The 56,795-nt window shown below is 72.3% G+C and carries 56 protein-coding genes (2 of these 56 cut by a window edge); 16 read left to right on the top strand and 40 right to left on the bottom strand.

Translation table 11 applies throughout. From position 1 onward, the window contains the following. Positions 1-365: the 3' portion of an ADP-ribosylglycohydrolase family protein gene (locus PV796_RS28205; protein ID WP_274916201.1), read on the top strand. Its footprint begins 895 nt before the window's first position; the window shows 365 of its 1,260 coding nt (coding positions 896-1,260); its start codon lies off the left edge, out of view; it ends in the stop codon at positions 363-365. A gap of 91 nt (positions 366-456) precedes the next feature. On the opposite strand, the gene lgt is transcribed toward PV796_RS28205, so the two are convergent. The 11 genes from lgt to hisI form a co-directional block, all read right to left on the bottom strand. Beyond that, positions 457-1,422 carry a prolipoprotein diacylglyceryl transferase gene (gene lgt, locus PV796_RS28200; RefSeq protein WP_274916200.1) on the bottom strand — a complete coding sequence of 322 codons (966 nt, stop codon included), beginning with the start codon at positions 1,420-1,422 and terminating at the stop codon, positions 457-459. 103 nt (positions 1,423-1,525) lie between these two features. Next, a complete protein-coding gene (locus PV796_RS28195) occupies positions 1,526-2,338 on the bottom strand; it encodes a DsbA family protein (protein ID WP_274916199.1) in 813 nt (270 codons plus the stop codon). A 78-nt stretch (positions 2,339-2,416) separates the two neighbouring features. Then, positions 2,417-3,247 (bottom strand): tryptophan synthase subunit alpha, encoded by an 831-nt coding sequence (gene trpA / locus PV796_RS28190; protein WP_274916198.1) that lies wholly within the window; start codon positions 3,245-3,247, stop codon positions 2,417-2,419. Further along, complete coding sequence (trpB, locus tag PV796_RS28185; RefSeq protein ID WP_274916197.1) at positions 3,247-4,506, bottom strand: tryptophan synthase subunit beta; 1,260 nt, start codon at positions 4,504-4,506, stop codon at positions 3,247-3,249. The genes trpA and trpB overlap by 1 nt, the downstream gene beginning before the upstream one ends. Positions 4,507-4,614: 108 nt before the next feature. Then, complete coding sequence (trpM, locus tag PV796_RS28180) at positions 4,615-4,791, bottom strand: tryptophan biosynthesis modulator TrpM (protein ID WP_274916196.1); 177 nt, start codon at positions 4,789-4,791, stop codon at positions 4,615-4,617. Between the two features lie 28 nt (positions 4,792-4,819). Next, entirely contained in the window at positions 4,820-5,629 is an 810-nt protein-coding gene (trpC, locus tag PV796_RS28175; RefSeq protein WP_274916195.1) for an indole-3-glycerol phosphate synthase TrpC, read from the bottom strand. A gap of 167 nt (positions 5,630-5,796) precedes the next feature. Then, on the bottom strand, positions 5,797-6,228 hold the full coding sequence (locus PV796_RS28170; RefSeq protein WP_274916194.1) for a DUF2752 domain-containing protein: 432 nt from the start codon (positions 6,226-6,228) through the stop codon (positions 5,797-5,799). Between the two features lie 113 nt (positions 6,229-6,341). After that, a complete protein-coding gene (locus PV796_RS28165) occupies positions 6,342-6,587 on the bottom strand; it encodes an HGxxPAAW family protein (RefSeq protein WP_274919280.1) in 246 nt (81 codons plus the stop codon). An 86-nt stretch (positions 6,588-6,673) separates the two neighbouring features. Next, positions 6,674-7,327, bottom strand: coding sequence for a TIGR02234 family membrane protein (locus PV796_RS28160; RefSeq protein WP_274916193.1), 654 nt, complete (start codon positions 7,325-7,327; stop codon positions 6,674-6,676). A gap of 55 nt (positions 7,328-7,382) precedes the next feature. Next, positions 7,383-8,918 carry an anthranilate synthase component I gene (locus tag PV796_RS28155; protein WP_274916192.1) on the bottom strand — a complete coding sequence of 512 codons (1,536 nt, stop codon included), beginning with the start codon at positions 8,916-8,918 and terminating at the stop codon, positions 7,383-7,385. Positions 8,919-8,929: 11 nt separating this feature from the next. Then, complete coding sequence (gene hisI / locus PV796_RS28150; protein ID WP_274916191.1) at positions 8,930-9,310, bottom strand: phosphoribosyl-AMP cyclohydrolase; 381 nt, start codon at positions 9,308-9,310, stop codon at positions 8,930-8,932. Between the two features lie 215 nt (positions 9,311-9,525). Here hisI and PV796_RS28145 point away from each other — a divergent pair, with 215 nt between their 5' ends. Then, positions 9,526-10,158: a TIGR03085 family metal-binding protein gene (locus tag PV796_RS28145; RefSeq protein ID WP_274916190.1), complete on the top strand. Its 633-nt coding sequence runs from the start codon at positions 9,526-9,528 to the stop codon at positions 10,156-10,158. A gap of 33 nt (positions 10,159-10,191) precedes the next feature. Here PV796_RS28145 and PV796_RS28140 read toward each other — a convergent pair whose 3' ends face one another. Beyond that, positions 10,192-11,091, bottom strand: a complete 900-nt coding sequence (locus PV796_RS28140) for a LysR family transcriptional regulator (RefSeq protein ID WP_274916189.1) — start codon at positions 11,089-11,091, stop codon at positions 10,192-10,194. A gap of 94 nt (positions 11,092-11,185) precedes the next feature. Between PV796_RS28140 and PV796_RS28135 the strand changes: the two genes are divergently transcribed. The 3 genes from PV796_RS28135 to PV796_RS28125 are packed head-to-tail and all read left to right on the top strand — an operon-like array spanning position 11,186 to position 14,586. Further along, the gene (locus tag PV796_RS28135; RefSeq protein WP_274916188.1) at positions 11,186-11,887 is read left to right on the top strand and encodes a succinate dehydrogenase; all 702 of its coding nucleotides are present in this window, start codon (positions 11,186-11,188) and stop codon (positions 11,885-11,887) included. Between the two features lie 3 nt (positions 11,888-11,890). Next, positions 11,891-13,846: a fumarate reductase/succinate dehydrogenase flavoprotein subunit gene (locus PV796_RS28130; protein WP_274916187.1), complete on the top strand. Its 1,956-nt coding sequence runs from the start codon at positions 11,891-11,893 to the stop codon at positions 13,844-13,846. Further along, entirely contained in the window at positions 13,843-14,586 is a 744-nt protein-coding gene (locus tag PV796_RS28125; protein WP_274916186.1) for a succinate dehydrogenase/fumarate reductase iron-sulfur subunit, read from the top strand. The genes PV796_RS28130 and PV796_RS28125 overlap by 4 nt, the downstream gene beginning before the upstream one ends. A 72-nt stretch (positions 14,587-14,658) precedes the next feature. On the opposite strand, the gene hisF is transcribed toward PV796_RS28125, so the two are convergent. From hisF to hisD, 8 genes are all read right to left on the bottom strand, one after another. Then, complete coding sequence (gene hisF / locus PV796_RS28120; RefSeq protein WP_274916185.1) at positions 14,659-15,414, bottom strand: imidazole glycerol phosphate synthase subunit HisF; 756 nt, start codon at positions 15,412-15,414, stop codon at positions 14,659-14,661. Between the two features lie 7 nt (positions 15,415-15,421). Then, the gene (locus PV796_RS28115) at positions 15,422-15,832 is read right to left on the bottom strand and encodes a Rid family hydrolase (RefSeq protein WP_274916184.1); all 411 of its coding nucleotides are present in this window, start codon (positions 15,830-15,832) and stop codon (positions 15,422-15,424) included. A 42-nt stretch (positions 15,833-15,874) separates the two neighbouring features. Beyond that, the gene (gene priA, locus PV796_RS28110) at positions 15,875-16,597 is read right to left on the bottom strand and encodes a bifunctional 1-(5-phosphoribosyl)-5-((5-phosphoribosylamino)methylideneamino)imidazole-4-carboxamide isomerase/phosphoribosylanthranilate isomerase PriA (protein WP_274919279.1); all 723 of its coding nucleotides are present in this window, start codon (positions 16,595-16,597) and stop codon (positions 15,875-15,877) included. 5 nt (positions 16,598-16,602) lie between these two features. Further along, entirely contained in the window at positions 16,603-17,268 is a 666-nt protein-coding gene (gene hisH, locus PV796_RS28105) for an imidazole glycerol phosphate synthase subunit HisH (RefSeq protein ID WP_274916183.1), read from the bottom strand. Then, the gene (locus PV796_RS28100) at positions 17,265-17,429 is read right to left on the bottom strand and encodes a hypothetical protein (RefSeq protein WP_018536734.1); all 165 of its coding nucleotides are present in this window, start codon (positions 17,427-17,429) and stop codon (positions 17,265-17,267) included. Before PV796_RS28100 ends, hisH begins: the two co-directional genes overlap by 4 nt. Before the next feature lie 91 nt (positions 17,430-17,520). After that, positions 17,521-18,126: an imidazoleglycerol-phosphate dehydratase HisB gene (gene hisB, locus PV796_RS28095; protein ID WP_018536733.1), complete on the bottom strand. Its 606-nt coding sequence runs from the start codon at positions 18,124-18,126 to the stop codon at positions 17,521-17,523. After that, entirely contained in the window at positions 18,123-19,256 is a 1,134-nt protein-coding gene (locus tag PV796_RS28090; protein WP_274916182.1) for a histidinol-phosphate transaminase, read from the bottom strand. Before PV796_RS28090 ends, hisB begins: the two co-directional genes overlap by 4 nt. Positions 19,257-19,264: 8 nt before the next feature. Next, positions 19,265-20,617, bottom strand: coding sequence for a histidinol dehydrogenase (gene hisD, locus PV796_RS28085; RefSeq protein ID WP_274916181.1), 1,353 nt, complete (start codon positions 20,615-20,617; stop codon positions 19,265-19,267). Positions 20,618-21,014: 397 nt separating this feature from the next. On the opposite strand from hisD, the gene PV796_RS28080 reads away from it, so the two are divergent. The 3 genes from PV796_RS28080 to ybaK all read left to right on the top strand — a co-directional run bounded on the left by PV796_RS28080 (position 21,015) and on the right by ybaK (position 24,015). Further along, a complete protein-coding gene (locus PV796_RS28080; RefSeq protein WP_274916180.1) occupies positions 21,015-22,616 on the top strand; it encodes an oxidoreductase in 1,602 nt (533 codons plus the stop codon). Positions 22,617-22,676: 60 nt separating this feature from the next. Next, positions 22,677-23,417 (top strand): LON peptidase substrate-binding domain-containing protein, encoded by a 741-nt coding sequence (locus PV796_RS28075; RefSeq protein WP_274916179.1) that lies wholly within the window; start codon positions 22,677-22,679, stop codon positions 23,415-23,417. 82 nt (positions 23,418-23,499) lie between these two features. Further along, positions 23,500-24,015 carry a Cys-tRNA(Pro) deacylase gene (ybaK, locus tag PV796_RS28070; protein ID WP_274916178.1) on the top strand — a complete coding sequence of 172 codons (516 nt, stop codon included), beginning with the start codon at positions 23,500-23,502 and terminating at the stop codon, positions 24,013-24,015. A 201-nt stretch (positions 24,016-24,216) separates the two neighbouring features. Here the strand turns inward: ybaK and PV796_RS28065 are convergent, their stop codons facing one another. The 4 genes from PV796_RS28065 to PV796_RS28050 all read right to left on the bottom strand — a co-directional run bounded on the left by PV796_RS28065 (position 24,217) and on the right by PV796_RS28050 (position 28,329). Further along, positions 24,217-24,843, bottom strand: coding sequence for an ABC transporter permease (locus PV796_RS28065; protein WP_274916177.1), 627 nt, complete (start codon positions 24,841-24,843; stop codon positions 24,217-24,219). A 76-nt stretch (positions 24,844-24,919) separates the two neighbouring features. Next, complete coding sequence (locus PV796_RS28060; RefSeq protein WP_376564289.1) at positions 24,920-25,729, bottom strand: ABC transporter permease; 810 nt, start codon at positions 25,727-25,729, stop codon at positions 24,920-24,922. Between the two features lie 127 nt (positions 25,730-25,856). Next, positions 25,857-26,867, bottom strand: coding sequence for an ABC transporter ATP-binding protein (locus PV796_RS28055; RefSeq protein WP_376564287.1), 1,011 nt, complete (start codon positions 26,865-26,867; stop codon positions 25,857-25,859). A gap of 175 nt (positions 26,868-27,042) precedes the next feature. Beyond that, a complete protein-coding gene (locus PV796_RS28050) occupies positions 27,043-28,329 on the bottom strand; it encodes an NYN domain-containing protein (RefSeq protein WP_274916176.1) in 1,287 nt (428 codons plus the stop codon). A 268-nt stretch (positions 28,330-28,597) separates the two neighbouring features. Between PV796_RS28050 and PV796_RS28045 the strand changes: the two genes are divergently transcribed. Further along, positions 28,598-28,762, top strand: coding sequence for a hypothetical protein (locus PV796_RS28045; RefSeq protein ID WP_274916175.1), 165 nt, complete (start codon positions 28,598-28,600; stop codon positions 28,760-28,762). Positions 28,763-28,896: 134 nt separating this feature from the next. Here the strand turns inward: PV796_RS28045 and dnaE are convergent, their stop codons facing one another. After that, complete coding sequence (gene dnaE / locus PV796_RS28040) at positions 28,897-32,448, bottom strand: DNA polymerase III subunit alpha (protein ID WP_274916174.1); 3,552 nt, start codon at positions 32,446-32,448, stop codon at positions 28,897-28,899. Positions 32,449-32,698: 250 nt separating this feature from the next. Here dnaE and PV796_RS28035 point away from each other — a divergent pair, with 250 nt between their 5' ends. The 5 genes from PV796_RS28035 to PV796_RS28015 all read left to right on the top strand — a co-directional run bounded on the left by PV796_RS28035 (position 32,699) and on the right by PV796_RS28015 (position 37,426). Then, entirely contained in the window at positions 32,699-34,024 is a 1,326-nt protein-coding gene (locus tag PV796_RS28035) for a DUF2252 family protein (protein ID WP_274919276.1), read from the top strand. Between the two features lie 60 nt (positions 34,025-34,084). After that, entirely contained in the window at positions 34,085-34,741 is a 657-nt protein-coding gene (locus tag PV796_RS28030; RefSeq protein WP_274919275.1) for a hypothetical protein, read from the top strand. A gap of 102 nt (positions 34,742-34,843) precedes the next feature. After that, a complete protein-coding gene (locus PV796_RS28025; protein WP_274916173.1) occupies positions 34,844-35,689 on the top strand; it encodes a thioredoxin domain-containing protein in 846 nt (281 codons plus the stop codon). 121 nt (positions 35,690-35,810) lie between these two features. Then, complete coding sequence (locus tag PV796_RS28020) at positions 35,811-36,446, top strand: hypothetical protein (RefSeq protein WP_274916172.1); 636 nt, start codon at positions 35,811-35,813, stop codon at positions 36,444-36,446. A 59-nt stretch (positions 36,447-36,505) separates the two neighbouring features. Beyond that, the gene (locus PV796_RS28015; RefSeq protein WP_274916171.1) at positions 36,506-37,426 is read left to right on the top strand and encodes a thioredoxin domain-containing protein; all 921 of its coding nucleotides are present in this window, start codon (positions 36,506-36,508) and stop codon (positions 37,424-37,426) included. A 64-nt stretch (positions 37,427-37,490) separates the two neighbouring features. On the opposite strand, the gene PV796_RS28010 is transcribed toward PV796_RS28015, so the two are convergent. Then, on the bottom strand, positions 37,491-38,114 hold the full coding sequence (locus PV796_RS28010; protein ID WP_274916170.1) for a dienelactone hydrolase family protein: 624 nt from the start codon (positions 38,112-38,114) through the stop codon (positions 37,491-37,493). A 95-nt stretch (positions 38,115-38,209) separates the two neighbouring features. Here PV796_RS28010 and PV796_RS28005 point away from each other — a divergent pair, with 95 nt between their 5' ends. Then, the gene (locus PV796_RS28005; protein ID WP_274919274.1) at positions 38,210-39,313 is read left to right on the top strand and encodes a mechanosensitive ion channel family protein; all 1,104 of its coding nucleotides are present in this window, start codon (positions 38,210-38,212) and stop codon (positions 39,311-39,313) included. A 47-nt stretch (positions 39,314-39,360) separates the two neighbouring features. Here PV796_RS28005 and PV796_RS28000 read toward each other — a convergent pair whose 3' ends face one another. The 4 genes from PV796_RS28000 to PV796_RS27985 form a co-directional block, all read right to left on the bottom strand. Next, a complete protein-coding gene (locus PV796_RS28000) occupies positions 39,361-40,956 on the bottom strand; it encodes a Na+/H+ antiporter (protein WP_274916169.1) in 1,596 nt (531 codons plus the stop codon). 126 nt (positions 40,957-41,082) lie between these two features. After that, complete coding sequence (locus PV796_RS27995) at positions 41,083-42,024, bottom strand: RluA family pseudouridine synthase (protein ID WP_274916168.1); 942 nt, start codon at positions 42,022-42,024, stop codon at positions 41,083-41,085. Positions 42,025-42,109: 85 nt separating this feature from the next. Further along, complete coding sequence (lspA, locus tag PV796_RS27990) at positions 42,110-42,712, bottom strand: signal peptidase II (protein WP_274916167.1); 603 nt, start codon at positions 42,710-42,712, stop codon at positions 42,110-42,112. Positions 42,713-42,839: 127 nt separating this feature from the next. After that, positions 42,840-43,562: a TraR/DksA family transcriptional regulator gene (locus tag PV796_RS27985; RefSeq protein WP_274916166.1), complete on the bottom strand. Its 723-nt coding sequence runs from the start codon at positions 43,560-43,562 to the stop codon at positions 42,840-42,842. A gap of 571 nt (positions 43,563-44,133) precedes the next feature. On the opposite strand from PV796_RS27985, the gene ileS reads away from it, so the two are divergent. Next, positions 44,134-47,277, top strand: coding sequence for an isoleucine--tRNA ligase (gene ileS, locus PV796_RS27980; RefSeq protein ID WP_274916165.1), 3,144 nt, complete (start codon positions 44,134-44,136; stop codon positions 47,275-47,277). 237 nt (positions 47,278-47,514) lie between these two features. Here the strand turns inward: ileS and PV796_RS27975 are convergent, their stop codons facing one another. The 10 genes from PV796_RS27975 to murD form a co-directional block, all read right to left on the bottom strand. Next, a complete protein-coding gene (locus PV796_RS27975) occupies positions 47,515-48,627 on the bottom strand; it encodes a DivIVA domain-containing protein (RefSeq protein ID WP_274916164.1) in 1,113 nt (370 codons plus the stop codon). A gap of 49 nt (positions 48,628-48,676) precedes the next feature. Next, positions 48,677-48,970 (bottom strand): YggT family protein, encoded by a 294-nt coding sequence (locus tag PV796_RS27970; RefSeq protein ID WP_039637383.1) that lies wholly within the window; start codon positions 48,968-48,970, stop codon positions 48,677-48,679. 68 nt (positions 48,971-49,038) lie between these two features. Next, positions 49,039-49,659, bottom strand: coding sequence for a cell division protein SepF (locus PV796_RS27965; RefSeq protein ID WP_274916163.1), 621 nt, complete (start codon positions 49,657-49,659; stop codon positions 49,039-49,041). Between the two features lie 123 nt (positions 49,660-49,782). Then, positions 49,783-50,550: a YggS family pyridoxal phosphate-dependent enzyme gene (locus tag PV796_RS27960; protein WP_274916162.1), complete on the bottom strand. Its 768-nt coding sequence runs from the start codon at positions 50,548-50,550 to the stop codon at positions 49,783-49,785. Next, entirely contained in the window at positions 50,514-51,266 is a 753-nt protein-coding gene (gene pgeF, locus PV796_RS27955) for a peptidoglycan editing factor PgeF (protein ID WP_274916161.1), read from the bottom strand. The genes PV796_RS27960 and pgeF overlap by 37 nt, the downstream gene beginning before the upstream one ends. Positions 51,267-51,280: 14 nt before the next feature. After that, positions 51,281-52,522, bottom strand: a complete 1,242-nt coding sequence (gene ftsZ / locus PV796_RS27950) for a cell division protein FtsZ (RefSeq protein WP_274916160.1) — start codon at positions 52,520-52,522, stop codon at positions 51,281-51,283. 288 nt (positions 52,523-52,810) lie between these two features. Beyond that, positions 52,811-53,626, bottom strand: coding sequence for a cell division protein FtsQ/DivIB (locus tag PV796_RS27945; RefSeq protein WP_274916159.1), 816 nt, complete (start codon positions 53,624-53,626; stop codon positions 52,811-52,813). 22 nt (positions 53,627-53,648) lie between these two features. Further along, on the bottom strand, positions 53,649-54,740 hold the full coding sequence (murG, locus tag PV796_RS27940; RefSeq protein ID WP_274916158.1) for an undecaprenyldiphospho-muramoylpentapeptide beta-N-acetylglucosaminyltransferase: 1,092 nt from the start codon (positions 54,738-54,740) through the stop codon (positions 53,649-53,651). Between the two features lie 6 nt (positions 54,741-54,746). Then, positions 54,747-56,099 carry a putative lipid II flippase FtsW gene (gene ftsW / locus PV796_RS27935; protein ID WP_274916157.1) on the bottom strand — a complete coding sequence of 451 codons (1,353 nt, stop codon included), beginning with the start codon at positions 56,097-56,099 and terminating at the stop codon, positions 54,747-54,749. Between the two features lie 58 nt (positions 56,100-56,157). Beyond that, a protein-coding gene (gene murD / locus PV796_RS27930) for a UDP-N-acetylmuramoyl-L-alanine--D-glutamate ligase (RefSeq protein WP_274916156.1) crosses the window boundary here: on the bottom strand, positions 56,158-56,795 show its end. Its footprint extends 814 nt past the window's final position; only the last 638 of its 1,452 coding nucleotides appear in the window; the start codon falls outside the window, past its right edge; it ends in the stop codon at positions 56,158-56,160.

Genomic DNA, 56,795 nt, shown 5'->3' with positions numbered 1-56,795 from the left:
CCCGCCGGCCCTCCCGGCTGCACGCCGTCGAGGAACTCCCCGTCGCGCTGGGCCTGTTGCTGGCCGCCGGCGGCGACTACCGGGCCACCGTGCTGGGCGCGGTCAACTACGGGCGGGGCTGCGCCGCCATCGCCACCATGGCCGGCGCGCTCGCCGGCGCCCTCGGTGGCGCGGCGGCGGTACCCGCCGAGTGGAGCGCCGAGGTCGCCCGGGCCAACCGGCTCGACCTGCACGCGCCGGCCGCCGCGCTGGCCGCCGTCGCCCGCGAGGTCTTCGCCCGCGACCAGGGCCGCCGGCTCCGCCACGAGCAGGCGTTCACCACCCTCGCGGCGCGGGTGGCGGTGACCGAGGCCAGCGGGCGCTGAGGGGTCGCCCGCGCAGACGGCGGAGCGCCGGGCGGTCCCGGTGTGAGCGGGTCCGCCCGGCGCTCCGGTCGGAGGGTGGCCGGCGTCGGCGTCAGGGCTTCGCACCGCCCGAACTCCCGGCGGCCTTCGGTGCGTCGGACGCGGCGCCCGGCTCGGCGTCCGCCTCCTTGCCACCGTCCTTACGGTCCTTGGTGCCCCCGGTCTCCTTGACGCCGTCCTGCGCGCCCTCGCCGAGCTGCCACTCCGGCTCGACGATCTCCTCCCGACCCGGGGCCTTCTTCGCGGAGACGACCATGTAGACGACGGCCAGGATGAAGACGATCAGCGACGTCCAGTCGTTGAGCCGCAGGCCGAGGATGTGGTGCGCCTCGTCGACGCGCATGTACTCGATCCAGGCGCGGCCCGCGCAGTACGCGGCGACATAGAGTGCGAAGACCCGGCCGTGGCCGAGGCGGAAGCGCTTGTCCGCCCAGATCACCAGGGCCGCGACGCCCAGGCACCACAGGGACTCGTAGAGGAACGTCGGGTGGTAGGTGCCGCCGATCCGGCCGATCGCCGGGTCCGGGTTGATCTTCAGCGCCCACGGGAGGTCGGTGGGCCTGCCGTACAGCTCCTGGTTGAACCAGTTGCCCCAGCGGCCGATCGCCTGGCCGATCGCCAGGCCCGGCGCCAGCGCGTCGGCGTAGGCGGGCATCGGGATGCCCCGGCGGCGGCAGCCGATCCAGGCGCCGAGCGCGCCCAGCGCCACCGCGCCCCAGATGCCGAGGCCGCCCTGCCAGACCTTGAAGGCGTCGAGCGGGTGGCCGTTCTTGCCGAAGTACGGCTCGTACGTCGTGATGACGTGGTACAGGCGGCCGCCGACGAGGCCGAAGGGCACCGCCCACACGGCGATGTCGGCGACCGTGCCGGAGCGGCCGCCGCGCTGCACCCAGCGCCGGTTGCCGAGCCAGACGCCGACGAACACGCCGATGATGATGCAGAACGCGTAGCCGCGTAGCGGGATCGGGCCGAGGTGGACGACACCGGTCGACGGGCTGGGAATGAATGCGAGGTCCATGGCAGGACCGACGCTACCGCGCCGGGCCGGGTTGACGACAACCCGGCCCGGCTACGGCTGCGTAACGACCCCCGAAGCCGGCCGGCGGTGCCCGCCGGCCGGGTCAGCCCTCGCCGTGCGACTTCCCCTGGTCGGCCTCCTCGACCCTCTTCTTCAGGTCGGCGGGGGTGAGCCGGCCGCCCTTGACCTGGGCCAGGTCCTTGCCGTTGAGCAGCACGGTCGGGGTGCCGCGGAAGCCGCCGGCGGCGAAGGCGGCGTTGGACTTGCGGACGAAGTCCTCGTAGCGGCCGCTCTTGACGCACGAGGTGAAGGTGTCGTTCACCAAACCGCCGACCTTGCCGGCCAGTTGGATCAGGTAGTTCTTGTCGCTGAAGCGGTCCTGCTGCTCGGGCGGTTGGTTGGCGTAGAGCACGTCGTGGTACGGGCGGAACTTCCCGGCGTCCTGGGCGCACAGGGCGGCGTTGGCGGCCTTCAGCGAGCCGCTGCCGCCGCCGTTGCCGTCGATGAGGGTGGCGAGGTGGTACTCGACCTTGAGCTTGCCGGCGTCCTCCAGCTCGTGGATCACCGGGCGGAAGCCGGTCTCGAACTGCTGGCAGGCCGGGCAGCGGAAGTCCTCCCAGACGGTCAGGGTGGAACGGGCGCCGGCCGCGCCCACCTTGACGGCGGGCTTGTCGCCGTCGCTGGCCTGTTTGGGGAGGGCGAACGCGTTGTCGGCGATGCTGCCGGTGCCGCCGCCGGAGGACACCCAGACGGCGATCCCGCCGGCCACCGCGAGCGTCGCCACCACCGCCCCGGCGACGACCGCCTGGCGGACCCGCCGGGCGCGCGTCTTCTCCTTGGCCCGCTCTTCCTGAAGTCGCTCGCGGGCGCTGCTCGTTCCGTCACGGTTCTGGCCGTCATGGTTCTTCTGGTTCACGCCCGGGGACAACGAAGCGGAGGGGCGCAGTCGCACCCCTCCGCTCCAAGGTTCGCCCGAACGAGCGAGCGTGGTGCGTCAGTTACCGGGCGCGCCGCCCCGGCGCACCCCGGCGCCGAGTTGGCCGGCGAGCTCCCGGACCGCGGCGAGGCCGGCGTCAAGGTCGCCGTCGGCGCCCAGGAGGCACTTGACGAACGCCGAGCCGACGATCACACCGTCGGCGAAGTGGGCCACCTCGGCGGCCTGTTCGGCGTTGGAGACGCCGAGGCCGACGCAGACGGGGAGGTCGGTGGTGGCGCGGGTGCGGGCCACCAGGTCCGCCGCCTCGCGGCCGACGGACTCGCGGGTGCCGGTGACGCCCATCAGGGAGGCCGCGTAGACGAAGCCGCTGCCGGCCGCGGTGATCTTGGCCAGCCGCTCGTCCCGGCTGCTCGGCGCGACCACGAAGACGGTGGCCAGGCCGTGCTGTTCGGCGGCCTTCCGCCAGACCTCGGACTCCTCGACCGGGAGGTCCGGCAGGATGCAGCCGGCGCCGCCGGCGTCGGCGAGATCGGCGGCGAACCGCTCGACGCCGTAGCGGTCGACCGGGTTCCAGTACGTCATGCACAGCACCGGGGCGCCGGTGGCGGCGTGCGCCTCGCGGACCGTGCGGAGCACGTCGACGATCTTGACGCCGGCGCGCAGCGCGATGTCGTCGGCGGTCTGGATCACCGGGCCGTCCAACACCGGGTCGCTGTGCGGCAGTCCGACCTCGACGATGTCGCAGCCGCCGTCCAACATCTCGGTCAGCGCCCGGATGCCGCCGTCGACGGTGGGGAAGCCGGCCGGCAGGTAGCCGACCAGGGCCGCCCGGTCCTCCGCCTTGGCCTGCGCCAGTACGGAGGTGAGCAGTTCGAGGTTGCCCGCCATCACTTGTCCCCCTCGTCGGTGCGGCTGTCGTCGTAGAGCCCGAAGTAGCGGGCGGCGGTGTCCATGTCCTTGTCGCCGCGGCCGGAGAGGTTCACCAGCAGCAGGCCGTCGGGGCCCAGCTCCCGGCCGACCTCCAGGGCGCCGGCCAGCGCGTGGGCGCTCTCGATGGCCGGGATGATGCCCTCGGTGCGGGACAGCAGCCGCAGGGCCTGCATCGCCTCGTCGTCGGTGACCGCGCGGTACTCGGCGCGGCCGACGTCCTTGAGGTAGGAGTGCTCGGGGCCGATGCCGGGGTAGTCCAGGCCGGCCGAGATCGAGTACGGCTCGGTGATCTGGCCGTCCTCGTCCTGGAGGACGTAGGAGCGGGAGCCGTGCAGGATGCCGGGGGTGCCCTCGGTGAGGGTGGCGGCGTGCTCGCCGGTCTCGACGCCGTGGCCGCCGGGCTCGCAGCCGATCAGGCGGACGTCGGTGTCGGGCAGGAAGGCGTGGAACAGGCCGATGGCGTTGGAGCCGCCGCCGACGCAGGCCACCGCGGCGTCCGGCAGCCGGCCCGCGCGCTCCAGGATCTGCCGGCGGGCCTCGACGCCGATGACCCGGTGGAAGTCGCGGACCAGCGCCGGGAAGGGGTGCGGGCCGGCGACCGTGCCGAAGAGGTAGTGGGTGCGGTCGACGTTGGCGACCCAGTCCCGGAACGCCTCGTTGATGGCGTCCTTGAGGGTGCGGCTGCCGGACGTCACGGAGATGACCTCCGCGCCCAGCATCCGCATCCGGGCCACGTTGAGGGCCTGCCGCTTGGTGTCGACCTCGCCCATGTAGATGGTGCAGTCGAGGCCGAAGAGGGCGCAGGCGGTGGCGGTGGCGACGCCGTGCTGGCCGGCGCCGGTCTCGGCGATGACCCGGGTCTTGCCCATGCGCTTGGTGAGCAGGGCCTGCCCGAGCACGTTGTTGATCTTGTGTGAGCCGGTGTGGTTGAGGTCCTCGCGCTTGAGGAACACCCGGGCGCCGCCGGCGTGTTCGGCGAACCGCGGCACCTCGGTGAGCGCGCTGGGGCGCCCGGTGTAGTTGACCATCAGGTCGTCGAGCTCGGCGGCGAACGCCGGGTCGGCCTTGGCCTTCTCGTACTCGGCGGCGACCTCGTCCACCGCGGCGACCAGCGCCTCGGGGATGAACTTGCCGCCGAACGCGCCGAAGTACCCCTCGGCGGTGGGGACTTGACCATCCGGGTCGGGAAGGAAGAAACGGGAACTGCCTACGGACATCTGAGCACTCCTCGACCGGGGCGCCTCGCCCCGGGGGTACCGGTGATGCGGGATGTGACGTGACGGTGGTGCGCGCGGTGTCGCGGTGGGTCGCCGCTTACGGGGACATCACGCGGGGCGCGCGGTCCCCGGGCGCCATCGCATCCCGTTGATCTGGCCCGGTTCGGAGCCGATGTGGTACCGGACCCGACGCCCCCGCACCCGCCGAGCGGGGGCCCGGCAGCCGCGGTGCCACGAGGGCAGCGCGCTGACCCGGGCCTCGGGGCGGCGGGGGACGGCGGTCATGTCGGGGTGCCTGTCGTGGTGGGGGAGGTCAGTCCCGGCCGTGCCGGATCGCGGGGTGCGAGCCGGCCGCGACCAGGTCGGCGACCGCGGACCTGGGGTCCTTGCCGGTGACCAGCGACTCGCCCACCAGGACGGCGTCGGCGCCGTCGTTGGCGTAGGCGATCAGGTCGTGCGGGCCGCGCACGCCGGACTCGGCGACCTTGACGATGTGGTCGGGGATCTCGGGGGCGACGCGGGTGAAGGTGCCGCGGTCGACCTCCAGGGTCTTGAGGTTGCGGGCGTTGACCCCGATGATCCGGGCGCCGGCGGCCACCGCGCGGGCGACCTCGTCCTCGTCGTGCGCCTCGACCAGCGGCGTCAGCCCGATCGACTCGGCCCGCTCGATCAGCGAGACCAGCGCCTCCTGCTCCAGCGCGGCGACGATCAGCAGCGCGAGGTCGGCGCCGTAGGCCCGGGCCTCCCAGAGCTGGTAGGCGGTGACGATGAAGTCCTTGCGCAGGACCGGGATGTCGACCTTGGCGCGGACCGCCTCCAGGTCGGCGAGCGAGCCGCCGAACCGGCGCTGCTCGGTGAGGACGGAGATGACCGCGGCGCCGCCGGCCTCGTAGTCGGCGGCCAGGCCCGCGGGGTCGGCGATCGCGGCCAGCGCGCCCTTGGAGGGGCTGGAGCGCTTGACCTCGCAGATCACCCGCACGCCCTCGCCCTTCAGGGCGGCGGCGCCGTCCAGGGCCGGGCGCGCCTTGCGGGCCCGCTCCTTGAGCTCGTCGAGGCTGACGCGCGCCTGTCGCTCGGCGAGGTCGGCGCGGACTCCGTCGATGATCTCATCGAGCACGCTCACGCGAGCGGCCTCCTTCTTGGACGGTGGAGGTGGACAGCGTCCGGGGACCGCACCTGCTGTTCCCTGACGGCTTCTTTCGATGGTATCCGGCGTGGGGTGCAGGTCTCACATCCGGTTGACCGCGGTCCCACAACCTGGACATCTAGGGGTGCGGTAAGGGGGCGGGATCAGGGCCGCAGCACGGCGCCGACGGGGAGGTTGCGGACCAGGGTGAAGGCCAACAGCAGCCCGCCCAGCGCCCACCAGTGGACCGGCCGGGGGCGGGGGCCCGCGGTGGGCAGGCCGCGCGCCGCGCGGGCCAGCCAGCCGAGCCAGAAGAGCGCGAACGCGGCGCAGCCGGCCACCGCCGGGGCGTTGGCGCCCAGCGCGGCGGCGAGGTCGCCGTGCGCGAGGGCGTGGGCGCTGCGCAGTCCGCCGCAGGCCGGACAGAGCAGGCCGGTGAGGTGGCGCAGCGGGCAGATCGGGTAGTGGCCCGGCTCGTTGGGGTCGACGGCGCCGACGTAGGCGAAGGCGGCGACGGCCGCCGCCAGGGTGCCGACCGGTGCCGCGAGGCGGCGCAGCGGGCCGGCGGGCCGCGCCGGGACCAGGGGATCACTCACGGTGCCGATGGTGCTACCGGACGCGGGAAGGCGCAGCTTCATCGCCGCCGTACGGGACGCGGGCCGTACGGGGCGGGAAGCGGCGCCTTCGGGGGCTCCTGGGCGAGCGGGGCTCAGCCTTCCTGCGGCTGGGCCTTGGCCTGCGCGATGGGCTGGCCGGAACGCTTGGGCGTCTGGCCGAGGCCGGCCGCGCGCATCACGCCACCCACGACGGCACCGGCGGCGATCAGCGCCATGCCGGCCCAGAAACCGGGCACGTTGGCCACCACGATGAAGGCACCGGCCACGCAGAAGCCGATGAACGCGATGATGACGCCGGTCCAGGCGGCGGGGGTGTGTCCGTGGCCACTGCTCGACATGGAGTGCTCCTCGTTACTGAAGTCGCGCCGGGGTGCGGGCGCAGGAATGTCGTCGTCCATTGTCACCGATGCCGGGCGGAACCCTTTTACCGGGTGGGGTCCTCGCCGCGGTCCAGGGACTTCCAGATCTCCTCGGGGCGGTCCAGGTCCGGGGCGGCCGGGGCGCGCCGCGGGCCGCGGGCGCCGCCGGGGGTGCGCTCGTAGCGGCCGGACATCCCGGGCCAGGAGCGGCCGAAGACCAGGGCCAGCACGCCGGCCAGGAGCAGCAGCAGGCCGCCGGCGGCGGCCACCCAGGGCCAGACGGTGTGGCTGACGTGGTGCACGTCGGCGCCGGCCAGCCCGACCGCGTCGGCGGCCTTCTCGCGCAGCGCGGAGGTGTCGGCGTTGCCGAGCGCGGCGGCGACGGCGACGCCCAGCCCGCTGAGGGCGAGCAGCGCGGCGACCACGATCCGGCCGACCCGGCGGACCGCGAAGACGGCGACCAGGGCGGCCAGCCCGACCACCGCCAGCGCGCCGGGCACCCCGGTCACGTCGGCGCCGGTCACGGTGCGCGGCAGCTCGCCCTGGGCCAGCACCGCGGTGCCGCGCGCCCAGATGCGGCCGGAGGCCAGCAGGGCCAGGCTCGCGCCGGCGGCGCCGAGCAGCAGCGCCAGGGCGAGGGACCGCTTGGCGCTGCGCGCGGGCCGGGCCGGCGGCGCGGCCGGCTCGGTGTCGGTACGGGGCTGGGGTACGGCACTCACGCACACCACTATCGCCCACCGACCCCCGCGGGCCGGTGGGCGGGGGTGCGCCGGGTCATTTCCCCAGGTGGTTGGCGGTGTGCACGGCGCGGAGGACGGCGGCGGCCTTGTTGCGGCACTCGGTGTCCTCGGCGACCGGGTCGGAGTCGGCGACGATGCCGGCGCCGGCCTGGACGTAGGCGGTGCCGTTCCGCAGCAGGGCGGTGCGGATGGCGATGGCGGTGTCGGAGTCGCCGGCGAAGTCCAGGTAGCCCACGCAGCCGCCGTAGAGGCCGCGCCGGGTCGGCTCCAGTTCCTCGATGATCTGCAGGGCGCGCGGCTTGGGGGCGCCGGAGAGGGTGCCGGCGGGGAAGCAGGCGGTGAGCACGTCGAAGGCGGTGCGGCCCTCGGCGACCGTCCCAGTCACCGTCGAGACGATGTGCATGACGTGGCTGTAGCGCTCGACGGACATGAAGTCGACGACCTCGACGCTGCCCGGCTCGCAGACCCGGCCCAGGTCGTTGCGGCCCAGGTCGACCAGCATCAGGTGCTCGGCGCGCTCCTTGGGGTCGGCCATCAACTCGTCGGCGAGCGCCTGGTCCTCCTGGACCGTCGCGCCGCGCGGGCGGGTGCCGGCGATCGGATGCACCATGGCGCGGCCGCCCTCCACCTTGACCAGTGCCTCGGGGCTGGAGCCGACCACGTCGAACGCGCCGCCGTTGCCGTCTTCGAAGCGGAAGAGGTACATGTACGGGCTGGGGTTGGTCGCCCGCAGCGCCCGGTAGACGTCCAACGCGCTTGCGGTGCAGGGGGTTTCGAACCGCTGCGAGGGCACCACCTGGAACGCCTCGCCGGCCCGGATGCGCTCCTTGACGTCCTCGACGGCGGCCATGAAGGACTCGGCGCCCCACGCGCCGGTGTACGGGGGCACGGCGGACGGCGGGAGCGCGGCGGCGCTGGCGGGGGCGGGGCGGGCGAGGTCGTCGGCCATGGTGTCCAGGCGGGCCACCGCGTCCGCGTACGCCTCGTCGACGCCGGTCTCCAGGTCGTTGTGGTTGATCGCGTTGGCGATCAGCAGGACCGTGCCGCTCCAGTGGTCCAGGACCGCGAGGTCGGAGGTGAGCAGCATGGTCAGCTCGGGCAGGCCGAGGTCGTCGACGGTGTGCTCGCCGACCTTCTCCAGCCGGCGCACGATGTCGTAGCCGAGGTAGCCGACCATGCCGCCGGTGAACGGGGGCAGGCCCTCGCCCTCGATGAGGTCGTGCGGGGTGTGCAGGGTCTCGACGGTGGCGCGCAGGGCGGCGAGCGGGTCGCCGTCGGTGGGGACGCCGACCGGCGGGGTGCCGAGCCAATACGCCTGCCCGTCGCGGGCGGTGAGGGTCGCGGCGCTGCGGACGCCGATGAAGGAGTACCGCGACCACGTGCGGCCGTTCTCGGCGGATTCCAACAGGAAGGTGCCGGGGCGCTCGCCGGCCAGCTTGCGGTAGAGCCCGACCGGGGTGTCGCCGTCCGCGAGGAGGCGCCGGGTGACGGGGATGACCCGCCGGTCCTTGGCGAGCGTGCGGAAGGTGTCGAGGTCCGGTGTGGCGGTGCCCGTGGTTCCCGTGGTCATGGCAGCGGAGCCTACTGGTCGGTGGCCGGCCCGTTCGCCAATACGTCCGCATCGAAGCACGTGCGGGTGCCGGTGTGGCAGGCGGCGCCGACTTGGTCGACCTTGACCAGGACGGTGTCGGCGTCGCAGTCCAGGGCGACGGACCTGACGTGTTGGACGTGGCCGGAAGTATCGCCCTTGACCCAGTACTCGCGGCGGCTGCGGGACCAGTAGGTGCAGCGGCCGGTGGTGAGGGTGCGGTGCAGCGCCTCGTCGTCCATCCAGCCGAGCATCAGCACCTCGCCGGTGTCGTACTGCTGGGCGATGGCCGGGAACAGGCCGTCGGCGTCGCGCTTGAGGCGGGCGGCGACGGCGGGATCCAGTGCGGACTCGGTGACACGGCTGGTGGTCATGGGTCCATTGTGCCGTGCGGCATCCTGCTGGAATGGATCAGCAGCCGCCACCGGACCGGGTGGCCAGGGTCGCGGTGCGGGTGATGGTGGTGGTGTTCGTGGCGGCGCTGGTGGCCGCGGTGGTGGTGGCCGCGGTGGTGCTGCGGGGTTGAGGGGGCGCCGGCCGGGGGTGGTGCGCCGTGGCAGGGCGCGCGGGGCGGTCGTAGGCTGACCGTATGTCGACCCATGCGAAGCGTGAACGGCTCCTTCTGGCCGACCTGTTGGAGAGCGCGGGGCCCGAGGCGCCCACGCTGTGCGAGGACTGGACGACGCGGGATCTCGCCGCGCACGTGGTGGTCCGCGAGCGGCGGGCCGACGCGTCCGCCGGGATCTTGGTCAAGCCGCTGGCGGCCCGGCTGGAGCGGGTGCAGGCGGAGTTCGCGGCGAAGCCGTACGAGGAGCTGATCCAGCTCATCAGGACGGGGCCGCCGAAGATGTCGCCGTTCGCGCTGAAGCAGGTCGACGAGGCGTCCAACACCGTGGAGTTCTACGTCCACGCCGAGGACGTGCGCCGGGCCCAGCCGGACTGGACCCCGCGCGAGCCGGACCCGGTGTTCGCGGACGCGCTGTGGGCGCGGCTGGAGCGGGCGGCCCGGGTGCTGGGCCGGAAGGCGCCGGTCGGGCTGGTGCTGCGGCGGCCGGACGGGCAGACCGCGGTGGCGCACCGGGGCACCCCGGTGGTGACGGTCACCGGTGAGCCGGGCGAGCTGACGATGTTCGCCTTCGGCCGGCAGGACGCCGCGAAGGTGGAGTGGGACGGCGACGAGGACGCGGTGGCGAAGCTGCGGGCGGCGAAGCTGGGGGTGTGAGCCGGGGCGTCTTTCCCGGTCCCCCGGTGCCGGTCAGCGGGGTCCGTCGGCCAGGTGCGCGCGCAGGATGCGTTCCAGTTCGCGGGCGGCGCGGGAGGGGGAGACGTCGCCGCGGTGCGCCACCGAGACCACCCGGTGCATGTCGGGGGTGGCGAACGGGGTGATCCGCAGGCCGGAGCGCTCGGCGACCATGCTGGGGACCACGGCGACGCCGAGCCCGGCGCGGACGAAGCCGAGGACCGCGTCCATCTCGCCGCCCTCGACGGTGAAGGTCGGCTCGAAGCCGGCCGCGCGGCACGCGGCGGTGGTGAACTCCCGCAGGTCGTAGCCGCGGCGGAACATGGCGAGCGGGCGGCCGCGGAGGTCGGCCACCCGGATCCGGGTGCGCCGGCCGCTCACCGGTGCCGGGCGGTCGGGGGCGGAGACCACCACCAGTTCCTCGCGCAGCAGCTCGGCGGTGGCCAGCGCCGGGGCCTGGCCGGGCAGCGGCGTGATGATCAGTGCCAGGTCGAGGGCGCCGTCGGCCAGGGCCCGGACGAGGTCCTGGGAGCCGTCCTCGGTGACGATCAACTCGACGCCGGGGTAGGCGGCGTGGAAGGCGCTGAGCACGTCGGGGACGAGGCTGGCGCAGAGGCTGGGCGGGGCGCCGAGCCGGAGCCGGCCGCGGCGGAGTTGGGCGACCTCCTGGACCTCGCGGCGGGCGGTCTCGGTGTCGGCGAGGATCCGGCGGGCCAGCGGCAGCAGGGTCTCGCCGGCGTCGGTGAGGGCGATGTGGCCGCGGGCGCGGTGGAAGAGCTCGGCGCCCAACTCCCGTTCCAGCGCCCGGATCTGCTGGGAGAGCGAGGGCTGGGCGACGTGTTCGCGCTCGGCGGCGCGGGTGAAGTGGCGGGTTTCGGCCACGGCCGTGAAGTAGCGGAGCTGCTGTAGCTGCATGGGACGACTATAGAGCCGTGATAGGCGCAGCCTATGGAGATGAGCCGGACCATGTCTTGGACTGATGGCGGGCGCATCCCTAGCGTCGTGACTCATGGCATTGGCAACGCGGACGGATCGGCCGTCCAAGGTAGTGACGGTGTGGGAATCCTCCGTCGGCAAGAAGACGGTGATGGCCGTCAGCGGCCTGATCATGCTGCTCTACCTGGTCGCCCACATGATCGGGAACCTCAAGATCTTCTTCGGGCCCGGGGAGTTCGACCACTACGCGCACTGGCTGCGCACCGTCGGCGAGCCCTTCATGCACTACGAGTGGACGCTGTGGCTGATCCGCGTCGTGCTGGTCGTCGCGGTCGTCGCGCACGCGGTCTCCGCCTACCAGCTCAGCCGCCGCGACATCCGGGCCCGCCCCAGCAAGTACGTGCACCGCAGGCGGCGGGCCAGCTACGCCACCCGCACCATGCGGTGGGGCGGGATCATCCTCGGCCTGTTCATCGTCTGGCACCTGATGGACCTGACGACCGGCACCGTGCACCCCGACTTCCGGGCGGGCCACCCGTACCAGAACGTCGTCGGCACCTTCTCCACCTGGTACGGCAACGTCATCTACCTCGTCGCGATGCTCGCCCTCGGGCTGCACATCCGGCACGGCTTCTGGAGCGCCGCCCAGACCCTCGGCGCCGGCAGCCGCACCCGCGACCGGGTCCTGAAGGCCCTTGCCAACCTCCTCGCGCTGCTGCTCACGGTCGGCTTCATCGCCGTCCCCGTGGGCGTCATGACCAAAGTGGTGAGCTGACCCGTGAACTACACCGACTACGCGACCGGGGAGCCGGTCGCCGACGCCAAGGCCCCCGCCGGCCCGATCGCCGAGCGCTGGGACACCCGCCGCTTCGAGGCCAAGCTGGTCAATCCGGCCAACCGCCGCAAGCACACCGTCATCGTCGTCGGCACCGGCCTGGCCGGCGGCTCGGCCGGCGCCACCCTGGCCGAACAGGGCTACCACGTCGTCCAGTTCTGCTACCAGGACTCGCCGCGCCGGGCCCACTCCATCGCCGCGCAGGGCGGCATCAACGCCGCGAAGAACTACCGCAACGACGGCGACTCCGTCCACCGGCTCTTCTACGACACCGTCAAGGGCGGCGACTTCCGGGCGCGGGAGTCGGGCGTCCACCGGCTGGCCCAGATCTCGGTGGAGATCATCGACCAGTGCGTGGCGCAGGGCGTCCCGTTCGCCCGCGAGTACGGCGGCCTGCTCGACACCCGTTCCTTCGGCGGCGTCCAGGTCTCCCGCACCTTCTACGCCCGCGGCCAGACGGGACAGCAGCTCCTGCTCGGCGCCTACCAGGCGCTGTCGCGGCAGATCGCCGCCGGCAACGTCGAGTTGCACCCGCGCACCGAGATGCTCGACCTGCTCGTCGTCGACGGCCGGGCCCGCGGCATCGTCGCCCGCGACCTGATCACCGGGAAGGTCTCCACCCACTTCGCGGACGCGGTGGTCCTCGCCTCCGGCGGCTACGGCAACGTCTTCTACCTGTCGACCAACGCCATGAACTCCAACGCCACCGCCGTGTGGCGGGCCCACCGGCGCGGCGCCTACTTCGCCAACCCCTGCTTCACCCAGATCCATCCGACCTGCATCCCGCGCACCGGCGACCACCAGTCCAAGCTGACCCTGATGAGCGAGTCGCTGCGCAACGACGGCCGGATCTGGGTGCCCAAGGCCAAGGGCGACACCCGCCCGGCGAACGCGATCCCCGAGGACGAGCGCGACTACTACCTGGAGCGGATCTACCCGGCGTTCGGCAACCTCGTCCCCCGCGACATCGCCTCCCGGGCCGCGAAGAACGTCTGCGACGAGGGCCGCGGCGTGGGCCCCGGCGGGCAGGGCGTCTACCTGGACTTCGCCGACGCCATCGCGCGGCTGGGCCGCAAGGCCGTCGAGGCCAAGTACGGCAACCTCTTCGACATGTACCAGCGGATCACCGACGAGGACCCGTACGAGGTGCCGATGCGGATCTACCCGGCGGTGCACTACACGATGGGCGGCCTGTGGGTCGACTACGACCTCCAGACCACGATCCCGGGCCTGTTCGCGGTCGGCGAGGCCAACTTCTCCGACCACGGCGCCAACCGCCTGGGCGCCAGCGCGCTGATGCAGGGCCTGGCCGACGGCTACTTCGTGCTGCCCGCCACCATCAACGACTACCTGGCGCGCCATCCGAGCCGGGCCGACGAAAGCGCCGTGACCGCCGAACACCCGGTCGTCCAGAGCGTGTTGGCGGAGACCGAGGACCGGCTGAACCTGCTGCTGGCCGTCGACGGCGACCGCACCCCGGACTCCTTCCACCGCGAGCTCGGTGAACTCATGTGGGAGCACTGCGGGATGGCCCGCACCGACGCGGGCCTGCGCAAGGCGCTGGACCGGATCCCGCAGATCCGCGAGGAGTTCTGGCGGCGCATCAAGGTCCCGGGCACCGGCGAGGAGTTCAACCAGTCGCTGGAGAAGGCCAACCGGATCGTCGACTACCTGGAGCTGGCCGAGCTGATGTGCCTCGACGCGCTGCACCGCGCCGAGTCCTGCGGCGGCCACTTCCGCGAGGAGTCGCAGACCCCGGACGGCGAGGCCGCCCGCCGGGACGAGGCGTTCTCCTACGCGGCCGCCTGGGAGTTCACCGGCACCGGCGCGGCCCCCACCCTGCACAAGGAAGACCTGGTCTTCGAGTACGTCCACCCCACCCAGCGGAGCTACGCATGAAGCTCACCCTGCGCGTCTGGCGGCAGCCACACGCCGACGCCGACGGCGCCATGTCCACGTACGAGGTGGACGGCATCTCGCCCGACATGTCCTTCCTGGAGATGCTGGACGTCCTCAACGAACGGCTCATCCTGGCCGGGGACGACCCGGTCGCCTTCGACCACGACTGCCGCGAGGGCATCTGCGGCGCCTGCTCGCTCGTCATCAACGGCGATGCGCACGGCCCGGAGCGCACCACCACCTGCCAGTTGCACATGCGGTCCTTCAAGGACGGCGACACCCTCGACGTCGAACCGTGGCGGGCCGCGGCCTTCCCCGTCGTCAAGGACCTCGTCGTGGACCGCTCGGCCTTCGACCGGATCATCCAGGCCGGCGGCTACATCACCGCACCGACCGGCGCCGCCCCCGAGGCGCACGCCACGCCGGTGCCCAAGCCGGACGCCGACTTCGCCTTCGAGCACGCCGAGTGCATCGGCTGCGGCGCCTGCGTGGCGGCCTGCCCCAACGGCGCGGCGATGCTGTTCACTTCGGCCAAGGTCAACCACCTGGGCGTGCTGCCGCAGGGCGCGCCGGAGCGCGAGTCCCGGGTGCTGGACATGGTGGCGCAGATGGACGAGGAGGGCTTCGGCGGCTGCACCCTGGCCGGCGAGTGCGCCACCGCCTGCCCCAAGGGCATCCCGCTGTTCAGCATCACCGCGATGAACCGGGAGTTCCTCCGCGCGGCCCGCAAGGGCCGCTGACCCGGCGGGCCGCCGGAACGCGACGAGGCCCCCTCCGCACAGTGCGGAGGGGGCCTCGTGCCGTACGCGCGCTCAGCGCACCGGGTGGCCGGCCTCCCGCAGCGCGTCCTTGACCTGGCCGATCCGCAGATCGCCGAAGTGGAAGACGGAGGCGGCCAGCACCGCGTCGGCGCCGGCGGCCACCGCGGGGGCGAAGTCGGCCAGCTTGCCGGCGCCGCCGGAGGCGATGACCGGGACGCTGACGTGCCGGCGCACCGCCTCGATCATCGCCACGTCGTAGCCGTCCTTGGTGCCGTCCGCGTCCATGGAGTTCAGCAGGATCTCGCCGGCGCCCAACTCCGCGGCGCGGTGCGCCCATTCGACGGCGTCGATGCCGGCCGAGCGGCGGCCGCCGTGCGTGGTGACCTCGAACGCGCCCGACGCGGTGCGGCGGGCGTCGACCGAGAGCACCAGCACCTGGCTGCCGAACCGCTCGGCGATCTCCTTGATCAGCTCGGGGCGGGCGATCGCCGCGGTGTTCACCCCCACCTTGTCGGCGCCGGCCCGCAGCAGCTTGTCGACGTCCTCGGCGGTGCGCACCCCGCCGCCGACGGTGAGCGGGATGAAGACCTGCTCGGCGGTGCGGCGGACCACGTCGTAGGTGGTCTCGCGGTTGCCAAAGGACGCGGTGATGTCGAGGAAGGTCAGCTCGTCGGCGCCCTCGTCGCCGTAGACCTTCGCCATCTCGACCGGGTCCCCGGCGTCGCGGAGGTTCTGGAAGTTGACGCCCTTGACCACGCGGCCGTTGTCGACGTCCAGGCAGGGAATGACGCGGACCGCCAGGGTCATCTCGTCTTCAGCCCTCTCGCTCGGTGTCCCGGGACGGGTCCCGGAACGCTTCTAGTTCTACTTCCACCAGGACGCGGGAGTCGACGAAGCCGGAGACCACGACCATGGTGGTGGCCGGCGGCGCGGCGTCGAACAGCTCGCGGTGGGCGCGGGCGGCGGCGTCCGCGTCCCGCAGGTGGGTCAGGTACATCCGGGTGCGCAGCACCTCGGCGGCGCCCAACCCGAAGGGTTTGATCGCCGCCAGCGCGTTGCCGAAGGCGACCTTGGTCTGGACGTAGGGGTCGCCCTCGCCCTGGAGGACGCCGCCGACCAGCGGCATGGTGCCGGCGACCAGGACCCGGTCGCCGGCGGCCACCGCGCGCGCGAAGCCGATGGTCTCTTCCCACGGACTGTCGGTCCGTACGCGCTCGATGCTCATCACGCCGCCTCCCTATGCGGTCGGTTGCGGCACCCGCGGCCTTTAGGACACCGCCGCCAGCGCCTCTTCGAGGGTGAACGCCTTCGCGTAGAGCGCCTTGCCGACGATGGAGCCCTCCACACCCTCGGGCACCAGCGCGGCGATCGCCCGCAGGTCGTCGAGGGAGGAGACGCCGCCGGAGGCGACGACCGGGCGGTCGGTGGCCGCGCAGACGTTCCTCAGCAGTTCCAGGTTGGGGCCCTGGAGGGTGCCGTCCTTGTTGATGTCGGTGACGACGTAGCGGGCGCAGCCCTCGGAGTCCAGGCGGGCCAGGGTCTCGTAGAGGTCACCGCCGTCCCGGGTCCAGCCGCGGCCGCGCAGGGTGGTGCCGCGGACGTCCAGGCCGACCGCGATCCGGTCGCCGTGCTCGGCGATGATCTTGGCGACCCACTCCGGGTCCTCCAGCGCCGCGGTGCCGATGTTGACCCGGGTGCAGCCGGTGGCCAGCGCGGCGGCCAGCGAGTCGTCGTCGCGGATGCCGCCGGACAGCTCGACCTTGAGGTCCATGGAGCGGGCGACCTCGGCGATCTGCGCGCGGTTGTCGCCGGTGCCGAAGGCGGCGTCCAGGTCGACCAGGTGCAGCCACTCGGCGCCGGCCGCCTGCCAGGCGAGGGCGGCCTGCATCGGGTCACCGTAGGAGGTCTCCGACCCTGACTCGCCGTGCACCAGGCGGACGGCCTGGCCGTCGCGGACGTCGACGGCGGGCAGCAGTTCGAGCTTCTTCACAGCGTTCACAGCGTTTCGATCCAGTTGGTGAGGAGCTGGGCACCGGCGTCGCCGGACTTCTCGGGGTGGAACTGGGTGGCCCACAGCGGGCCGTTCTCGACCGCGGCGATGAACGGCTCGCCGTGGGTGGCCCAGGTGACCTTGGGGGCGGCGATCGCGGCGTTGCCGATCTCCAACTCCCAGTCGTGGACCGCGTAGGAGTGCACGAAGTAGTAGCGGGCGTCGGTGGGCAGCCCGGCGAAGAGTCGCGAACCCCCCGCGGCGCGCACGGTGTTCCAACCCATGTGCGGGACCACCTCGGCCTTCAGCGGGCCGACCGTGCCGGGCCACTCGTCGAGGCCGTCGGTCTGAACGCCGTGCTCGATGCCGCGGCCGAAGAGGATCTGCATGCCGACGCAGATGCCCATCACCGGCCGCCCGCCGGACAGTCGGCGCCCCACGATCCAGTCGCCGCGGACCTCCCTCAGCCCCCGCATGCACGCGTCGAACGCGCCGACGCCGGGCACCAGCAGCCCGTCGGCGTTCATCGCGGTGTCATAGTCGCGGGTGATCTCCACGTCCGCGCCGACGTGCGCCAGCGCCCGCTCGGCGGACCGGACGTTGCCGAAGCCGTAGTCGAGGACCACGACCTTCTTGGCGGCCTTCCCCGCGGCCCGCTGCGCGGCGCTCAATTCCACACCTCCAGGCGCATCACACCGGCCACCAGGCACATCGCCGAGGCGATGGCCATGAGGGTGATCACGGACTTGGGGATCTTCTGCTTCCAGAACGAGTAGACGCCGCCGAGCAGGAAGAGTCCCACCAGGATGAAGACGGTGGACAGGCCGTTCATTACTGCGCCCTCCGGTTCGCTTCTCCGCCCACGCGGCGCAGAGGTGCGGGCATCGTGTTCGTCCTCGGGCCGGCGGCCGCGCGCGCGACGCTCACAGCGCCCCCTTCGTGGACGGGAGGATGCCCGCGGCCCGCGGGTCCCGCTCGCTGGCGTAGCGCAGCGCCCGGGCCAGCGCCTTGAACTGGCACTCCACGATGTGGTGGGCGTTGCGCCCGTACGGGACGTGGACGTGCAGCGCGATCTGCGCCTGGGCGACGAACGACTCCAGTATGTGCCGGGTCATCGTGGTGTCGTAGGTGCCGATCATCGGCGCCATGTTCTCCGGCTCGGTGTGCACCAGGTACGGGCGACCTGAGAGGTCGACGGTGACCTGGGCCAGCGACTCGTCCAGCGGGACGGTGCAGTTGCCGAAGCGGTAGATGCCGACCTTGTCGCCGAGCGCCTGCTTGAAGGCGGCGCCCAGTGCGAGGGCGGTGTCCTCGATGGTGTGGTGGGTGTCGATGTGCAGATCGCCGTCGGTCTTGACCTTCAGGTCGAAGAGGCCGTGCCGGCCGAGCTGGTCGAGCATGTGGTCGTAGAAGCCGACGCCGGTCGAGACGTCGACCTGACCGGTGCCGTCGAGATCGATCTCGACCAGCACGGTGGTCTCCTTGGTGGTGCGCTCCACGCGCCCCACGCGGGCGGTCGCCCCGCTCATCGCTTGTTCTCCTTCAGGCTGCGTTCTTTGCACACCGCGCGCACCGCATCGAGGAACGCGTCGTTCTCGGCCGGGGTGCCGGCGGTGACCCGCAACCAGCCCGGTACGCCGTTGTCGCGGACCAGCACGCCGTGGTCGAGGATCGACTGCCAGGCGGCGTGCGCGTCGTCGAAGAGGCCGAACTGGACGAAGTTGGCGTCCGAGGCGACGACCTGGCAGCCGATCGCGCGCAGTTCGGTGACCAGACGGTCCCGCTCGCCCTTGAGCTGCTCGACGTATGCCAGCAGCGTATCGGTGTGCTCCAGGGCCGCGAGCGCGGTGGCCTGGGTGACGGACGAGAGGTGGTACGGCAGCCGGACCAGTTGGACGGCGTCGACCACGGCCGGGTCGGCGGCGAGGTAGCCCAGCCGCAGCCCGGCGGCGCCGAACGCCTTGGACATGGTGCGGGAGAGCACCAGGTTGGGCCGGCCCTCGATCAGCGGCAGCAGCGAGGGCTGGTGGCTGAACTCGCCGTACGCCTCGTCGAGCACCACCAGCGCTCCGGCGCCGTCCGCCTTGGCGGCCTGGGCCGCCTCGTACAGCGCCAGGACGGTGTCGGCCTCGACGGCGGTGCCGGTGGGGTTGTTCGGCGAGCAGACGAAGACCACGTCGGGCCGGTGCGCGGCGATGGCCTCCTTGGCCGCCTCGACGTCGATGGTGAAGTCGTCGGTGCGGGGGCCGGAGAGCCAACCGGTGCCGGTGCCGCGCGAGATCAGCGCGTGCATGGAGTACGACGGCTCGAAGCCGAGGGCGGTGCGGCCGGGGCCGCCGAAGGTCTGGAGCAACTGCTGGATGATCTCGTTGGAGCCGTTGGCGGCCCAGACCTGGGCGGCGGTGACCTCGTGGCCCGCGGTGCGGGTGAGGTAGCCGGCCAGCGCGGTGCGCAGCTCGACCGCGTCCCGATCGGGGTAGCGGTTGAGGTGCCGGGCGGCCTCGGTGACCCGCTCGGCGATCCGCTGCACCAGCGGCTCGGGCAGCGGGTAGGGGTTCTCGTTGGTGTTCAGGCGCACCGGGACGTCCAACTGCGGCGCGCCATAAGGGGACTTGCCGCGCAGCTCGTCCCGGATGGGCAGTTCGTCGATCTTGGTCACGTGCGTGCTCACTTGCTCTGGGGGACCGTCCAGCCACTGCGCCGGTCGTGTTCGCCGCCGGCAAAACGCGCCGTGATCGCCGCGCCGTGGGCCGGGAGGTCCTCGGCCTCGGCGAGGGTCACCACGTGGTGGGCGACCTCGGCCAGCGCCTCGCGGCTGTAGTCCACGACGTGGATGCCGCGCAGGAACGACTGGACGGACAGGCCGGAGGAGTGGCAGGCGCAACCGCCGGTGGGCAGGACGTGGTTGGAGCCGGCGCAGTAGTCGCCGAGCGAGACCGGGGCGTAGGGGCCGACGAAGATCGCGCCGGCGTTGCGGACCCGGGCGGCGACCGCGGCGGCGTCGGCGGTCTGGACCTCCAGGTGCTCGGCGCCATAGGCGTCGACGACCTTCAGGCCCTCGTCGAGGCCGTCGACCAGGACGATCGCGGACTGCCGGCCGGACAGCGCCGGCACGATCCGGTCCTCGATGTGCTTGCTGGCCTCGACCTGCGGGAGAAGCTCCCGCTCCGTGCGGTCGGCCAACTCCTCGGAGTCGGTGACCAGGACGGCGGCGGCCATCGGGTCGTGCTCGGCCTGGCTGATCAGGTCGGCGGCGACGTGCACCGGGTCGGCGGTGGCGTCGGCGAGGACCGCGATCTCGGTGGGCCCGGCCTCGGAGTCGATGCCGATCCGGCCCCTGAGGAGGCGCTTGGCGGCGGCGACGTAGATGTTGCCGGGGCCGGTGACCAGATTGACCGGGGCGCACTCGTCGGTGCCGTAGGCGAACATCGCGACGGCCTGGGCGCCGCCGGCGGCGTAGACCTCGTCGACGCCGAGCAGGGCGCAGGCGGCCAGGATGGTGGGGTGCGGCAGGCCGCCGAAGTCGGCCTGCGGCGGGGAGGCGACGGCGAGCGAGCCGACGCCGGCCTCCTGGGCGGGGACGACGTTCATGACGACGGAGGACGGGTAGACCGACCGGCCGCCGGGGACGTAGAGGCCGACCCGCTCGACCGGGACCCAGCGCTCGGTGACCGTGCCGCCGGGCACGACCTTGGTGGTGACGTCGGTGCGGCGCTGCTCGCGGTGGACGGTCCGGGCGCGCCGGATGGACTCCTCCAGGGCCGCGCGGACCTTCGGGTCCAGCGCGTCGAGGGCCTCGGTGAGCGCCTCCGCCGGGACCTTGACCCGCTCGATCTCGACACCGTCGAACCGCCGCGCGTACTCGATCAGCGCCGCGGTGCCGCGATGATGCACGTCCTCGCAGATCGGCCGCACCTTCTCCAGGGCGGCTTCCACGTCGAACTCGGCACGGGGCAGCAGGTCGCGCAGGGCGGCACCCTCGGGGAGGGCGGCGCCACGCAGATCGATTCGGGAGATCACCCCCCCAGTGTCTCAGACCCGTCGCCGGGGCCGAGCGCCCGTATCACTCAGTGATACGTAGTGACGCGCGAGCCGGTCGGCCGCCGGCCCGGTCGCCGAAGTTGACCGGAGTTGGCCCTGACCACGCGTGTTCAACGGGTCACCGGGCGGGCAAGGGGTCGGTGCGGGCGTCATCGGAGGCGCCCTCGGGGGCGGGCGGAAGAGGGCCCGCCGGCACGCGTCCGAACAGGTAGCGCCGCCGGGGCACCGGCCGGGACCACCGGCGCCGGCGCGCACGGCGGAGCAGCGCCGCGCGCCGGGCCCCGCACGGCGCCCGCGAAGGGGCGACGACGACCAGCGACGAGAACCAGCACAGACGGCCTGCCGCAAGGCACCGTGAGAGCGAGGGGGAGCCACAGTGACCGGAGCCAGGGACGGCGACGCGCCCGCCGACCTGCGACTGACGTCCGCGGAATGGAGCATGTGGCAGGCGTTCCGCAACGGCAGTAGCTGCAACCTGCACACCGGCGACCCGTCCCGGGACGACCCGCACGGGCAGCACCTGTGGGGCCCGGAGCGCCGGATCAGGGCCCGGGTGGTGGCGCTGTTGCTGCTCGACGGGCCGCCGGCGCAGCCCGGGCGGGTGCCCGGGCTGAAGCTCACCGGGGCGTACATCACGGACACTCTCGACCTTGCGGGCGGCACGATCAAGCCATTCGTGGAGCTGCGGGACTGCCGCTTCGAGGCCGAGGTGCTGCTGCCGGAGAGCCGGTTCACCACCCTGCGGTTGGTGAACTGCGCGATACCCCGGCTGGAGGCCGCCCGGCTGCACAGCGAGGGCGATCTGCACCTGCCGCGCTGCGTGGTGCACTCCGGCATCCGGCTCACCGACGCGCACATCGGCACCGATCTGATGCTCAATCAGGTCGTGGTGCACAAGGACCGGCAGGGCCGCTCGATCATGGCCGACGGGCTGACCGTCGCCCAGGACCTCCAGGCCGAGATGCTGGAGTCCTACGGCGAGCTGTCGCTGCGCGGCGCCACCGTCGGGGTGTCGCTGAGCCTGCGCGGCAGTCACCTGAGCAATCCGTTCGGCCGCCGGGCGCTGAACGCCCCCCAACTGACCGTCGAGCGCACCCTCTACCTCACCGCCGCCGGCCTGGCCAACTCCCCGTTCTCCAGCGGCGCCACGCCCCCGTACGGCATCACCCACACCCCGGCCCGCGGCACCCGCATGCAGCGCTTCGAGTGCGAGGGCGGGGTGCGACTGGACGACGGGCGGTTCGGGGACGCGGTGGACCTGGAGCACGCGCGCTTCATCATGGAGTCCGACCAGGAGCTGTCGCTGCGCCGGATCCAGACGCCGGAGCTGCGCTTCCTGGGCGAGCGCCCGCAGCGGGGCCGGGTGATCCTCTCCGGTGCCCGGGTCGTCAACCTGGTCGACAAGTCGGCGAGTTGGCCGGGGCTGGGCGGGCTGATGATGGCCGGCTTCTCCTACGAGACGCTGATCCCGCGCGGTCACTTCCCGCTGGCGCTGCGCCTGCAGTGGGTGGCCGCGGCGACCCCGGAGTACGCGCCGGAGCCGTACGAGATGCTGGCCACCTCGCTGCGCGCCATGGGCGAGGACGCGGACGCCCGGGAGGTGCTGCTGGCCAAGCAGCGGCGGCGGCGCGAGACGCTGCCGCTGGCGGCGAAGGCGTGGGGCTTCCTCCAGGACTGGACGGTGGCCTACGGCTACCGCCCGGGGCGGGCCGCGCTGTGGATGGCGATCCTGTGGGCGATCGGCACCGCGTACTTCTCCTCGAACCCGCCGGAACCGCTCAAGCACGACGAGATGCCGCACTGGAACCCGTACCTGTACTCCCTGGATCTGCTGCTGCCGTTGGTCGATCTCCATCAGGGCGACGCCTGGGCGCCGGCCGGCACCGCCCAGTGGGTCTCGGCGGTGATGATCCTGGCCGGGTGGGTGCTGGCCACGACCATGGCGACCGGTGCGTCCCGGCTGCTCCAGCGGCAGTAGCGCGGCTGCGCCGGGTGCGGGTGGCGGCCCGCACCGGCGCAGGCTCTAGGCTTACGGACTGTGTCCTCCCTGCGTCTGCCCCTGTTCCCGCTCAACTCGGTGCTGTTCCCGGGCCTGGTGCTGCCGCTGAACGTCTTCGAGGCGCGCTACCGCGCGATGATGCGCGACCTGCTGGACCGGCCCGAGGACGACCGCCGGTTCGCGGTGGTCGCCATCCGGGACGGCCGGGAGGTCGCCCCGACCGCGCAGGGCCTGCCGGACGACACCGCGCCGACCGCCACCGGCCCGGCCGCGGGCTTCGGCGACGATCCGATCCGGGCCTTCCACACCGTCGGCTGCGTCGCGGACGCGGCGACCATCCGGGAGAAGTCCTCCGGCGACGGCTACGAGGTCCTGGCCACCGGCACCACCCGGGTCCGGCTGTCCTCGGTGGACGCCTCCGGGCCGTACCTGACCGGTGAGTTGACGCCGCTTGAGGAGGACGACGGGGAGGGCGCGGGCGCGCTGGCCTCCGGAGTGGTGCGGGCCTTCCGCACCTACCAGAAGCGGCTGGCGTGGGCGAACGAGCGGACCCTGGCCAGCGGCCAGGACCTGCCCGCCGACCCGTCGGTGCTGTCGTACCTGGTGGCCGCCGCGGCGGTGCTGGACGTGCCCGCCAAGCAGCAGTTGCTGGAGGTGCCGGACACCGCGGGCCGGCTGCGGCAGGAGCTGAAACTGCTGCGCACGGAGTCGGCGGTGATCGGTAAGCTCCCGTCGCTGCCGGCGGTGGAGCTGACCCGGCAGCCGACCAGTCCCAACTGACCTACGGAACTCCCCGGCCCCGGTCACGGGCACGCCCCGCACCGGGCCGGCCGGCGTCCGGGTGCGAATGAGGCGAGACGCAGTGGCGAAGAAGGCGAAGCAGGGGAAGAAGGGCGGCGCGCAGACCGGCGGCACGCCCGCGACGGTGGCGTTGACCGCCGCCGGCGTCCCGTTCACGGTGCACGCCTACGCGCACGACCCGGCGGCCGCGTCGTACGGCGAGGAGGCCGCGCAGGCGCTCGGGGTCGCCCCCGACCAGGTGTTCAAGACGCTGCTGGCGGACGTCGACGGGGCGCTGACGGTGGCCGTGGTGCCGGTCTCCGGTTCACTGGACCTGAAGGCGCTGGCCACCGCGGTGGGCGGCAAGCGGGCCGCGATGGCCGATCCGGCGGCGGCCGAGCGCAGCACCGGCTATGTGGTCGGCGGGATCTCGCCGCTGGGGCAGCGCAAGCGCTTGCCCACCGTGGTGGACGCCTCGGCCGAGGGCCGACCCACGGTGTGCGTCTCGGCCGGACGGCGCGGTCTGGAGGTCGAGTTGGCCCCGGCCGACCTGGTCGCACTGACCGGCGCACGGGTCGCACCGATCGCGCGGGAGTGAGCCGCGCCGGCGCCGCCGGGTGCGCCCGGTGCCGCCGCCCGCGCCCCCGCGGGCCTTCCCCCCGCGCCCGTCCTCGGTTACGACCGGGGAGGAGGTACGCCATGTCGAAGAGGACCCGTAAGCGGAAGTGGCGCATCCGGAAGCGCCGGGCCAATCACGGTCGCCGACCGGCCTGATGCGGCGGACCGGCCGGCGCGGCGGTCAGCCCGCCGCCGGCGGCTGGTGGTGGTGCCCGGACCAGTCGGGCACCACCGCGTCCTCCGGGTCGCGCGGCCCGAACAGCCCGGTCAGCGCGATCAGCGCGGCCATCCCGGCGACCGGCCAGGCCAGCAGCGCGCCCTTGGCCTGGAGCCGCAGCGGACCGTCGAAGACGACCCCGGGGCCGACCTGCTTGGCGTGCGCGACCACGTCCGGGGTGGGCCCCAGCCACATGCCGGTCGCCCAGCCCAGCACGGCGCCCAGCAGCCCGCCGACGGCCAGCGCGACCACCAGCGGGATGCCGCCGCGCCGCCGGAAGAGGAAGACCGCGGCCGCGGTGACCAGGCCGAACCCGAGCGCCAACAGGAAGAAGGTGCCGTCGGCGCCGATCGCCTCCTCACCCTCGGTGTTCTTCAGGTAGACGTTGTGGGTGTCGGCGATCAGCGGCACCCGCGGCGCCAGCCAGGCCCACAGCACGCCCAGCAGGACCCCGCTCACCGCGACCGCCAGCGCGATCAGCACGCCTTCGCGCAGTTCGCGGGCGAATTCGGGGCCGCCTTCGGGGTCGGCTGTGGCGCCGTGCGGGTCGTCGGGCGGTTGGTTGTCGTGGGGCGTCTGCGGTGCGGTCACCGTGTCATCGTGCCAGGCCGGCGCCGCGCCACCACCAGCAGGACGCCCGTAAGCACCCGCGTGGCGTCGGCGGCGCTCAGCGTACCGCCGCCCGGCGGTACGCCCAGGTCGCCACGGCCAGCGAGAGCACCCCGACGGCGGCGCAGATGCCCAGGTCGGCGCCGACCGCCAGCCAGTCCGGATGCGGGCCGAAGGTGCGGGCCAGCGCCTCCACGCCGTAGGTCGAGGGCAGCAGGTCGCGGGCCCAGCCGATCGGTGCGGGCATCCGGTCGGCCGGCAGCACGCCCAGCAGCAGCGCCGCCGACATCCCCAACTGGCCGCCGAGGGTGGCGAGTTCCTGCCGCGGGGCGAGCAGCCCGAGGGCCGCGCCGAGCCCGGACAGCGCCGCCCCGGAGAGCGGCACCACCGCGACCAGCACCCACAGGTGCGCCATCGGCAGGTGGAAGAGCAGACAGCCGGTGACCGCGGTGACCACCGCGCCCGGCACCGTGAACGAGGCGTACGCGGCGGCCGCGCCGAGCACCACGGCGGCCGGCGGCACCGGCAGCGTCGCGTAGTGGTCGAGGCCGCCGCCGGCCCGCAGTTGGCCGAAGTACTGGGCGAGCAGGTTCAGCGCGACGAAGGCGACGACCAGCACCGCGGAGCCGGAGACCACCGAGTGGGCCGGGTCGCCGCCGCTGACCACGCCGCGCAGCAGCACCATGATCCCGACGGACTGGAAGGTGGCGACGAACAGCAGCGGTATCCGGGCGACCCGGGCCCGGGAGAGCTGGGCGCGGTAGACGGCGCCGAGCGCGGGCAGCAGCCGGGCCCGGGGCGCGAGCGGGACGCACCCGTCGCCCTCCGTCGCCGCCTTCGTACCGGTCACCGCCTCCGCGGAAACCACGCTCACGCCGTCGCCCACCTTTCCTCGTCACGCCCCGGGCCCGCCGCGCGACCACCGCGCGGCGCAAGGCCGGCACACCCCGTGAACCGCTCGCGCGCCACGGCCCGCCGCGTCCGTCCCCGCGTCCTCACGCCTTCACCAACCCCTCGGCACGGCCGCCCAGGGAGACGTAGACGTCCTCCAGACTGGGCGTGGCCAGGGTGAAGTCGTCCAGCGCCGCGAAGGCGGGCCCGGCGGTGACCGCGGTGACCGCGGCGCGGGCCCGGTCGGCGGGGAGCCGCAGGGTCCAGCGGCGGCCGGACACCCGGGCGTCGGCGGCCAGCGCGGCGACCTCGGGCACGTCGAGCGGGGGCCGGTCCCGCCAGACCAGCTCCAACCGGACCTCCTCCCCCACCAGTTCCTTCAGCCGGCCCGGCGTGTCGCAGGCGATCACCCGGCCCCGGTCGATCACCGCGACCCGGTCGAGCACGCTCTCGGCCTCCAGCACGTTGTGGGTGACCAGGACGACGGTGGCGCCCCGCTCGGCGCGGCGGCGGTCCACCGCGGCCCACACCGCGCGCCGGGCGACCGGGTCCATGCCGGTCGTCGGCTCGTCCAGCACCAGCAGCGGCCGCTCGCCGATCAGCACGGTGGCGAAGCAGGCCAGTCGGCGCTGGCCGCCGGAGAGCTTCTTCAACGCCCGGCCGGCGAGCGGGCCGAGGTCCAGCTCGTCGAGGACGGCGTCCCGTTCGGCGCGGGCGGTGCGGGCGTCCAGGCCGCGCAGCCGGCCGGTGGTCTCCACGGCGAGCGCGACGGTCAGTTCGTCCAGCGCGGTCGACTCCTGCCCGAGGTAGCCGAGCAGTCGGGCGGCCCGCTCGGGGTGCCGCACCAGGTCGTGGCCGAGGACGGTGATGCTGCCGGAGTCCGGCCGCAGCAGCGCGGTGAGCTGCCGGACCAGGGTCGACTTGCCGGCGCCGTTGGGGCCGAGCAACCCGAAGATCTCGCCGCGCCGGACGTCGAGGCTGATGCCGTCGCTGGCCCGCACCGCGGGTGCCCGGTCCGCCCCGCGCCGGCCGCGCAGCGCGGGATAGGTCTTGACCAGGTCCCGCACGACACACACCGGTGCGCCGTGGTCCACCTGTTTTGCGCCCGTCTTCACGAGCTATGAGGGTACGCGTCCCCCGCCCCTCCCCCGGTCCCGGGTCTCCGCGGCCCGCCCGATGCACAGTGCCCGCACAGCTTCGGACGGGCCGACGGGGCGCGCCGGCCGCGCCCCCGGATGGTCAACGCCGTTCGGTCGGACCGGACGCGGAACGGACCCGCCACCCGCTCCCTCAGTCGCCCGCCGGCGCGTGTTCCGCCGCCGTGCGCAGGTCGACCTCGCGCCAGAAGCCGGCGCGGATGGCGTAGCGGTCGTGCTCGTCGATCTGGTCGTCCTTGTGGGCGAGCAGGCCGAACCGGGCGGCGTAGCGCAGGAGTTCACCGTCGATGCGGTGCGGGATGCGGGGGTACTCCGTGGACAGCTGCTGGAGGTGGACGGTGTCGGAGAGCCGCTCGGTCCAGCGGCGGGCGAAGACCTGACCGACCTCGAAGGGGTCGCCGCTGACCGCGGTGATGTCCTCCTCGCGGTCGGCCCAGCGCTGTTCGGCGCTGGTGAGCTGGGCGAGGGTGGGCAACGAAGCGGTCTCGGCGGGCTCGCCCAGCGGTCCGCCGCGCTCGATCCAGCCCTTGTCGGAGGACCAGCGGAGGGTGGCCGCGGGCTGGCTGCCGTTCTGCTGACCGCCGTTCTGCCCGGACTGCTGGGCGGCGGGCGGGCGGCCGAGACCGGCGAGGTCCTTGGGGGTGGGGACGCCGCGGGAGCCGCCGGAGCCGGACTCGCCAGGGCCCTCGCCGCGGTCGCCGGCCGACACCGGACGGGCGGTGCCGTTGGCGCCGGCGCGGCCGCCGGAGTCCGTACCGGAGCCGGCCGCGGCCGCGTTCGCGGCGGCGACCGCGGACTCCGGGAGCGGGGCGGAGAGGATCGCGGCGATCTCGGGGCGCGGGACCGGAGGCGGGGCGCAGGGGCCGCCCAACTCCTTCGGCCGGACCGCGCGGGTGATCCAGGTCCGGTCCAACACCCGCCGCTCGTCGGCCTCGGCGACCAGGTCCTCGGACTGGTTGTAGTCGCCGTCGGCGGCCTGCACCGCCCAGAGGTGGACCGCGACGCCGTGCTCCTTGGCCGACATCAGCCCCGGCAACAGATCGCCGTCGCCGGTGACCAGCACGATGTCGGAACAGGCGCGGTTGCGGGCGAGTTCGGTCAGCTCGGCGTGCATCGCGGCGTCCACGCCCTTCTGCGCCCAGCGGCCGTCGCTGCGGGTCAGCGCGCCCAGCCGGACGGTGACCCGGGGCATCACCCGCAGCCGGCGGTGCTCGGGCTGCGGGACGCGGTCGGGGGCGCCGTCGAACCAGTAGATGCGCAGCAACGGCCGTTCGGTGTCGGCCTCCGCGCGCTGGCGCAGTCCCTGGATGAGGGCGGCGTGGTCGACGGTGATCCGGGAACGGGCGGGTTCTCCGGCGAGCAGGCTGGCGGCGGCCCCGAGCAAATACCCGGCGTCCACCAGGACGACGCAGCGGTCCACGTTCCACCCTCTTCCCTGAGGTGCTGAAGTCCGGTCGCCCCCCGGCTCGGCCCGTGGCACGAGTGCTCTTCGGCTTCCTTCGAGTCTGCCCGACCGTACGGGGGTTATCTGCACCAACTCGATCTTCGGCGTGGCGGATTCGGCCGTATTCGTCGGCACGGCGCGTAACTGACGCCTTCACTCAGGGTAATTGCCCGAAATGCAGTGATCTGCCCGTCGTGTAAGGCTGATTCCGGCCGATCCAGAGATCCCCTCAGGAGGCACGATCATGGCCAAGAACAAGAAGGACCGGAAGCAGCCGAAGGCGAGCCAGCCCGAACGCGGCCAGCAGCAGTCCGAGAAGTCGACCCTGGAGGCGATCTCGCACTCGCAGGCCCAGGCCAGCCCGGCGGACGTGGCACGCAAGCACCAGCGCCGCTTCGGCCACAACTGACACCTTCCGACCGACCGGCGGTACCCCAACTTCCCCGCGCCGCCGACGACTTGAGGGGCGCGCCCGCATCGTGCGGGCGCGCCCCTCAAGTCGTCTTCCGTGCCGGCCGGTCCTCGACCGCCCGGCGTCGCCGCTCAGCCGGCGAGGCAGGACGGGCCGAGCAGCACCTTCAGGTCGCCGAACAACGACGGGTCGGCGGTGACCCGGTGGCGGTCCAGGCGGAGCACGGTGGTCTTCCGCACGCCCTGGAGCCTGATCCGGACCTCGCTGGAACCGCGGTGGCTGCTGAGCACCTCGCCCAGCTTCTCGACCATCGGCGGGGTGACCTTCACCGCGGGGATGGTGATCGTCACCGGGGCGTCGGCGCCGGCCTCCGAGAGGTCGGGGACCGCCAACTCCATGGCGACCAGCCGCGGTACGTCCTCCCGCTTGTCCAGCCGGCCCTTGATGAACACCACGGCGTCCTCGACGAGTTGGGTGGACACCAGTTGGTACGTGGCCGGGAAGAACATGCAGTCGAGGGAGCCGGCGAGGTCCTCGACGGTGGCGATCGCCCAGGCGTTGCCCTGCTTGGTCATCTTGCGCTGGAGGCCGGAGATGATGCCGCCGATGGTGACGATCGAGCCGTCCGCGTAATCGCCGCCGGTGAGCTGGGCGATGGCGGCGTCGGCCTTGTCGCTCAGCACGTGTTCGAGGCCGAAGAGCGGGTGGTCGGAGACGTAGAGACCGAGCATCTCCCGTTCCTGGGCGAGGAGATAGGTCTTGTCCCACTCGTCCTCGGAGAACTCCACGTCCAGCCCGAAGCCGGGGGTGTCGTCGGAGGAGTCGTCGCCCATCCCGCCGAAGAGGTCGAACTGGCCCTCCGCCTCCTTGCGCTTGACCTGGACGACGTTGTCGATCATCGACTCGTAGTGCGCGGTCAGGCCCTTGCGGGTGTGGCCCATCTCGTCGAACGCGCCGGCCTTGATGAGGGATTCGGTGGTGCGCTTGTTGCAGACCACCGCGTCGACCTTGTCGAGGTAGTCGGGGAACGAGGAGTACTTCCCCTTGGCCTTGCGGCAGCGGATGATCGACTCGACGACGTTCTGGCCGACGTTCCGCACGGCGGTGAGGCCGAAGAGGATGATCTCGTCACCCTGGGCCGCGAAGTTGGCCTCGGACTCGTTGACGTTCGGTGGGAGGACCTTGATGCCCATCTTGCGGCACTCGTTGAGGTAGACCGCCGACTTGTCCTTGTCGTCGCGCACCGAGGTGAGCAACGCGGACATGTACTCGGCGGGGTAGTTGGCCTTCAGATAGGCGGTCCAGTAGGTGACCAGGCCGTAGGCGGAGGAGTGCGCCTTGTTGAAGGCGTAGCCGGCGAACGGGACCAGGACGTCCCACAGGGCCTGGATGGCCTCGTCGGAGTAGCCGTTCTTCTTGGCGCCGGTCTGGAAGATGGTGAAGTTCTTGGCCAGTTCCTCGGGCTTCTTCTTGCCCATCACGCGGCGGAGGATGTCGGCCTCGCCGAGCGAGTAGCCGGCGATGATCTGGGCGGCCTTCTGCACCTGCTCCTGGTAGACGATCAGGCCGTAGGTCAGGCCCAGGGTCTCCTTGAGCGGCTCCGCCAACTCCGGGTGGATCGGGGTGATCTCCTGGCGGCCGTTCTTCCGCTCGGCGTAGTTGATGTGCGAGTTCATGCCCATCGGGCCCGGGCGGTACAGGGCCGAGACGGCGGAGATGTCCTCGAAGTTGTCGGGCTGCATCTGGCGCAGCAGCGAGCGCATCGGGCCGCCGTCGAACTGGAAGACGCCCAAGGTGTCGCCGCGGCAGAGGAGTTCGAAGGTCTTGGGGTCGTCGAGCGGGACGGAGAGCAGCTCCAGGTCGATGCCCTTGTTGGCCTTCACCATCTTCAGGGCGTCGTCCATGATGGTGAGGTTGCGCAGGCCCAGGAAGTCCATCTTCAGCAGGCCGAGCGACTCGCACTGCGGGTAGTCCCACTGCGTGATGGTGACGCCGTCGGTGTGCCGCACCCAGACCGGGGCGTGGTCGATGATCGGCTCGCTCGACATGATCACGCCGGCGGCGTGCACGCCCATCTGCCGGACCAGGCCCTCGACGCCCTTGGCGGTGTCGATGACCTTCTTGACGTCCGGCTCGTTCTCGTACATCCCCCGGACCTCGCCGGCCTCGCTGTAGCGCGGGTGCGAGGAGTTGGTGATGCCGTCGAGGTCGATGCCCTTGCCGAGGACGTCGGCGGGCATCGCCTTGGTGATCCGGTCGCCCATGGCGTACGGGTAACCCAGCACGCGGGCCGAGTCCTTGATGGCGTTCTTCGCCTTGATCTTGCCGTAGGTGCCGATCATGGCGACCTTGTCGGCGCCGTACTTCTCCGTGACGTACCTGATGACCTCGACGCGCCTACGCTCGTCGAAGTCGATGTCGACGTCGGGCATGGAGACGCGCTCGGGGTTGAGGAACCGCTCGAAGATCAGGCCGTGTTCGATCGGGTCGAGGTCGGTGATGCCCATGGCGTAGGCGACGATCGAGCCGGCGGCGGAGCCTCGGCCGGGGCCGACCGCGATGCCGTTGTTCTTCGCCCACATGATGAAGTCGGCGACGACGAGGAAGTAGCCCGGGAACCCCATCTGGATGATGACGTCCATCTCGTACTCGGCCTGCTTCATGCGGTCCTCGGGGACCCCGGAGGGGAACCGGCGCTGCATGCCGATCCGGACCTCCTCCTGGAACCAGGTGACCTCGGTGAAGCCCTCCGGGATGTCGAACTTCGGCATCAGGTCGCGCTTTTCGAACATGCCGGTGGTGTCGACCTGCTCGGCGACGAGGAGGGTGTTGCGGCAGCCCTCCTGCCAGGCGTCCGAGGAGTCGATGGCGTACATCTCGTCGGTGGACTTGAGGTAGTAGCCGGTGCCGTCGAACTTGAAGCGGCCGGGGTCGGAGAGGTTCTTGCCGGTCTGGATGCAGAGCAGGGCGTCGTGCGCGGTCGCCTCGTGGGCGTAGGTGTAGTGCGAGTCGTTGGTGACCAGCGGGGGGATGCCCAGCTTCCTGCCGATCTCCAACAGGCCGTCGCGGACCCGGCGCTCGATCTCGATGCCGTGGTCCATCAGCTCCAGGAAGTACCGGTCCCTGCCGAAGATCTCCTGGTACTCGGCGGCGGACTTCAGCGCCTCGTCGAACTGGCCCAGGCGCAGCCGGGTCTGGAGCTCACCGGAGGGGCAGCCGGTGGAGGCGATCAGGCCCTCGGACCACTGGGAGAGGGTCTCCTTGTCCATCCGGGGCCACTTCTGGAGCCAGCCCTCCTTGTAGGCGTCGGAGGAGAGGCGGAAGAGGTTGTGCAGACCGGTGCTGTTCGCCGCCCAGATCGTCTTGTGGGTGTAACCACCGGAACCGGAGACGTCATCGCGCTTCTGGTGCGGCTGGCCCCACTGGATCTTGCGCTTGTTGCGCCGCGACTCCGGTGCGACGTACGCCTCGATGCCGATGATCGGGGTGACGCCGGCCTTCTTCGCGGAGTGGAAGAAGTCGTAGGCACCGTGGAGGTTGCCGTGGTCGGACATGGCGATGTGGGTCATCCCCATGTCGTTGCACGCCTTGAACATGTCGCTCAGCCGCGCCGCACCGTCCAACAGCGAGTACTGGGTGTGGACGTGCAGGTGCGTGAAGGGGGGCCTGGACGAGGGAGCCACGGCGCTGAACCTCCGGGAGCGGCAGTTGTCAGGGACGTCAGGAGAGGGAGGGGAATTCGGGTCGGAAGGATGGTTCTGACGGTGTTGAAGTCTACGGCCCGGCACTGACAGCGCCGGCCCGGCGAGGGGTCGTCCGGCGCCCTCGCACGGCGTCGGCGCGGGCGGGCACTCACGGGCCTCCCCGTGCGTTCTCCGGTCTGATCTCCGATCCGCTTTCCGGCACTCCAGGAGGCTGTGAGCAATGCCGATGATGCCGATCCAGGACGCCCCGGCGCGGGAGACCGCACGGCACGGCCAGGACACCGCACGACGCGCCGAGCAGATCCGCGCCGCCCTCGACCCCACCGCCGCCGGACCCGCCCTGCGGCGGATGGCCGGCTCGCCCGCGGCCTTCTTCCGCGGCGCCGCGGCCCTCTTCCACCACGACCTGGCGGTGGCCGGCGCGGGGGCGCCGGGCGCCCCGTATCTGGACGAGCGGACCGGCCGGGTGTGGATCCACGGCGATCTGCACGCCGGCGGCTTCGGCACGTATCTGGACGCCACCGGCCGACTGGTGTTCGGCGTCACCGCTTCCGGTGAGGGGTACGTCGGCCCGTTCACCTGGGACCTGAAACGGTGCGCGGCCTCGATCGCGCTGCTCGGCCACGCCCGGGGGCTCAGCGACGCCCGGATCACCGAGCTGGTGACGGCCTTCGCCGCGGCCTACCGGGAGCAGGTGCGCGCGCTCGCCTCCGGTTCGGGCGCGGTGCCGCCGTGCACCCTGGACACCGCGAGGGGGCCGCTGCTGACCGTGCTGCGCGCGGCCCGCGCCCGGACCCGGGCCGGGCTGCTGGCGCCGCTGACCGAGCTGTCCGACGGGGAGCGGCGGTTCGCCGGCGGCCCGGACGCCGTCGCGCTGGACGCGGCGGCCCGGTACACCGTCCTGGCGGCCTTCGACGGTTATCTGGAGACGCTGCCGGAGACCGGTCCGGCCCGCCCCGAGGCGTACCGGGTCAAGGACGTGGTGGGCCGGCGCGGTCCGGGCGCGACCGGCGGCGCGGCGGCGTACGACCTGCTGCTGGAGGGCGGCAGCGACGCCCTGGAGAGCGATGTGGTGCTCACCGTGCGGCGGGCGCGACCCCCGGCGCTCGCCCGCTACCGGCCCGTCCCGGAGGTCGCCGCCCAGGTGCGGCACGACGGGCACCGGGCGGTGCTGGCCCGGCGCGCCCTCCAGGCGCACGCCGATCCGTGGCTGGGCTGGGCCGAGTTGGACGGCGCGGACCTGGTGGTTGGCGAGGTCTCGCCGTACGCGGTCGGGCTGGACTGGTCCGACCTGGACGACCCGGAGGAGATCGCCGCGGCCGTCGCCGGGCTGGGCCGGGTCACCGCCGCCGCGCACGCCGCGGGGGACGGCAAGGGCGGGCACCCGCTGGTGCCGTTCCGGCCCGAGCGGGCCATCGACGCGGCCCTCGCCGCCGACGAGGACGGCTTCGGACCGCTGCTGGCCGACTTCGCGCACTCCTGTGCGGCCCGGACCCGCGCCGACCACCGGATCTTCGTGGAGCTCCTGCGGGACGGCCGGATCACGGTCCGGTAGCCGTCCCCCGCGCGCCCCCTTAGTACCCCTTTAGCGAGGCCCATGGCAGACTCGCTGACGATGGACATCTCGGCGGCACACCTGCGGGCACTGCGCGCGGCGCTCTTCACGGCGCTGTGCGTGACGCTGTCCTCGGCGTCCCACGTGCTGCTCTCCCGCATGCCGCTGCCGCCGGTCACCGTCGCCGTGACCGGCGTCGCGGTGTTCGCGCTCGCCTACGCCCTGGCCGGCCGCGAGCGCGGCTACTGGCGGATCGCCGGGCTGCTGCTCCCCCTGGAGCTGGCCGCCGACACGGTCTTCAGCCTGGGCCAACACACCTGTTTCGGCGCGGAGGGCGGCCCGACCGGGCCGTTGCGCTCGCTGGGCACGGTGCTGCTCTGCGGCGGCGGCCAGGTCGGCAGCCCGCTGGCGCGGCTGGCCCAGGAGGGCGGCGCGCCGGCCCCGGCCTGGCTGCTGCTGCTCGCCGGGCACCTGGCCGTCGGGCTGCTGGCGGCCGGCTGGCTGCGCCGCGGCGAGGCCGCGCTGGTGCGGCTGCTGGACGCGGTGGCCGGCTTCGCGTTCCGCCCGCTGCTGATCGCGGCCGCGTTCCTGGGTCGGGTCGCCGCACCGCGCCGCGCGGTGCCCGCCCCCGTGCGGACCGCGTCGCCCGCCCGGTCCGTCCCCCTGCTCGTGCACTCCGTGGTGCGCCGCGGTCCGCCCTGCGCGCTCGCCGCCTGACCCTCCCCGGTCGGCGGCCCGGCGCGCGCCCACCGGGCGGAGACGCCCCGCAGCACGCACTCTTTTCCCACGGACCACTTCATCCCACGGAGCCAAGCAGTCATGAGCAACCGCAACAGTCAGGCCAACAAGCAGGCAGCCCGCGAGCGGCTGCGCGCCGAGCGCGAGCGACAGGCCAAGAAGGACCGCACCCGCCGGCAGTTGATCGTCGGCGGCGCCGTGGTCGCGGTGCTGGCGGTGGCCGGCGGCATCGGCCTTGCGGTCGCCAACTCCGGCGGCGGCAGCAGCAGCGGCTCGGGCGCCGACGTCTGGGCGAAGGCCGCCAAGGCCAAGCCGGTCCCACCCGCCCACACCAGCGGCCCCGACGGCACCACCATCACCGTCGGCAAGGCCGACGCCAAGAACACCCTGGAGCTCTTCGAGGACCCGCGCTGCCCCGGCTGCTCGGTCTTCGAGCAGACCGTCGGCTCGACCATCGAGAAGGACATCAACGACGGTAAGTACAAGGCGACTTACCACATCGGCACGTTCCTGGACAACAACCTCCAGGGCACCGGCTCCAAGAACGCGCTGAGCGCGCTGGGCGCCGCGCTGAACGTCTCCCCCGACGCGTTCCTGAAGTACAAGTTCGCGCTGTACTCCAAGGAGTACCACCCGGACGAGACCGGCCCGGACAAGTTCGCCGACGACAGCTACCTGCTCAAGGTCGCCAACACCATCCCGGCGCTGAAGGGCAACGCCGCCTTCGAGAAGGCGGTCAAGGACGGCACCTACAACGCGTGGGCGATGGCGATGTCCAAGAACTTCGACTCGCACAAGGACGTCCGCAGCACCCCGACGGTGAAGATGAACGGCACCGTCCTGGGCACCCAGAGCGCGCAGGGCCCGGTCGCGCCGTCCTCGGTGGCGGACTTCAACGCCCAGGTGGACAAGAACCTCAAGAAGTGACCCCCGGGTCCTGACGCCGGGCCGCGCCCCGGTGACCGGCATCGGCCGGCGTGCCCCGTGCACGCCGGCCGATGCCAAATCTTGACCCGGTTTCCCGCCGTGTTCATGGCAGACTCCCGCCATGCAGCGGAGGGGAGACCGCCCGGCGGCCCGGCGCGGGGCCTTACCCGGCGACCGGCTCAGGGCAGTGCGGGCGGCGCTGTTCACCGCGGTGTGCGTCCCGCTCTCCGCGACCTCCCACGTCCTGCTCTCGCACCGCGCGCTCCCGCCGGCCACCCTCGCCGCGGTCTGCGCCGGGGTCTTCGCCGCGGCCTACGCGCACTCCGGCCGCGAGCGCGGCTACGGGCGGACCGCCGCGCTGCTGGTCCCCTTGGAGCTGACCGCCGACACCGTCTTCACCACCGGGCAGCAGACCTGTTACGGGCCGGCCGGCGGTCCCGTCACCGGCCCGCTGCACGCGGTCGGCGTCGCCCTGCTGTGCCGGGGCACCGGGCCGGCCGGACTCGCCCACGGCCTGCCCACCCCGCACCCGGCCGCCGGCTGGCTGTTGCTCGCCGCCCACCTGGCCGTCGGCCTGCTCGCGGCCGCCTGGCTGCACCGCGGCCAACGGGCGCTGAGCACCGCGCTGCGCGCGGCCGCCACCGTCCCGCCCCGTCCGTGCCCGCGCCCGCTCCGCCCGCCGGCGCCGGCCCGTCCACTGCCCCGCCTCGCGCACTGCGTACGGCGCCGCGGTCCCCCGTCCCCGGTGGCCGTCTGACCCCCGTACCACCCGTACACCCCCGAGTCAGCGCAGCACCGAAGGATCGGACACCCCCCATGAGCAACCGGAACGACCAGGCGAAGAAGCAGGCGGCCCGCGAACGGATCCGCGCCGAGCGCGAGCGGGAGAAGAAGAAGGAGCGGCTGCGCCGCCAACTCATCGTGGCGGCCTCGGTCGTCGGCGTCCTGGTGGTCGCCGGCGGCATCGGCTTCGCCGTGCTGAAGGCGAACGCGCCGACCGGCTGGGAGGCCGCCAAGGAGGCCACGTTGGTCACCCCGGCGCACACCCAGGGCCCGCACGGCACCGAGATCCTGCTGGGCGACACGAACGCCAAACAGACCCTGGAGGTCTTCGAGGACGTCCGCTGCCCGGCCTGCGCGGCCTTCGAGCAGAGCGCCGGCCCGGAGCTGATCAAGGACCTCCACGACGGCCGGTTCAAGGTCCGCTACACCATGTACACCTTCATCGACGGCATGCAGGGCGGCGAGGGCTCCAAGAACGCGCTGAGCGCGCTGGGCGCCGCGCTGAACGTCAGCCCGGAGGCGTTCTTGAAGTACAAGGCGGCGCTGTACTCGACCACGTTCCACCCCGACGAGCGCGAGGACCTCTACGCCAAGGACTCCGAGCTGCTCAAAGTGGCCGCGGACGTACCGGAGTTGAAGGGCAACAAGGCGTTCCGGAAGGCGGTCGAGGGCGGCACGTACGACCGTTGGGCGATGGAGATGACCGCGCTGTTCGGGCGCAAGGGCGTGCGCGGCACCCCCACCTTCATGCACGGCGACAAGAAGCTGACGATGGCGGAGATCCCGCAGCAGCAGATGACGCAGCAGCAGTACGACCAGTTGGCGCGGGCCAACTTCCGCAAGATGATCGACGCGGAGTTCGGCCCGGCGAAGGCCGGCGACAAGAGCGGCGCGGACAAGGGCGCCGGCGAGGGCATCGCCAAGGGCGAGAAGGACCCCACCGGCGGCCGGTGACGACCGCGGGCCGGGCGGGCGTTGGGCCACCGGGGGCCGCCCGCCCGGCCGTGGGGCGCGGGGGTCAGCCCCGCTCCGGCAGGTCCGCCAGGAACCCCAGCGCCACCTTCCAGGCGGCCTCGGCCGCCTCCGCGTCGTAGTCCGGGAGTTCGGGGTCGGTGAAGAGGTGGCCGGCGCCGGCGTAGCGGAACACCTCCACGTCCGCGCCGGCCCGGCGCATCCGCAGGTACCAGGCGTTCAACCAGTCGTGCGGCTCGAACGGATCGGGGTCGGCGACGTGCAGTTGCACCGGGAGCTCGTCGGCGCTGGCGCCGTCGGCGAGGTCGGAGGTGCCGTGCATCAGCAGCAGCCCGCGGGACTTCTCGTCGGCGAGGGCGAGGTTCTGCGCGACCGAGCCACCGAAGGAGAGGCCGGCGTAGACCAGCCCGCGGTCGGCATACGGGGCGACCGCCGCGACGGCCCGGCGCAGCAGCTCGTCCGTGCCGATCTCCTCCTTGATGACCATGCCGTCGACGACCGAGTCGGCGGTCCGGCCGCCGAACAGGTCCGGGACGATCACCTCGTGGCCCGCGGCGCGCAACCGGTCCGCGCCGGCGTGCACCGCGGGGCGCAGCCCGCACACCGAATGAAACAACACGATGGTGGAGGAACCGCTGGTCGCGGGCTCGGTGGAGGCGGGCACAGACATCACTTCCCTGGGGTTGGATCGCTCTCCCCCCATCGTGCCAGCTACGGTCGTCCGCACCGGAACGAGCACACCCACCGAGGAGGAGCCCCGTGTCCCTGGAGGCCGTGCTGCGCCCGATCGCCGTCGTCGGCGGCTCGATCGTGGTCACGTTCGTCCTGGTCTGGCTGATCGACCGGACCCTGCTGCGGATCGACACCCGCCGCCCGGAGACCCCGCTGTGGGGGCTGCTGCGGCGCTGCCGGATACCGCTGCAACTGATGCTCACCTTCGCCCTGTTGCTCGGCTCCTACCGCCAGACCGAGATCCCACTCGTGCTGCACCACGCGGTGGGCATCGGCCAGTTCCTGACGCTGGTACTGATAGCCGCCACCGCCTGGCTGCTGGTGCGGGCCGCGGCGGCGATCGTGGAGTCGTCGTACGCCCGTTACGCCGCCGGCGCCCGGGACGCGGCGCGGGTGCGGCGGGTGCGGACCCAGGTGACGCTGATCCAGCGGGTGGTCACCGCGGTGGTGATCGTCGTCGCGGCCGCCTCGATGCTGCTGACGTTCCCGCAGATGCGGGCGGTGGGCACCTCCGTGCTGGCGTCCGCCGGGCTGGTGGGCATCGTCGCCGGTATCGCCGCCCAGTCCACCCTGGGCAACCTCTTCGCCGGGCTCCAGATCGCGTTCGGCGACATGGTGCGCATCGGGGACACCGTGGTCGTGGACGGCCAGTGGGGCACGGTCGAGGAGATCACCCTGACCTTCCTGAGCGTGCGGACCTGGGACGAGCGCCGGATCACCATGCCCGTCTCGTACTTCACCAGCAAGCCGTTCGAGAACTGGTCGCGCGGCGGCGCGCAGATGACCGGTGCGGTCTTCTTCCACCTCGACCACTCCGCCCCGTTGGAGAAGATGCGGCAGCACCTGCACGAGCTGCTCCAGGAGTGCCCGGAGTGGGACGCCCGGTCCTGGAGCCTGGTGGTCACCGACACCACCCCGTCCACCATCGTGGTGCGCGCCCTGGTCACCGCCCGGGACGCGGACGCGCTGTGGACGGTGCGCTGCAAGGTCCGCGAGCGGATGATCGAGTGGCTGCGGACCGAGCACGCCTACGCGCTGCCGCGGATCGCCACCGCGCCCGCCGCGTCCGCCGGCGGACCGCCGGACGCCGGCCCGCCCGACCCGAAGGATGGCCCGCACGGCCTTGGGGGCCGCTGACCGGCCCGCGGCCCCAACTCCCCGCCCGGGCCCGCCCGTTCCCCGCCCTACGGGGTCGCCCGCAGGCTCCGCATGTCCAGGTGGCGCAGCACCCGGTCGACGATCTCCGGGTCGGCGCCCGGTTCGCTGCGCGCCGCCAGCACCTCGTGCCGGGCGGCCGAGAGCATCTCGCCCTGGATCCGCTGGACCTTCTTCATCCGGGAGATGCGCTTCTCGAACAGCTCGCGCCGCTCGTCGTCGACGATGTCCGGGGTGATCCGGGCGCCCATGTCGTAGGCACGGCGGGCCAGTTGGTCGGCGACCTCGTCGGACACCTCCTCGACCTCCAGGATCTCCTTCAGCCGCCGCTTGGACGCCTTGATCACCCGCAGCGCCAGCTCCCGCTCCACCGCGTCCGCGGCGTCGGTGTCGGCCCGCACCCGCAGCTTGCGCACCAGCCACGGCAGCGTCAGCCCCTGGATGACCAGGGTGGACAGGACCACGGCGAAGGCGATGAAGAGGATCTCGTCGCGGGCCGGGAAGGCGCCGCCGCCGTCCACCGCGGTCGGGATGGCCAGGGCCAGCGCCACCGTGGCCACCCCGCGCATCCCCGACCACCACATGATGACCGTCTCGCGCCAGCTCATCGGGATGTCCTCCTCGACGTCCCGGAGCTTGTGCATCCGCTTGGCGAGCCAGGCAGCGGGCAACAGCCACACCAGGCGCACCACGACGACCACCGCGACCACGGCGGCGCCGGCGCCGAGCATCGAGGTCCAGTGGCGGCCGGCGGCACCGATGATGTTGTGCAGCTCCAGGCCGATCAGCCCGAAGGCGACGCCGGTGACGAGGGTGTCGACCACTTCCCAGAAGGTGTAGCCGGCCAGCCGGCCCATCACGTCGTCCGCGTCGACCGCGTACTCGGCCAGGAACAGCCCGGAGGTCAGCACCGCGAGCACGCCCGAGCCCTTGAACTCCTCGGCCAGCACGTACGCCACGAACGGCACCAGCAGCGTCATCCCGATCTGGAGCGTGGGGTCACCCAGCCGCCCCATCAGCTTGTTCGCCACCCAGCCGAGCACCAGGCCGACCGCCACCGCGACGACGGCGGAGAGCACCAACGAGCCCACCGCGCCGGGCACCGAGAAGGTGCCGCTGATCACCGCGGCCAGCGCGACGTGGTAGAGCACGATCGCGGTGACGTCGTTGAACAGCCCCTCGCCCTCCAGGATGGAGACCATGCGGCGGGGCAGCCCCAGCTTGCCGGCCACCGCGGTGGCGGCCACCGGGTCGGGCGGGGCGACCAACGCGCCCAGCACCACCGCGGCGGCCAGCGGCATGCCCGGCACCACGGCCTGGGCGACCGCCGCGACCGCTGCCGTGGTGGCGAACACCAGCAACACCGCGAGCAGGAAGATCGGCCGGAGGTTGGCGGTGAACTGCCGCCAGGAGGTGCGTTGGACCGCCGCGTAGAGCAGCGGTGGCAGCACGATCGGCAGGATGTACTCGGGCGGTACCTCGACGTTGGGCACGAACGGCAGCAGCGCCAGCACCGCACCGGCCAGCGTCATCAACACCGGTGAGGGCAGGCCCAGCCGGTCGCCGAGCGGAACCATCACCACCGCCCCGAGGAGCAGGACGAACAGCAGGGCCAACTGATCCACGGTGACTACGCTCCGGAGCGGTCGATTCCGATCATTTTCCGCCCCAACTCTGCCACGAAATGGTCAAATCCCGGCTTCCACCGATCGATTCGCCCGAATTGCCCCGAACTACCCTCGGGGGCTTGGTCAGTAGCTCTCGTCCCGCACGGTGTCCAGCGCGTGCTTCAGGTCCGCCGGGTAGGCGCTCTCGAACTCGACCCAACGCCCGTCGGAGGGGTGCTCGAAGCCCAGCCGGACCGCGTGCAGCCACTGCCGGGAGACGCCCAGCCGCTTGGCGAGCGTGGGGTCCGCGCCGTACGTCAGGTCGCCGACGCAGGGGTGCCGGTGCGCCGACATGTGCACCCGGATCTGGTGCGTCCGCCCGGTCTCCAGCTTGATGTCCAACAGGCTGGCGGCCCGGAACGCCTCGATCAGGTCGTAGTGGGTGACCGACGCCTTGCCGTCGGCGGTGACCGCCCACTTGTAGTCGTGGTGGGGGTGCCGCCCGATGGGGGCGTCGATGGTGCCGCTCATCGGGTCCGGGTGGCCCTGCACCAGCGCGTGGTAGCGCTTGTCCGGCACCCGCTCCTTGAACTGCCGCTTCAGCGACGTGTACGCCCGCTCCGACTTGGCGACCACCATCAACCCGGAGGTGCCGACGTCGAGGCGGTGCACGATGCCCTGCCGCTCGGCAGCACCGGAGGTGGAGATGCGGTAGCCGGCCGCGGCCAGCCCGCCGATCACGGTGGTGCCGGTCCAACCGGGGCTGGGGTGCGCGGCGACCCCCACCGGCTTGCTGATCACCACGACGTCCTCGTCGTCGTGGACGATCTCCATGCCCTCGACGGGCTCGGCGACGATCTCCACCGGCGCGGCCGCCGGCGGCATCTCGACCTCCAGCCAGGCACCCCCGTGGACCCGCTCGGACTTCATCACCTCGGAGCCGTCGACCCGGACCTTGCCGGCCGACGCCAGCTCGGCCGCCTTCGTACGGGAAAAGCCGAACATGCGGGCCAGCGCGGCGTCCACGCGCTCGCCTTCCAGGCCGTCCGGTACGGGCAGGGTGCGGATCTCGGGAAGCGTGCTCACCCCACGAGTATGGCAGTCCCGCGACACTGCCCGACCAGGCGGAGGGCCCGCCCCGGAATCAGGGCCCGGGCCACGACCTGGGCGATCAGTCCTTGTGGACGGTCCCGTCGGGGTCCAGCCCCCGGAAGGACAGCAGCACGATCAGCACGCCGCCACAGACGATCGCGGAGTCGGCGAGGTTGAAGACCGCGAAGTGGGCGGGGGCGATGAAGTCCACCACCGCGCCCTGGAAGACGCCCGGCGAACGGAAGATCCGGTCGGTGAGGTTGCCGAACGCGCCGCCCAGCAGCAGCCCCAGCGCGATCGCCCAGGGCAGGCTGTAGAGCTTGCGCGCGATCCGGGCGATCACCACGATCACCACCACGGCGATGATGGTCAGGAAGACCGTCAGCGCCTCGCCGAACCCGAAGGCCGCCCCGCGGTTGCGGATCACGTTGAACTGGAGCAGCGTCCCGATGATCTCGACCGGGGCGTGGTGCTCCAGCTTGGCGACCACCGCCAGCTTGCTGCCCAGGTCCAGCAGGTAGACCACCGCGGCCACCAGCAGCAGCGCGGCGATCCGCCGCCGCCCGCGCCCGGTGGGCCGCTCGCCCTCCGCCGGCCGTCCCCCCTCGGATCCCGCCACGGCATCCGCCCCGGAACCCGGCTCGGATTCCGGCGTACCGGTGATGCGTTCCGCCTCTGCCACGTGTGCGTCCCTCAGCCCGTCGAGTCCACCGCCAGGCCCAGCCCGGCTGCCCACGAGAGTACGGCACACCCCCGCGCGCCCGGCCCGGCCGGGTGCCGGCCCACACCGGACCGTCGAGGGCGGCGGGTCAGCGCCGCTCCTGCCTCTGCTTGCACTCCACGCAGAGCGTCGCCCGCGGGAACGCCTGCATCCGCGCCTTGCCGATCGGCTGGCCGCAGTTCTCGCACAGCCCGTACGTGCCCGCGTCCAACCGCCCCAGGGCGCGCTCGGTCTGGTGCAGCATCTCCCGTGCGTTGGAGGCCAGCGCCAGCTCGTGCTCGCGGGTGATGTTCTTGGTGCCGGTGTCGGCCTCGTCGTCGCCGGCGCCGTCACCCGAGTCCCGCATCAGCCCGGCGATGGCGTCCTCGGCGGCGACGATCTCGGCCCGCAGCCGGTCCGTCTCCGCCGTCAGCTCGGTCCGCGCCTCGGCCACCTCGGCGGGCGTCCAGGGATCCTCGCCCGGCCGGACCGCGAGCTCACCGGGCGCCGCGGCCGCCCGCGCCGCGACCGCCGCCTCTCCGGCGGGGGCCTTCTCCACGGGTTTCTCCGCCACCTTCTTCACGGCCTTCTTGGTGGCCGACTTGGCAGTCGACCTGGCCGTCTTCTTCGCGGCCGTCTTCTTGGCCGCGGCCTTGGCCGGCGCCGCCTTCTTGGCCGGAGCCTTCTTCGCGGCCGCCTTCTTCGCGGCGGTCTTCTTCGGCGCCTCCGGGTGCCCGGCTGCGCCCTCGTGGGCGGAGTGCGTCGCGACGTCCTCGTCAGCGGGCCCGGCGGACGTCGTGGTCTTCTCCGCGGCGGTCTTCTTCGCCACCATGGCCGCGACCCCTTCGCATATGTGATCTTGTGCGCGAATCGTGACGGGAACGATAAATCGCCGCACGGCACGCGGCAACGGGACGCACCGCCCGGCCACCCCACCGCCGGGGCCGCACGTCCGGCCTGCCTCCGTTGTGCCCTGCCCACCGCGTCGTAATCCGTCCGGATTGCCCGCATCTGGCGGCGTCGCCATTTGGGTCACCCACGGGAGCGGCGACTCGGGCACCTCCCCCGGCCGGCGCCGGCGTCCGAAATCCGGTCGGCCGCTGTCGGCCCGGCCCCGTACACTGGGGCGCAGCGAGAGGCGTCGATGGGACGAGTAGCGTCGGACGCAGCCTTCAGCGACCCGGGGACGGTGCGAGCCCGGGGGCGTGCCTGACGTGAAGATCAGCCCGGAGCCGCCGGAGGAACGCCCGCGCACGCAAGCGACGCGGGTCAGTAGAACCGGCAGCGCGATCCCAATGAGGGGGCGGTGCGCGACGGCGCCGCCAAGGAGGGTGGTACCGCGGGAGCCCACGGCTCTCGTCCCTCCGGACGGAGAACGCACCAGGTGTCCGCCGGAGGAACCGATGAGTCCCACGCCCCAGTACCGCCCGGTACCCGCGCAGGTAGACCTGCCCGCCCTTGAGCACGCGGTGCTCGACTTCTGGCAGGAGCGCAAGGTCTTCGCGCGCACCCTCCAGCAGTCCGAGGGCCGCCCCGAGTGGGTCTTCTACGAGGGCCCCCCGACGGCCAACGGCATGCCCGGCGCGCACCACATCGAGGCCCGCGTCTTCAAGGACGTCTTCCCCCGGTTCCGCACGATGCAGGGCTACCACGTCGACCGCAAGGCCGGCTGGGACTGCCACGGCCTCCCGGTCGAGCTGGCCGTGGAGAAGGAGCTGGGCTTCAACGGCAAGAAGGACATCGAGGCGTACGGCATCGCCGAGTTCAACGCCAAGTGCCGCGAGTCGGTGACCCGGCACACCGACGCCTTCGCCGAGCTGACGACGCGGATGGGCTACTGGACCGACCTGGACGCCCCGTACCGCACCATGGACCCCGACTACATCGAGTCGGTGTGGTGGTCCCTGAAGGAGATCTTCGCCAAGGGCCTGCTGGTCCAGGACCACCGCGTCGCCCCCTGGTGCCCGCGCTGCGGCACCGGCCTGTCGGACCACGAGCTGGCGCAGGGCTACGAGACGGTCGTCGACCCCTCGGTCTTCGTCCGCCTCCCGCTGACCTCCGGCCCGCTGGCCGGCCGCGCCGCCCTGCTGATCTGGACGACCACCCCCTGGACCCTGGTCTCCAACACCGCCGTCGCCGCCCACCCCGACGTCCGCTACGTCGTCGCCACCGACGGCACCGAGCAACTGGTCGTCGCCGAGCCGCTGTTGGAGAAGGCGCTGGGCGAGGGCTGGACGACCACCGGCGAGACCTTCACTGGCCGCGAGATGGAGCGCTGGACCTACGAGCGCCCGTTCCAGCTCATCGACCTCGACGGCGCCAACTTCGTCGTCAACGCCGAGTACGTCACCACCGACGACGGCACCGGCCTCGTCCACCAGGCCCCCGCCTTCGGTGAGGACGACCTCAAGACCTGCCGCGCGTACGGCCTCCCGGTGGTCAACCCGGTCCGCCCTGACGGCACCTTCGAGGAGCAACTCCCGCTCGTCGGCGGCCAGTTCTTCAAGAAGGCCGACGAGGCCCTGGTCGCCGACCTGGACGCCCGTGGCCTGCTCTTCCGCCACCTCGCCTACGAGCACAGCTACCCGCACTGCTGGCGCTGCCACACCGCGCTGCTCTACTACGCCCAGCCCTCCTGGTACATCCGCACCACCGCGGTCAAGGACGCCCTGCTGCGGGAGAACGAGAACACCAACTGGTTCCCGGAGTCGGTCAAGCACGGCCGGTTCGGCGACTGGCTGACCAACAACATCGACTGGGCGCTGTCCCGCAACCGCTACTGGGGCACCCCGCTGCCCATCTGGCGCTGCGAGGAGGGCCACCTCACCTGCGTCGGCTCGCTCGCCGAGCTGACCGAGCTGACCGGCACCGACCAGTCCGGCCTGGACCCGCACCGCCCGTTCATCGACGCGGTCACCTTCGGCTGCACCCACGAGGGCTGCACCCTGGAGGCCACCCGCGTCCCGGAGGTCATCGACGCCTGGTACGACTCGGGCTCGATGCCGTTCGCGCAGTGGGGCTACCCGTACCGCAACAAGGAGCTCTTCGAGAAGCGGTACCCGGCACAGTTCATCTCCGAGGCCATCGACCAGACCCGCGGCTGGTTCTACACGCTGATGGCCGTCGGCACCCTCGTCTTCGACAAGTCGTCGTACGAGAACGTGGTCTGCCTCGGCCACATCCTCGCCGAGGACGGCCGGAAGATGTCCAAGCACCTGGGCAACATCCTCCAGCCGATCCCGCTGATGGACCAGCACGGCGCCGACGCGGTCCGCTGGTTCATGGCCGCCGGCGGCTCCCCCTGGTCGGCCCGCCGGGTCGGTCACACCACCATCCAGGAAGTCGTCCGCAAGACCCTGCTGACGTACTGGAACACCGTCGCCTTCCAGGCCCTCTACGCCCGCACCTCCAACTGGGCGCCGTCCGCGGCCGATCCGGCTCCGGCCGACCGCCCGCTGCTGGACCGCTGGCTGCTCGGCGAGCTCAACACCCTGGTGGAGGGGGTGACCGACGCCCTGGAGGGCTACGACACCCAGCGCGCCGGCAAGCTGCTCTCCGCGTTCGTCGACGACCTCTCCAACTGGTACGTCCGCCGCTCCCGCCGCCGCTTCTGGCAGGGCGACGCCGCCGCGCTGCGCACCCTGCACGACGTCATCGAGACCGTCACCCGGCTGATGGCCCCGCTCGTCCCGTTCATCACCGAGCGGGTCTGGCAGGACCTGGTCGTCCCGGTCATCCCGGACGCCCCGGATTCGGTCCACCTCACCACCTGGCCGGTCGCCGACCGCGCCCTGATCGACCCGGCGCTCTCCGCGCAGATGCAACTGGTGCGCCGGCTGGTCGAATTGGGCCGCGCCACCCGCGCCGAGTCCGGGGTGAAGACCCGTCAGCCGCTGTCCCGCGCGCTGGTCGGCGCCCACGGCTTCGCGGACCTCTCCGAGGACCTGCGCGCCCAGATCGCCGAGGAGCTCAACGTCAGCTCGCTGGCCGCGCTCTCCGGCGTGGGCGGCTCCCTGGTGGACACCACCGCCAAGGCCAACTTCCGCGCCCTGGGCCGGCGGTTCGGCAAGGGCGTCCAGGCCGTCGCCAAGGCGATCGCCGTCGCGGACGCCGCCGCCCTCTCGCTCGCCCTGCGCGAGGGCACCGCCAGCGTCGAGGTGGACGGCGAGACCGTCGCCCTCACCCCCGAAGAGGTCATCATCACCGAAACCCCGCGCGAGGGTTGGTCGGTGGCCTCCGACGCCGGCGCGACGGTCGCCCTCGACCTGGAGATCACCCCGGAACTGCGCCGCGCCGGCCTGGCCCGCGACGCGATCCGGCTCATCCAGGAGGCCCGCAAGAACAGCGGCCTGGACGTCGCCGACCAGATCGCCCTGCGCTGGACGACCGCCGACGACGAGGTCCGCACGGCCCTGGCCGACCACGCCGCGCTGATCGCCGACGAGGTGCTGGCCGCCGACTTCGCCGCCGGCGGGCCGGAGGAGTCCTACGGCCCGGCCTTCACCGATGAGGCACTGGCCCTGACCTTCCACCTCCGCAAGGCATAACGGAGCACGGAAGCACGACGGGAGCACGACCGGGCCCCGGCGCACTGCGCGCCGGGGCCCGCGCCCTTCTCCGCCCCCCGCGTACCACCGCCGCGCCCCCTGCGCGGACTACGCCGGCGAACACCACGGCGTGCGCACCGCACACACCACGAACAGGGCCGGGCCCCGAGGGAGTTCCCTCGGGGCCCGGCCCTGATTGCCGACTCCGCGCGCCGTTCCCGGCGTCGGGCGCCGTGGCTAGTTGTCGTCCTCGTCGATGAGGAAGCCGCGCATCGGCGACGGCGTCTGCTGCATCGGCGACGGCCCCTGCGGCCGCACCGGCGCCATCGGCTGCGTCATCGCCGGCGACATCTGCTGCTGACCGCCGTAGGACGGACCGCCGCTGGACGGGCTGCTCATGGAGTGGTTACCGCCCATCGACGGGCCGCCCCCCATGGTGTGGTTGCCGCCCATGGTGCCCGCACCGGCCGACGCCATCGACGGGGACGGCGGCAGCGAGGGAGCGGCCGGGGTCCGCGGCGGGGCCAGCGAGTCGTCGGACTGGTTCTCCAACTGGCGAAGCTGGCTCTCCAGGTACGACTTCAGACGGGTGCGGTACTCGCGCTCGAAGCCGCGCAGGTCCTCGACCTTGCGCTCCAGCGTCGCGCGGGCCGACTCCAACGAGCCCATCGCCACACGGTGCTTCTCCTGCGCGTCCCGCTCCAGCGCATCGGCCTTGGCGCGGGCGTCCCGCTCCAGGCCCTCGGCACGGCTGCGCGCCTCGCCGACGATCTTGTTGGCCTCGGAACGGGCCTCCGCGATCGCCTGGTCGGCGGTCTGCTGCGCCAACGACAGCACGCGGGCCGCGCTGTCACCACCGGGGCCGCCCTGCTGCTGGGCCGGCTGCGGCAGTTGCTGCCCGGGGCCGCCCATCGGACCGCCCAGCGGGCCGCCCTGGCCCATCGGGCCGGGACCGTGCGGGCCCTGCGGACCGGGACCGTGGCCACCGGGACCGGGAGGCAGCTGCGGTGCACCACCGGGCAGTTGGGGCGGGCCACCCATCCCCTGCTGCTGCGGCGGAACCGGCTGCGGACCGGATATGGCGGCGGGCACCGGGGCCCCAGGCCGCTGCGGCGGCTGCTGTTGCTCCTGCTGGTCGGGCCCCTTGCGCAGACCCTGCTGCTGGTTCTGCGCGGCGGCCCGAGTCGCGGCGGCCAACTTGGCGCGCAGGTCCTCGTTCTCCCGCAGCAGGCGGGTCAGTTCGGCCTCGACCTCGTCGAGGAAGGCATCGACCTCGTCCTCGTCATAGCCTTCTCGAAGGCGGACGGTCGTGAACTGCTTGTTCCGCACGTCCTCGGGGGTCAACGGCATCTCTACTTCACCTCAACGTAGTCGTCGGCAATCGGCAAGACCGTATCGTTCACACCAACAACACCGACCTCACGACGGTGATCAGGATGTACACGATGATCATCAATACGAAGAAGGACAGGTCGAGCGCCACGCCCCCGAGACGCAGCGGCGGAATGACCCGCCGCAGAAGTTTGAGTGGCGGATCGGTGACAGTGTAGGTGGCCTCAAGAATCACCACCATCGCCTTGCCGGGTTGCCATGAGCGGGCGAACTGGAAGACATAGTCCATCACCAGTCGGAAGATCAGCAGAATCAGAAAGCAGTACAGCGCGATGTAGATCACCTGACCAGCGACACTCATCTCGCGCTTCCCTCTCCCCTTGCTCCTGCGTTACGACCTTACGGCCTGGTGTGCCCAAGTGGTGCGTCTCAGCTCTGGTTGAAGAACCCGCCCTCTGCGATACGGGCCTTGTCCTCCGCCGTGACATCGACGTTAGCAGGCGACAACAGGAACACCTTCTGCGTTACCCGCTCAATGCTCCCGTGCAGTCCGAAGACCAACCCGGCCGCAAAGTCGACAAGTCGCTTCGCGTCCGTGTCGTCCATCTCCGTGAGATTCATGATCACCGGAGTGCCCTCACGGAAGTGTTCCCCGATGGTACGGGCTTCGTTGTAGGTCCGGGGGTGCAGTGTGGTGATGCGGTAAGGCTCCCGCTCGGACACAACTTTGGGCATGATCACCGGTGCGTTCTTCTCCAGGTTCGGACGTTCGGGTGTGATGGATGCCACGGGGGCGATACGCGCGGGTCGTCCGCTTTCCGCGGCGAGCGGGGCGGGTTCACGCGGCGCGGGAGGGGTTGCGGCGCGGACCGGTTCCTCCCTCTCCGGGCGTGTCTCGGGCTGCACTTGGTGCTGTTGCCGCCGCCCCCGATCGTGCTCCGGGTCAAGCTCGGGCTCGAACTCGTCGTCGGGGTCGAACCCCCGGCCGTCGTACCCATCGTCCTCCACGAGGCCGAGGTAGACCGCCATCTTGCGCATCGCGCCGGCCATTCTCTGCGTCCTCCGCTCTGTGGTGGATCGGCTCCGTCACCAGGGGCCTTGGATCCACTCGGCCTGCCCGCGTCCTGCGGGAATGACCATATTTTGTGCTGTGGTCCGACTTGCTTGGCGACGTTACCCGAGCCGTGGTCGGACTCCGAGTACCGCGGTGCCGATGCGTACATGTGTCGCCCCGGCAGCCACCGCGTCTTCGAGGTCCGCACTCATCCCTGCCGACACCATGGTGGCAGCAGGATGGTTCGCGCGCAGGTCGGATGAGATTTCCATGAGCTGCTCGAAAGCGGCCTGTTGGCGTCCGGCATACGGTCCGGCCAGCGGCGCGACCGTCATCAGGCCGTCCAGGCGCAGCCCTTGGGAGGCGGCGATCACCTCGGCGAGCTCGGCGACGCCCTCCGGCGCCACCCCGCCGCGGTCACCGGTCATCCGGCCGTCGGCAACTGACTCCACATCAAACGCCACCTGGATCAGGCAACCCAGTTCACGCCCGGAACGGACCGCCTCCTTGGCGAGCGAGGTCGCCAACCGCGGCCGGTCGACGGACTGGACGACCCCCGCGTAACGGGCCACCGAGCGCACCTTGTTGGTCTGCAACTGACCGACGAAGTGCCAAGTCAGCGGCAAATCAGCACATTCGGCCGCCTTCGGTGCCGCTTCCTGATCGCGGTTTTCCGCGACCTGACGCACCCCCAACTCCGCGAGCAGTCGGACGTCGCTCGCGGGGTAGGTCTTGGTGACGACGATCAGCGAGACCTCGTCACGTGCCCGGCCGGCCTTGGCACAGGCCGTGGAGATACGATCCTCCACCCGCGCCAGGTTGTCGGCCAGTTGCGTTCTGCGGTCGTCGGTCACAGCGCCGCCTCTCCGGGGGCGCCCCCGAGCCATACGTAGCTCGCCAACCGCCCGGTGGTGCGGTCGCGCCGGTACGAGAAGTGGTCCGTCGACTCCCGGGTACACGGCTGCGGTTGCGGACGCAACTGGACGCCGGCCGCGGCCAGTTGGGCGCGGACTCCGGCGGTGACGTCCACCGACGGCGTGCCCCAGGACGTGGTCGCCCACGCCTCGGGCACCACCGCGGCGACCTCCGCGCGCATCTCCTCGGGCACCTCGTAGCAACCCCCGCAGACCGAGGGTCCGGTGTGCGCGAGGATCCGGGAGGGCTCCGCGCCCCGTTCGGTCATGGCGGCGACGAGCGCCGGCACGACCCCGGCGACCAGGCCCGGCCGGCCGGCGTGCGCGGCGCCCGCGATCCCGGCGACCGGGTCGGCGAGCAGGACCGGGGTGCAGTCCGCGGTCAGCACGGCCAGTGCGAGTCCCCGACGGGACGTCACCACCGCGTCCACGGGCGGGGCGTCACCCTCCGTCCATGGCGCGTCGACCACCGCCACGTCCCGGCCGTGGACCTGGTTCATCCAGACCACATCGGCCGGGTCGAGGCCCAGCGCCTCCGCGGCGCGGGCGCGGTTGGTCCGCACGGCGGCGGGGTCGTCGCCGACCGCGCCGCCCAGATTGAGCTGCTCATACGGAGCGGCGCTCACCCCGCCCCACCTGTCGGTGAAGGCGAAGTGCGCGCCGCTCACGTGGTGCTGTTGCCCTATCACGTCGGTGCTTTACATCACTTCAGGAAGTCGGGAACGTCCAGCTCCTCGGCCGCGGCGTCCGAGTACGGACGGGCCGGGGGAACCGACGGGCCGCCGGTCGGCGGGGCGGGGACCTCGCCCAGCGACGGGGAGTCGGACTGCGCCGGGGCCTCGTCCCGGATCGGCGGGACCGCGCCGAGACCGCCGAACGACGGTGCGGTGCGCGGCGGTTCGACCGGCGGGGCGGTCGGGCGGGCCGGCGCCGGGGCGGGCTCCTCGCGCTTGGGAGCCGGCATGGTGGCCTGCTGCGCATCGCGCCGGGCCGGCGGCTGACCGCCGTCGAAGCCCGCGGCGATGACGGTGACCCGGACCTCGTCGCCCAGCGCGTCGTCGATGACCGCGCCGAAGATGATGTTGGCCTCGGGGTGCGCGGCCTCGCTGACCAGTTGGGCCGCCTCGTTGATCTCGAAGAGACCGAGGTCGGAACCGCCGGAGATGGAGAGCAGCACACCGCGGGCGCCGTCGATCGAGGCCTCCAGCAGCGGCGAGGAGATCGCCATCTCCGCCGCGGCCACCGCGCGGTCGTCGCCGCGCGCCGAGCCGATGCCCATCAGCGCCGATCCGGCCTCGGACATCACGGACTTGACGTCGGCGAAGTCGAGGTTGATGAGACCCGGAGTGGTGATCAGGTCGGTGATGCCCTGGACACCCGACAGCAGCACCTGGTCCGCGGACTTGAACGCATCGAGCACGCTCACCTGGCGGTCCGAGATGGACAGCAGACGGTCGTTGGGGATCACGATGAGGGTGTCGACCTCTTCGCGAAGGCTCGCGATGCCGTCCTCGGCCTGGTTGGCGCGACGGCGGCCCTCGAAGGTGAACGGGCGGGTGACCACACCGATCGTCAGGGCGCCCAGCGAGCGGGCGATGTTGGCGACGACCGGGGCACCGCCGGTGCCGGTCCCGCCGCCCTCACCCGCGGTCACGAAGACCATGTCGGCCCCCTTGAGGACCTCCTCGATCTCCTCGCGGTGATCCTCGGCCGCCTTGCGGCCCACGTCCGGGTTGGCGCCGGCGCCGAGTCCGCGCGTCATCTCGCGGCCGACGTCGAGCTTGACGTCGGCGTCGCTCATCAGCAACGCCTGCGCATCGGTGTTGATCGCGATGAACTCGACGCCCTTGAGCCCGACCTCGATCATCCGGTTGATGGCGTTCACGCCACCGCCGCCGATCCCGACGACCTTGATGACTGCGAGGTAGTTCTGCGGTGCTGCCACGTCGAAGGCCTCTCGCCTCGATTTACGTGTCGTCGCCGCACATTGCGTGTGGACGCCGACTGATGCCGAAGGGGTGGTCCGTCTTCGCCGACCCGAACCCTAACCCTGAAGTTTAGGGTTACGGTTACCGTGCCTGTGTTCCTGGTTCCACGGTCCCTTTGGAACGAGACACTAAGTCGACAAGGTGCGCGCGTTCAACGAACACGCCGAACCTCCCGTTTTTCTTTTCACCCTATGTGATCACCCATAGTCGTAGCCATCCAGGGTGCTGGCCTGCGACGCGGTACGTCAACTCCCGGACACCGCGGGCGCGCTGGGGACCGAGACGTCGACGTGGCGCGCGTCACGCGCGGCCTTCAGCAGCGCGGCCAGCACCTTCGCCTTCTCGGCGCCCTGTTCACGGCTGCCCCACATCACCGTGCGGTCACCTGCGAGTTCGAGGGTGATGGAGTCGTAGGAGCGGACCCTGAGGGCGCGAACGTCCTTGCGGACGGCGGCCGGAAGGTCCTGGGCGACGGTGACCGCGGCGCGCAGCAAACGACCGGTTCCGAAACGTGCGGAACTCGGGGAATCCGAAACGGTCATCTTCAGAAGCGGAACACCCTTGAGCGCGCGGGTCACGGTGCCGAATCGGACGCCCTCGTCGTCCACTTCGGCGAACTTCCCGTCCGTTTCCAGCAGCAGTTTCGGCGCCCTTTCGGTCACTTCGAGACCGAGCGTGTGCGGCCAGGACCGGGTCACAGCAACGCTCTTGAGGCGCGGAAGCCGGGCGAGCAGCCGGCGTTCGACCGCATCGGTGTCCACGGAGGCCAGCGGTGCGTTTATGGGGGCGGACGCCGCGGCGACCACCTGTTGGGGGGTGAGCACGTCGGTGCCGGTGACCCGTACCCGTTCCAACCTCAGCCAGTTGGAGCCGTAGACCGCCCAGGCCCCGAACCCGCCGAGCAGCACGGCGAGTACCGCGATGATGATCACACCGCGACGGCCCGGCCGGCGCAGTCGCGGGCGCGGCAACCGGAAGCGCCGCCCGCCGGAGGACGGCGAAGGGCGCGGGCCGGACGTCGACTTCTTGGTGCCGCGCTTGGCGGTGGTCGGTCCGGCCACGCTCTCCGCCTTCCCTCGTCCGCTACTTGCGGCGTTGCTCGATCGCGTCGTGCACCATGCCGACCAGCAGCTCGTCGGCGTCCCGACGGCCGAACTCCGAGGCCGCGCGGGACATCTCGTACAGCCGGTGCGGATCGCTCAGGACGGGAAGCACGTTGTCCTGCACCCAATCCGGGGTCAACTGGGCGTCGTCGACCAGCAGGCCACCGCCGGCGTTGACCAGCGGCTGGGCGTTGAGCCGCTGTTCGCCGTTGCCGATGGGCAGCGGGACGAAGGCGGCCGGCAGCCCGACGGCGGACAGCTCGGCGACGGTCATCGCGCCCGCGCGGCAGAGCATCATGTCGGCCGCGGCGTACGCGAGATCCATCCGGTCCACGTACGGTACCGGGATATAGGGGGGCATTCCCGGCATGTTGTCCACGTGCGGCAGTTCGTTCTTCGGGCCGACCGCGTGCAGCACCTGGATGCCGGAGCGCTGGAGCACCGGCACGGCGGCCTGGACGACCTCGTTGAGCCGGCGGGCGCCCTGGGAACCGCCGGACACCAACAGCGTCGGCAAGTTGGGGTCGAGCCCGAACGCGGCGCGCGCCTCGGGTCGGACCGCGGCCCGGTCCAAGGTGGCGATCGAGCGGCGCAGCGGGATGCCCACGTAACGGGCGCCGCGCAGCTTGCTGTCCGGGGTGCTGACCGCGACGTACGTCGCGTACCGCGAACCGATCTTGTTGGCCAGGCCGGGGCGGGCGTTGGCCTCGTGGACGACGATCGGCACCCCGAGCCGCTTGGCGGCCAGATAGCCGGGCAGCGCCACATAGCCGCCGAAGCCGACGACGCAGTCCGCCTTGGTGCGCTCCAGGATCTGCTCGGCGGCCTTGATCGTGCCGCGCAGCCGCCCGGGGACGGTGATCAGTTCGGGGGTGGGCTTGCGGGGCAGCGGTACCGCCGGGATGAGGCCGAGCTCGTAGCCGCGCTCGGGGACCAGCCGGGTCTCCAGGCCGCGTTCCGTGCCGAGGGCCGTGATCCCCACGGTCGGGTCCTGCCTCCGCAGGGCGTCCGCGAGGGCGAGCGCGGGCTCGATGTGGCCGGCGGTCCCCCCACCGGCGAGTACGACATGCACCGAAATTCACCGCTCTCCGGACGGCCGCCTCTTAACGCGCCGTCTCATCGTCTTCCAACTCACCCCGGCCGGTTTCCTGCCGGACACTGGCTTCCGCGCCGACCGCGCCGTCAACGCCGCCCGCGCGGCGGGCTCGTCACGCGCGAAGGCGATCAGCAGCCCGACGGCGAACATCGTCGGCAGCAGGGCGGAGCCTCCATAGGAGAACAGCGGGAGCGGGACACCGGCGATCGGCAACAGGCCGAGCACCGCACCGATGTTGATCACAGCCTGGGCCATGATCCAGGTGGTCACGCCACCCGCTGCGTACCGTACGAAGGGGTCCTCCGTGCGTCCGGCCACGCGGATACCCGCATAGCCTAGAGCCGCGAAGAGGGCGAGCACCGACAGCGTCCCCGCCAGGCCCAGTTCCTCCCCGGTGATGGCGAAGATGAAGTCGGTGTGCGGTTCAGGGAGTTCTCCCCATTTTTCCATACTCGCCCCGAGGCCGGAACCGAAGAGTCCGCCGGAGGCCAGCGCGTAGATGCCGTGCACGGCCTGCCAGCACTGGTCGCCGGGGCCCGGATCGGTGGCGCCGATGCACGCCAGTCGGGACATCCGGTGGGCGCTGATCTTGATCAACAGCGCGCTGAGCAGCGCGGCTGCGCCCAACACCCCCGCGAACAACCGGGTCGGGGCGCCGGCCAACCACAACAGGCCGAAGAGGATCGCGGTCAGGATGACCGTGGTGCCCATGTCGCCGCCGAGCATGATCAGCCCGAGCAGGAGAAAAGTCACCGGCGTCAGGGGAACCAGCAACTGCTTCCACTGCGTCAGTTGCTTCTTCTCCTCTTTACGGGCGAGCAGGTCGGCGGCCCACAGCACGAGCGCCAGCTTGCCGAACTCGCTGGGTTGCGCCTGGAAGGGGCCGCCCAGGCTCAGCCAGTTCTGGTTGCCGTTGACCGAGACGCCGATGCCCGGGACGGCCACCAGGCACAGCAGGAACATCGAGCCGGCGAGCAGCGGGTAGGCCAGCGCCCGGTGCCGGCGCACCGGCAACCGGGAGGCGAACAGCAGGAGTCCGCCCCCGAGGGCGGCGGCCAGCAACTGCTTGCGGAAGAAGTACGACGGGGCCAGTCCGGACTGGAGCGCCTTGATCTGGGAGGCCGAGTAGACCATCACCAGTCCCAGGACGATGATCAACAGGGGGGCGCCGAGGATGAGGTAATAGGCCGTCAACGGGCGGTCCCAGGCCCGCTTGGCCCGGACGTAGAACCCGCGCGGGCCGGCCGGGGTCCGGCCGGCCCGCGCGGTGCGCGCCTTCGCGGGGGTCCGACGTACCGGGCGCGGCCGCGCCGGTTTCGCCGATCGGGCGGTCATCCTCGTCCCCTCCACAGGTGCGCTCGCCGCGGTGACGACGGCAGCGGGGAGAAGCGGGCTAGTGACCCGCGGCGGCCAGGTCGCCCACCGCGGCGGCGAACGCCTCGCCCCGCTTGTTGTAATTGACGAACATGTCCATCGAGGCGCAGGCCGGGGCCAGCAGCACGGTGTCGCCGGGACCGGCGAGGCGGGCCGCCTCCCGGACCGCCTCGGACATCGCCCCAGTGTCGGTCCGGTCAAGGTCGACAACCGGGACATCGGGGGCGTGTCGCGCCAGCGCTTCGCGGATCAGCGCCCGGTCGGCGCCGATCAGCACCGCCCCGCGCAGCCGCCCGGCGGCGGTGCGCACCAGCTCGTCGAAGGTGGCGCCCTTCGCCAGGCCGCCGGCGATCCACACGATGTGCTCGTACGCCGCCAACGACGCCTCGGCGGCGTGGGTGTTGGTGGCCTTGGAGTCGTCGACGTAGGCGACGCCGGCGACGTCGGCGACGTGCTGGATGCGGTGGGCGTCCGGGCGGAAGGCCCGCAGCCCCTCGCGCACCGCGGCGGCCGGGACGCCGAAGGCGCGGGCCAGCGCCGCGGCGGCCAGCGCGTTGGCGATGTTGTGCGGCGCGGCCGGCACCACGTCGGAGACCTCGGCGAGCTCCTGGGCTTGCCGGTGCCGGTCCTCGACGAAGGCCCGGTCGACGAGGAGGC

It is taken from the genome of Streptomyces sp. WZ-12, assembly GCF_028898845.1.
GTDB lineage: Bacteria > Actinomycetota > Actinomycetes > Streptomycetales > Streptomycetaceae > Streptomyces.
Note: the sequence above shows the minus strand (reverse complement) of the source record. Positions and strands in the feature narration are given on the sequence as shown.

What these genes read in the sequence shown, in the direction of transcription:
- lgt (WP_274916200.1), bottom strand. Translation starts at nt 1,422, where the DNA reads ATGGACCTCGCATTCATTCCCAGCCCGTCGACCGGTGTCGTCCACCTC.
- trpA (WP_274916198.1), bottom strand. Translation starts at nt 3,247, where the DNA reads ATGGCGGGCAACCTCGAACTGCTCACCTCCGTACTGGCGCAGGCCAAG.
- trpB (WP_274916197.1), bottom strand. Translation starts at nt 4,506, where the DNA reads ATGTCCGTAGGCAGTTCCCGTTTCTTCCTTCCCGACCCGGATGGTCAA.
- trpM (WP_274916196.1), bottom strand. Translation starts at nt 4,791, where the DNA reads ATGACCGCCGTCCCCCGCCGCCCCGAGGCCCGGGTCAGCGCGCTGCCC.
- PV796_RS28165 (WP_274919280.1), bottom strand. Translation starts at nt 6,587, where the DNA reads ATGTCGAGCAGTGGCCACGGACACACCCCCGCCGCCTGGACCGGCGTC.
- PV796_RS28155 (WP_274916192.1), bottom strand. Translation starts at nt 8,918, where the DNA reads ATGACCACGGGAACCACGGGCACCGCCACACCGGACCTCGACACCTTC.
- hisI (WP_274916191.1), bottom strand. Translation starts at nt 9,310, where the DNA reads ATGACCACCAGCCGTGTCACCGAGTCCGCACTGGATCCCGCCGTCGCC.
- PV796_RS28145 (WP_274916190.1), top strand. Translation starts at nt 9,526, where the DNA reads ATGTCGACCCATGCGAAGCGTGAACGGCTCCTTCTGGCCGACCTGTTG.
- PV796_RS28140 (WP_274916189.1), bottom strand. Translation starts at nt 11,091, where the DNA reads ATGCAGCTACAGCAGCTCCGCTACTTCACGGCCGTGGCCGAAACCCGC.
- PV796_RS28135 (WP_274916188.1), top strand. Translation starts at nt 11,186, where the DNA reads ATGGCATTGGCAACGCGGACGGATCGGCCGTCCAAGGTAGTGACGGTG.
- PV796_RS28125 (WP_274916186.1), top strand. Translation starts at nt 13,843, where the DNA reads ATGAAGCTCACCCTGCGCGTCTGGCGGCAGCCACACGCCGACGCCGAC.
- hisF (WP_274916185.1), bottom strand. Translation starts at nt 15,414, where the DNA reads ATGACCCTGGCGGTCCGCGTCATTCCCTGCCTGGACGTCGACAACGGC.
- PV796_RS28115 (WP_274916184.1), bottom strand. Translation starts at nt 15,832, where the DNA reads ATGAGCATCGAGCGCGTACGGACCGACAGTCCGTGGGAAGAGACCATC.
- PV796_RS28100 (WP_018536734.1), bottom strand. Translation starts at nt 17,429, where the DNA reads ATGAACGGCCTGTCCACCGTCTTCATCCTGGTGGGACTCTTCCTGCTC.
- hisB (WP_018536733.1), bottom strand. Translation starts at nt 18,126, where the DNA reads ATGAGCGGGGCGACCGCCCGCGTGGGGCGCGTGGAGCGCACCACCAAG.
- PV796_RS28045 (WP_274916175.1), top strand. Translation starts at nt 28,598, where the DNA reads ATGGCCAAGAACAAGAAGGACCGGAAGCAGCCGAAGGCGAGCCAGCCC.
- PV796_RS28035 (WP_274919276.1), top strand. Translation starts at nt 32,699, where the DNA reads ATGCCGATCCAGGACGCCCCGGCGCGGGAGACCGCACGGCACGGCCAG.
- PV796_RS28030 (WP_274919275.1), top strand. Translation starts at nt 34,085, where the DNA reads ATGGACATCTCGGCGGCACACCTGCGGGCACTGCGCGCGGCGCTCTTC.
- PV796_RS28025 (WP_274916173.1), top strand. Translation starts at nt 34,844, where the DNA reads ATGAGCAACCGCAACAGTCAGGCCAACAAGCAGGCAGCCCGCGAGCGG.
- PV796_RS28020 (WP_274916172.1), top strand. Translation starts at nt 35,811, where the DNA reads ATGCAGCGGAGGGGAGACCGCCCGGCGGCCCGGCGCGGGGCCTTACCC.
- PV796_RS28015 (WP_274916171.1), top strand. Translation starts at nt 36,506, where the DNA reads ATGAGCAACCGGAACGACCAGGCGAAGAAGCAGGCGGCCCGCGAACGG.
- PV796_RS28010 (WP_274916170.1), bottom strand. Translation starts at nt 38,114, where the DNA reads ATGTCTGTGCCCGCCTCCACCGAGCCCGCGACCAGCGGTTCCTCCACC.
- PV796_RS27985 (WP_274916166.1), bottom strand. Translation starts at nt 43,562, where the DNA reads ATGGTGGCGAAGAAGACCGCCGCGGAGAAGACCACGACGTCCGCCGGG.
- ileS (WP_274916165.1), top strand. Translation starts at nt 44,134, where the DNA reads ATGAGTCCCACGCCCCAGTACCGCCCGGTACCCGCGCAGGTAGACCTG.
- PV796_RS27975 (WP_274916164.1), bottom strand. Translation starts at nt 48,627, where the DNA reads ATGCCGTTGACCCCCGAGGACGTGCGGAACAAGCAGTTCACGACCGTC.
- PV796_RS27970 (WP_039637383.1), bottom strand. Translation starts at nt 48,970, where the DNA reads ATGAGTGTCGCTGGTCAGGTGATCTACATCGCGCTGTACTGCTTTCTG.
- PV796_RS27965 (WP_274916163.1), bottom strand. Translation starts at nt 49,659, where the DNA reads ATGGCCGGCGCGATGCGCAAGATGGCGGTCTACCTCGGCCTCGTGGAG.
- PV796_RS27960 (WP_274916162.1), bottom strand. Translation starts at nt 50,550, where the DNA reads ATGGCTCGGGGGCGCCCCCGGAGAGGCGGCGCTGTGACCGACGACCGC.
- ftsW (WP_274916157.1), bottom strand. Translation starts at nt 56,099, where the DNA reads ATGACCGCCCGATCGGCGAAACCGGCGCGGCCGCGCCCGGTACGTCGG.